The sequence below is a fragment of the Treponema primitia ZAS-1 genome, from assembly GCF_000297095.1.
Taxonomy (GTDB): domain Bacteria; phylum Spirochaetota; class Spirochaetia; order Treponematales; family Breznakiellaceae; genus Termitinema; species Termitinema primitia_A.
On the sequence record NZ_AEEA01000066.1, the window covers coordinates 1 to 55,698 of the forward strand.

The window sequence follows — 55,698 nt, forward strand, 5'->3', positions numbered from 1 at the left end:
CCAAAACTTACCAGTGATATTGATTGTGTAACGGTTTCAATCCACGCACCCGCGAAGGTGCGACAGCCGAAGCTATATCCGCAAGCTCCGCTATTTTTCGTTTCAATCCACGCACCCGCGAAGGTGCGACTTTGGGGTGTATCTACGCTCTGGATACCGCCCGGAGCGTTTCAATCCACGCACCCGCGAAGGTGCGACGCGTGTAGAGCAGGACTATGGCAAGGATATCCTTAAGTTTCAATCCACGCACCCGCGAAGGTGCGACTCACACTCTATTATATTCATATATTACAACAAGTTACAGCCCCTTATTCGCGAAACATCATATAAAAGGTGCATTAATAGTTGGTTTTCCCTTCCCTATTTTGTCAAATATCTATCCTGTAAGGAATTATAGTCACTGCGAACCTGCCAGACTATTCTGTGTCATGGGGGTTCGCAAAACAAAAGGCTGATCTGTAAGAAACTGCTAAAAAGGGATTTTAAACGACTAAAGGACCGTCTACGTCGTAGGAAGGTTTTGCGCCCACATGTTCTATCCGCCGTTTGTAATTGGCGCCAAGATAATAATACCGCAGACTGTCTATCTTGTCATCTATTATTTTCTCCAAAGTGTTCTTTAGATTGACCCATTGGGCCGGATCAACCACACATTCAAAGACCGAATATTGAACCCGCTGCCCGAAGTTTGTACAGGCTTTCGCCACTTTTCGCAAACGACCAGGGCCGCCCGGGCTGGTTACCATCACATCATAACTTACCAGTACCATCATTACTGTTACCTCCAGAAAAAAGGAGGGTATCCGTCAATATCCCCGCGAATATGATGGGCCATGAGGTTTGCCTGGATAAAAAAGAGCAGTCCAATAGGAACCGTTTCCTCAATATAAGGATGATACACCGTATCCTGTTTACGGCTTTGATATTCGGTAAGCACCGTTTTCCGGGTAGCGTCATCCATGGTTACCGCTCCATTGGCCGCTTTACTAAATCCCTTTTTGGTAATCTGTCGGCGGTTGATAAGAGAAAGTACCAGTCTGTCCGCAATCACCGGACGGAACTCCTCCATAATGTCCAGCGCTAATCCCGGCCTACCGGGCCTGTCCCGGTGAAGAAAACCAACGGCAGGATCAAGCCCAACTGTTTCCAGGGCAGAGCGGACATCGTGGGCCAGAAGGGTATACATAAACGAAAGCAACGCGTTTACCTCGTCCAACGGAGGCCGACGGTTCCGTTCGGTAAAAATAAAATCGTTTTTCTGTTCGATAATTAAATGATTAAGCACCTTAAAATATTCCGCCGCCGCCTGACCTTCAAAGCCCCGAATCTCATCGGAACTTTTCGCCCGGGGAATCCTATCAATAATGCGATCAATCGCTTCGGAAGCGGCCTTCAATGCCAGAGCATCAACCTTTGCTGCGTGATCCCGAATCGTCCGGTTCATCACAATACGGCAGTTTGCCAACTTGCCACTTATTACTTGGGAAGCGATCCGCCGGGTAGATTCATCATCATCGGCCATCCGGTACTGTCGGCGCCGCAAGAGAACATTCCCGCTTACCGGCCCCCGTACTGATGCTAAGAACCGTCCATGCTCACTTAAAAAAGAAACCGACACATCCCGTTCGGCACAGAATCCCAACAAAAAAGGGGAACACAGTACATTGCCAAAACAAACAATGCCCCCGATGGTATGAATCGGCAGCTGTAAGACACGCTGTTTTTCCCTCTCCACCACCACGGTTTCCCCTTCTTTTTGAAGGTAGGAACCCTGGGAGCTCACATAAAGGGTATTAAGAAGCTTCCTCATTTTCACCATCCCCGTTTTTCATCAACCTAAGCTGGGTTTGTATAAAACGATCCACCTTCTTGGAAGCAGTTCCGCTGGTTTTCGGCATACAAATATCAACGAGGGAACAGCGGTCACACTTCCTCATTTCATATTCTGCGGCCGGTGTCTTTCCTGCCTGCTGAATAGCTCTAATCCGTTCAGTCAGATTCTGCGTCTTTTCCCGAAGCTCTCCGCCAAGGATAACATCTACCCTGCGGTGCTCCTGCAGATAATAAAGCTGCCCGGATTCAATCGCAGTTTTAAACATCTCTTCCAGACATAAAGCCTGGGCGCAGAGCTGAATCCGGTCAACATCACTCTCCTTCTCCCTGCCCCGCTTGAATTCCACCGGCGATACCCGCTTTACCCCGCCGCCGTCGGTATACCAAAGCTCCACCAAATCGCATTTACCGATAAGCCCCTGCTCCAAGGACCGAACCGCCATCCCGTATTCCTGCCTGAACAAGCGCCGGGATTCATGATGTTCCGCATCCACCCGCTCATGCAGCACCTTCCCTTCGGCGGTAAACTGATTTTCTTCCCATATCTGCTCCAGATGGATCAACGCATACTGCCGCTCACAAAACAATACATGCTGCAAGGCGGAAATCGGAATCAGATTATCTTCGGAGTACACCGGACCTTACCTCTATTAATCAAGAGGGGGAAAGCCTTCCCCCCTGCGGCGCACACAGTTGCGCCGCACCCCCTTCGCCGGGGGCAAAGCCCCCGGACCCCCAGCGTTCTCGCCTATTAAAATTCAAACCGAAACAACGGTTTTAAATTTTTCCACTTCTTTTCCATCTAAATTTATTACATAATCAGAAAAATCTCTAATAGGTTTTTTTGAATCACTGTCAACATTCTTGTGGGCAACATTAACCCTATTGAATAAATCCTGTACAGGTTTATCACCCATTGGTGACGAATGTTCAAATATAATGAGTTTTTGAGCGCTCATAAGTCCCCTTGCCGCCGAGCGATCGTGTTCAAACATGTTTTGTAAGGATTCCCAAAATAAATTCAAGTCTTCTTCAGAGAAGCCTGTCTGGTTAGCTAGCGGAGCTGAAACAAAACCATAGGTACGATACAGCCCATAGGGGATAGTGAACTTCCGTCCCATGGTACGGTTATCCCCGTCTTGTTTTTCCGCTTCCTTTTCGGTTGTAACCGCCATACGGGTAATGCTATGTTCAGACGAAATCACGGGATCTATTGATCGGGCAAAGGTAAGCTGAATCGGCCCCCTGACTTGACCGCAATTAACCCCGGTTGACATAACTGCACCAAAGGTTCTGACATCATAAAAGTTCTGACACATCCACTGCCTGGCCTCGGCTGTCTTATCTCCTCCTTTCCGTTTTCCTTCATCACCGCCGCTTATATCAATACCCAGTGCCTTATACGCCCGTTCATGCTGGCTATTAAGTACTGCTTTTTCCTTTACATAAATTTCATAAGGGGGTTGTTCTCCCTTTACCAAACCGACATAGTTACGGACCTTGCGCTTTAAGCATACATCTGTCACAAGCCCATTCCCGGTTTCCGCGTCCACCCTGGGGAGGTTTCCGGCATCAGGATCTCCATTAGGGTTTCCGTCCTTAACGTCAAAAAGATAAATAAAGTCATAACGTCTTTTCAGTTCCATAACACACTCCTATGATATTAAAATACTATTCCTTTTTAGAGGTAAATAAATCTTGTCGTTGATGATAATAACCAATAGCGAATTTCCCTTGATCATGCAAATCCAGATGAGAAGAGAAGTCATTGAAATGACTCGTAATCTCAGTTATCATTCGTTCAAAATTTATTGCTCGGCCTTTATTTTCCAACTTTGCAATGTGATGGTTTTTAAGCCGCAGTAATGTTGGAAATACCGTTACCGGTGACCCGCAAGCAGCTCCGTAATATCGCTCGCGGATTGTTGCATTTAGTCCCGGATTTGCTTCTTCCTGAATTTTCTCAAGAACCGCAAACAATCGCCCAAAGTGGTAGCTATCTGATGATTCGTTAGTATCTAACGCCACTTGTATTACCTCCTTATTATAGTATCTATTAAGATATGCCTTAATCAGCGCCGCCCGTACAGGCTTAACTCGATTTTCCGTATCACTTCTGATGCGCCGTAATACCAGCTGTAACAATGTCGCAGGATAGGGCGTCCCATCCAGAATGGAACGCATTACATCGCCTTCAATATTAGGGGGGATATTATCACTCTTGTCTTGAATAGATGCATTCACTAAAAGCCGCCATAATGAGTAATACAATGGTTCGTTTTTAGGTTTAACGATTTCAAGGTCCTTAAAATATTGTCGAATATGGCCTGCAAATTCTCCAACCGTTCCCCGCCGCCAAAATCGAACGGAAATACGCGCCGCATTTGGAGAAAGGCCAAGAAGAAAAAAATTTGTACTATCAGGATCTTCGACATATCCATTTTTCGGGGAATCAAAAAGAGTTCTGATATGGTTGATACCTTCATCAGGATTATCCTTTGAAGGTTCCGCAAAAAAATAGGTGAAATCATTTTCAAATTGTGTTTTTTTAGCAGACCAAAATACCGTTGAGGTGTCTCCAATCTGCATACGCTGTTTTGAATCCCGGCTCAAAAGGCTATTAAGTGCGGTAGTATAGGCAAACATTGCGGATTCTCCGATTGGGGCATTCCAGCCCTGCTGTTTTCGTCTGCCATAGGAACAGAATGAATCCTGATTAAAAGAAACAATATTCGCCCCGGAAGACTGGGCGCCCCATACTCCCTTTATGGCAGTATGTAATACACTTATTTTATCCCTTTCTCCGCTAACTAGGCATAATCCATCATATTCTTTGGAACCAGCCTTTGCTACTAAAGCCGTTCTGATTCCTTCAGTTTCACAATAAAGCATCAGCTCATGATCAAAGCGGAAACTAATGTTGGGATTTGTCCGGTAAATATCATCCCATTGGAGAGTCTTTTCAAGAACCGATTGTTCTATACCGGACAGAAATGCAACAAGAGCTTTTTTTCTAGGAGTATCCGGTATTTCATTTTGAATACGGTCAATAAAAGCTTTTTTTTGTTCAATAAGGCGAGACAGCTTCCTTTTTTTATCAGCCTCTCCAAGCCCTTCAAGATCGGTAATACCGAATACATACCCTGCAGTATCCCAAAGAAGATTTGCCGCTACCCCTGAAGATCTCTTTACTCCCTGAGGAACAGAGAAATAACGACCTCGCCTTTTTGTTCCCTCACCTTCACGGGTATCTTCAATTTGTATTAGTGAACCATTCTCGTTTAGAACAACAACAAAAGGTATTTCTTTTAATTCCCAACCGTCAGGTGAAATGCCACTTTCAGAATCCGCCGCTTTTCTATCATAGTATCCTTTCAGGGCTTGTAATATCATGACCTGACCTCCAGTGTTCGCCGGTCGGTATTTACCGTATTATTTTCCAGGTACGCCCGAAAGAATTCGGGCTTTGGACAGGAGGGATCTTCATAATTCATATCATAAAGCATCCAACCCAGATCACTATCATCGTTGATCTTTTCTTTAATAGGATGAACACCTTCAACCAGAGTGAAATTACAGGCAAACTCACGGCATCCTAAATAAGGGCGGTGAAAACATTGTCCTTTTTTTGCCCGCCGTTCAAACATGGCGGCATATTTCGCCGGACTTTCATCGGAACGGGTATTATTGGTCTGTTCTTCACTATCAGCCCAAAACTCATCGTATTGGGAAAGGCGAGGTTTTCTTTTTTCAGGAGGGATAAATTCAAACCAACCGTAAATGCGGTATCGAACATCCCGGAGAAAAAGTCCTGCCCGTTGCTGCCGATGTTCTTCAACAAAAAAACCCGCTGAATCGCCGCTTTTCCCTTCCAACTGGGCTTGGGTCGGTTCCCCCATGATTTTTCCAACTTCATTACGGCGGATACTTATCCAGCGAATCGGATTTAATACTTCAATTTTGGTAATATGCCAGGAAATCGCGGGTTTCCACAAAATTGCGTCAAAAATCGCACGGGCAGCAGAAGGGGTCATCACATCATAACTCACCCGTTCAACCTTCATCTCCGGCCTTGCATAACAGGCATACTCTCCCCAAACTTCAAGGCACCAGTCTTGCATCATACCTCCTCTTCATTTGCCTTTACGCAATTAAATTATAAAATCTTCGGGATTATTCGGCATCTCATCAATAAGCAGCCCTATGGTAGGATCATATTCGATGGTGGTGGTTAAGGCGAAAACGCCGGGAACAATCTTTTCTAATGAACCCCTGCCTTGTAAAACGGTATACTGATAGTTATATACATTTACGGAATATCTTTGGAGTTTCCTTAATAAAATATTTTCAAAAGAACTGCCATTTTTTATATTTTTCAATAAGTCAATAAATTTTCCCCCTTCTCCATAAGGAACCAATACGGACATTTGATTTTTATCGTCAATAATTTTAAACTGTTCAGCAGCGCTTTTAAATTGAAACTCAAAGCGGGAGCTTACCAGGTATTTCATAATTCCCCTGGCATCCAAAGAATTACTTTTCCAAAAAAGCTCAGAAAAATAAGGGAGGAATACGCTCGGATCCAGGGGATTATTCAAGCCTTCTTTACACATCCGCTGTGCTGTTTCACTGGCTTTTCGGAGTGTTCCGGGGGGCGGCTTACGGGGTGCGTTAAAAACAACAACCTTGCCAAGTTCGTCCGCTGCATTAAGCTTTCCTTCCCGGTTGCACCTTCCCGCAGCCTGGGCGATAGAATCCAGCCCGGCCATAGCCCGGTATACTACGGGGAAATCTATATCGACCCCCGCTTCAACCAGCTGAGTACTGATAACCCGAATCGCTTTTCCAGCCGCCAATTTTTCCTTTATTTTTTTTATCACATCACTACGGTGCTGGGCGCACATGAGCGCTGAAAGGTGATAAGTCCCCTTAGGCATAAGTGCATGGAGTTCCCGGCAGCTCTTTCTATCTGACACAATACAGAGAACCTGTTTGTAGGCGCTTAGTTCCTCCGATAGTTCCTTCCATTCAGTGATTGTTGATTGATCCGGCGGCATTGTAACCTTGACCCGTTCTAACCGGCCAAATAAATCAGGGACATCGTGTATGATTTCCCGTATTGAATCTTTCGGCAATCCAGGAAATTGTAGGAACGCCTGCTGTTTCTCAAGGGCCGGCTTCGTGGCAGTACAGATAACAACACTTACCCGGTAGTGTTCAACTAAAAGCCGCAGTGTTTCCAGAATAGGCGCCAAAAAATCAGTGGGGATAAGCTGGGCTTCGTCAAGAACAATAACACTATTTGCGATATTATGTATTTTCCTACAACGTCCGGCTTTATTCGCAAAAAGCGATTCAAAAAATTGAACAGCCGTTGTGATGATTATAGGGGCATCCCAATTTTCAGATGCCAGCCGTCCGCGAATGGTAGAATCTTCCTCGGCAAGGCTCGAATGATGTTCAACCAGCTCATCATCCCCAAAAACCTCCCGGAACACATCGGCATTCTGCTCAATAATACTTGTATAGGGGATAACGTAAATAACACGATCCTTTTTATACTGTTCCGCATGTTTTAAAGCAAAGGCCATACTCGACAGGGTTTTCCCACCACCGGTCGGAACGGTTAACGAGAAAAATCCTGATTGCCAGACTGCTGCAGCCCGGCAATCCGATAAAACCCGCTGACGGGCTTCATATAACCTGAGGTTCCTTCCTAGGGATTTTGCTTTTCCCTCCATGTAGTTATTAAATCGTTGTTGTAATTCAGTAATGCTACGATAACCCTTTCGACTTGCACTTTTTTCGCTGTCCATATAATTTTCAGTATCCAGACGGTCAGCGTCAACGAGACAGGAGAAAAGCATACGTATCCATAGTGAAGCATCAAGTTCTTGTGGCTTGAACTTCCAGGGGCTTTTTTGAGGTTTTAGCGAAGAGAGGGGAAACTTAAATTCTTCCGCTATTTTATCGGTTTTAACCTGCTGTAAACGGTTTACTAACGCGCTTGGTGAACCAATATAATCTGCTAATCCTGCATGGTGTCCTGCAACGCAATAGGAAAGGATGCGGCCTGTCCCCCGGTCAAATGATTCTTCCACTAATTTTGCGCCAGCCCCTGAATGCTCAAGCCTTCCCGGGGATTCGGAAGAGGCTTCCTCATCGTATCCGCTTTTATTGCATATATACCGCTGCCATTCTACAGTTCCCTTTCCGGTATCGTGGCTCATACCCAGGACATAGGCCCACTCGGCGGAGTCAAAGGACTTTGCGAATTCTGCGGCTAATTCTGCAGTTCCCTGCAGATGCTCATTTAATGATTGGGGTTTTGCCCATTGTTCATTGAGTAATTTTCGTACATGTGCAATAAAGTCCATTTTTTGTACCGCCAATTACATTTTCATTACAAAATCTTCAGGTAAGGTATTTCTAATTGTCGGTTATCTTCAAAAGAAGATTTTTCTTCCCTAATGCGGATCTGACTATATACTTCTTTTTCTTCGTACCATTGTAAATTGATTAAATAGCCAAGATTGCCATCTCTTCCAATAATTGAGGTTTCACTCACTGTTTTTGGAAAAATTCTCGTACTTTTGATATAATTCATATTTCCTCCAGAAATTTTATATCCCAATATCATGAATAGAGTATAATACTATTTTAAAGTCCTGCCAATGGAAATTTTCAAAATACCTTACACCCTAATTCAATATCAGGTGTAACAAAATATCCCAAAACCATGTTTCAACCCACGCATTACCCAAAATGCGACACTACCGCTATTATACCCCAATTATCGTTCCGTTACGAGAGCCCCTAGAGCATTATTCCCCAAATGTTTTCGCAAATTGGGTAGTCTCCATTTCATCCCCGCTTTTTGTCACACTCCGCCAAAATGTCTAGATAGGGTTTAAGAATGCTTCCAGCCTGAATTTTTCCATTTTGGGACGGTTGCCCATGCAGAGAGCCTCTCGGTCGTTAATTTCGACCATCACATATTTTTCGATTTCATCTTTCCGGTTCCACCGGGCGGTGGAATAGGCAAGCCCTATGGCAAGCTGGCTGTTTTCCGTTTCTGAAGGAACATGACTGGAAAGTGGAGGGGAACATGATTATGGGCGTTATGCAATGGTACGATACGGATAACTGGTTTCTTGTTTCCATGCTCTTTGATGTGGTTTGCGATACATTTCAGTTTGCGTACAAAGGCAGGCTGTACCAAAAACAGATTACCAAGGCGGGAAAACACTATTTTGAAGGGCTTGTACGTTCATAACGTTCGGATCTTTTTGAACTTCCCGCTTGAATCGCGGTATTGAATATTTGCTGCTATTACTTTTTAAAAAATGTTTTTACAACTCTGATTATGGAAACACTTATACTGTTGACCATCCCCATACTATTTCCCCGGTATTGCGGGTTCCGATATATCGGAGTTTATCTTTTCTCGTACCAGTTCGCCAATGAGCTGTGATACCGTTTTATGAGTGGATGCTGCCTTTGTAATAAGATAATTTGCGGCCACTTCGTCAAGGGAACGCAACAATTCCCGCTGACGAGTCAGAGGACCGCCAACACCTATCCGTATCGGAGGGATCTTTTTTGTATATAGCTCATCAAGGGTATTCGCTTCTTCTTCGGTCATTATGGCTGCCATAGTATTCCCCTAAATATTTGCGATCTCCCGCAACTGCTTGCGGCATTTCATCGCATGAAAAACATAATACGAATTCTCCCCCAGTTTCATTGAAGAGGATTTCCAGCGGATTCCCGGACAAATCATAACCAATGAGCAGATACTTGTCCTCTTCGCCTTCGATCGGCTCTTCAAAAACAAAGGTTTTAAAGGCCCATCGAATATCAGCTTCCGTAACTTCATGCTTAAAGGCTGATTCATGGAACGAAATATCTAACTCCATGGGATAAATTATACCCTTTTAATAGTTAAAGTAAAGACGGAAATTTGATGTCTGCACCTCTGTGTTGCCTCGAACTAAGGTGCTTTTGCAAGTTTCTCGCCCTAAGGGCGGCGAAATTGCACTTTTTAGTGATTGTGATTTCAAAATTTGATATGTTTATTTATTCCAAATATTGCCTATATGGCCCTTGTCCCCGCTGTGTGCCAAGCCACCCTATTGCATAAATTTTCATCTTTATGTATAATTATGCATGATTGGAGCTCATGGAGGGTTTTGATGATCGAACTAAAGGGGGTCTGCAAATCCTTTGGGCATTTGAAGGTCCTGAAGGATATTTATCTGCATGTCCGGGCAGGGGAAAAGCTGGTGATCATCGGCCCCTCGGGATCCGGCAAGAGTACCCTTATCCGCTGTATCAATGCCCTGGAGGAGCCTGACGATGGGGAGGTTTTTCTCAATGGGGAACCCCTTTTGCGGACCACCCGTACCTATCTGGTGCGATCCTACTGCGCCATGGTGTTCCAGCAGTTCAACCTCTACCCCCACATGACTGCCCTGGAGAACATCACCCTGGCGCCCATCAAGCTGCAAAAGAAGGGCAAGGCCGAGGCGGAGGAAATCGCCTACCACTACCTGGATGTGGTGGGGCTCCGGGATAAGGCTGCAGCCTATCCTGCAACCCTGTCCGGGGGACAGCAGCAGCGTATCGCCATTGCCCGGGCCCTGGCGACTAAACAGAAGATACTCCTCTTTGATGAGCCCACCTCGGCGCTGGACCCGGAGATGGTTCAGGAGGTGCTGGACGTGATCATTCGCCTTTCCCGGGAGTCCATCACCATGGTGGTGGTGACCCACGAGATGGGCTTTGCCCGGCAGGTGGCGGACCGGATCATCTTTATGGACAACGGGGTCCTGGTTGAGGAAGGGAAGCCGGAGGAATTTTTTGAACATCCAAAAAATGAGCGCACCAGTGCGTTCTTAAGTAAAATTTTGCGTTAAGTAAGGAGGAAAAGAATGAAGTTTGCGAAAAAAATGGTGTGTGTGGCTTTGATTCTAGCGGCTGTGGCCGGTACGGTATTTGCCGGGGGAAAACAGGAAAGCGGCGGTTCCGGGGATGTGGACAAAATTAAGGGCCACGGGGTACTGCGGGTGGGGGTTAAATCGGATGTACCGGGATTTGGGCTCCAGAACCCGGCAACCGGGCTCTATGAGGGCTTGGAAATAGAACTTTCCAAACTCATCGCCCAGGAGATCTTTGGGGATTCCTCCAAGGTAGCTTTTACCCCGGTAACCGCCAAGACCCGGGGCCCCCTGCTGGATAACGGGGACATCGATCTGGTTATCGCCACCTTTACGGTTACTGAGGAACGGAAGCTGACCTACAACTTTTCTACCACCTACTACACCGATGCGGTGGGTATGCTGGTTAAGAAAGCTGCGGGGATCTCCGGCCTTAAGGACCTGGGGGGTAAGACCATCGGGGTTGCCCAGTCCGCTACCAGCCGGGTGGCGATTAAAGAAGCGGGGGACAAGATCGGGGTGAGTTTTGGCTTTTCGGAATTTGCCACCTATCCGGAGATCAAGGCGGCCCTGGATTCCGGCCGGGTTGATGTGTTCTCCGTGGATAAATCCATCCTGGCCGGTTACCTGGACAATGAAACAGTAATCCTGCCGGAAGCCTTTTCTCCCCAGGAGTACGGCATTGCCAGCAAAAAGTCAAATACCGAATTAGCCTCTTATATAGATGGTCTGATTTCAAAGTGGCTCAGTGACGGAACCATTGCCGGCCTGGTCAGCCAGTTTAATCTCTAGGAAACGTGAGCAGCGGACCGTTTGCCCTGTGGCGTTGGGGGCGTTTATTTAAGGATTTCCCGGGCTTTCTGGAGGGCTTTAGGATCACCCTGCTGGTGTCGATCCTGGCCCTGCTCTTAGCCCTGATCCTTGGAATCATCTTCGGCCTTTTTTCCACTTCCAACAAAAAAATACTGCGGGCTATTGCCAGGGTGTATGTGGAATTTTTCCAGAATACACCCCTGGTGGTCCAGGTGTTTTTTGTGTATAACGCCCTGCCCTATGTGGGGATCACCCTGGATGTGTTCTCCATAGGAATGCTCTGCGTGGGTATCTACCACGGGGCGTATGTGTCCGAAGTGGTCCGGGCGGGGATTAGCTCCATAGCGAGGGGGCAGATGGAGGCCGCTAAGTCCCAGGGCTTTTCCTATCTCCAGGCTATGCGCTGGATCATCCTCCCCCAGACCATCACCATCGTGCTGCCCCCTTTGGTAAACCAGGCGGTAAACCTCATCAAAAATACTTCGGTGATGGCCCTTGTCGCCGGGGGGGACCTGATGTACCGGGCTGATTCCTGGGCGTCTAACGGTACCCTGAGTTACGGCCCGGCCTATATCATTACCGGGGCCATGTACTTCATCCTTTGCTTCCCCCTGGTAAGCTGGGCACGCCGTCATGAGCTGCGAATCAAAAACCGGGACACCCAGACGGTCCGGCCGGCGGCCTTGTCGGCTAAGGGGGGCCAATGAACACCCAGGTTTTTGCGGATATTTTTACTCCCCCTAATGTCCGGTATATCCTGATCGGCCTGCGGACTACCCTGCTCATTTCCCTTGCCACCGTGGCGGCCAGCGTTGCCTTAGGCTCCGTGCTGGCCCTATGCAGAAATTACGGGCGCCGGTTTTTTGGCAGGATAGCTTCTATATATATAGAAGTGTTTCGCAGTACCCCTCTTTTATTGTGGATACTGATCTGTGTGTTTATGCTGCCCTTCGGCACCTACCTTATCCGGGGTGGTCTGGCCCTGACTCTCTACACTTCCTCGGTGATCGCAGAAATTGTGCGGGGCGGGCTTAATTCCATCGACAAAGGGCAGTTCGAGGCTGCCCGGTCCCAGGGGTTCAGTTTTCTGCAGGCCCTCAGGTACATCGTGCTGCCCCAATGCTTCATGCGCATAGTCCCCTCCCTGATGAGCCAGATCATCACCACTGTTAAGGATACTTCCTTTTTTGCCCAGTTCGCCATTGCGGAATTTTTCTTCAACAGCAAAAACCTCATGGGTATACTTTCCAAAAATACCGTGGTGAGCAGCGCCCATATTTTTGTACTCTACTGCTTTATCGCCTTGGTTTACTTTGTCATCAACTTTTCCCTTTCCTGTATTGTGCGGAAGCTTGCTAAAAATGAACAAGGGCTGTCCCTGCACCCGGAACAGTAGGCTTTTCTCTGAGCGAAGAAAAGCATAGGGGGAATCAGTCATCATCTGTGTTGAAATCATCGAGGGGAACACCCAGTACCGTACAGGCTTCTACCATTTCTTTATAAGAGAGGTAAAAACCGCTGTCCCATTCTTTATAATCAAACACATACCATTTATATTGGGGGAAAGCCGGAGCACGGAACGCCCTTCTTTACGACGCACTGCCAGCCCATCACATGGGCAAGCTCCAGAAAATCCGAATCCGCGATGGGTGTAATGGTTCCAACTTTTTGAACACTTGATAAAAGCATACCCCCACAGATGTTAAGATGTCACCATAAATATCTTAAAATTTATAAGTGTGAAGGCGTGAGCGCCCTTTGGCGCCTATAATAACAAAACCCATCCTTACGGATGGGCTTTTAACTGTTGCCGCCAAAGGGAATTGCCTTGACACAAGGATTTTCAGTCCTTTGCTCTACCAACTGAGCTACAGCGGCGGGATGAATATCTTTATACCCGGGGATAAAAAAAAAGTCAAGAGGATTTTACTAGGCGGTTTAAGGCTTTTTCTGCAAGCCGGGCCAGGAGAGTTGCGGCGCTGCTGAGGGGGGCCGGATTGGCGGTGAAACGGGGGTGGTGGATGCCCTCGGGGCTGCCCACACCGATGTTCCAGAAGACCCCCTTAATCCGCTGTTGGTAGAGGGCGAAATCCTCGCCCCCCATGCCCTGCCTTGAAGGGCCTACCGCAAGCCCCAGTTCCCGGGCGGTGTCCGCCACAAAGGCGGTCAGAGTGGGATCGTTATCCGTGGCGGGGGAACTCATGGCCCAGGTAAAATCAATGCGGGTATTGCTGGTCAGTTCAACCCCCTTCACAATTTCCCCAAGCCGTTCGGCAATGCTGGTGTATTTATCGGTTCCCAGGGAACGGATTGTCCCTTCAATCGACGCTTCCGGGGGGATCACGTTCCAGGTATTACCCCCCTCTACATGGGTTATGCTCAGCACCGAGGGGTCAAAGGGGTTAGCATTGCGGCTTACGATGGATTGGGCGGCAACAATGATCTGCCCCAGGGCTATGATGGGGTCCCGGGAAAGATGGGGGTAGCCCGCATGGCCGCCCACGCCCCGGATTTTCATGGTAAAGGCGCCCACCGCAGCATAAGTTGCACCGGGGCTGACGCCGATTTGCCTCAAGGGGAGGTCCGGGCTGACATGGAGACCGTAGATTTCCACTGCGTCCGCCAGAACGCCGGTGGCCAGAACTTTGGCGGCTCCCTTGGCGGTTTCCTCCGCAGGCTGAAAGATCAACTTCACCGTACCGGGGAGTTTTCCCTTTTCCGCGGAAAGCAGTGTTGCCGCACCCAGCATGGCGGTGGTGTGGAAATCGTGGCCGCAGGCGTGCATACGCCCGGAATATTCGGAAGCATAGGGGAGACTCGAATCTTCAGTGATGGGGAGGGCGTCAATATCGCAGCGCAGGGCAACCACGGGTTCTCCGCTCCCAATTTGGGCGACAAGGCCGGTTTCCAGCCCCGTGTCAAGAATTTCCACCCCCAGGCCGGTAAGAAACTCCCGGATACGGGCGGTGGTTTCAAATTCCGCAAACCCCAATTCGGGATGCCGGTGGAACCACTGGAAATGGGAGACCAGTTTTTCCTGCAGGGGTTCCCTATCCATTATGCACTCCCCCTTGAGGGGATATTGTTAAAACGCCCCCGGTCGTGCTTCTCGTTCCAGCCTGAAGTATCCGGCCCCAGGGCGAGAAGCTGGTAGGGGTTATGCCCATGGGAGCCCAGCTGGTACCCCCGCTTGATGGCGTCAAAATCCGTGGTATCCCCAAAGCCCGGGGTCTGAAAAAGGTCCTTGGCATAATTCCAGAGGTTCGGAAAATCAACGAGCCGGTTCCGGTTGCACCGGAATACCAAATTATAGGCCGTATCGAAACGGGCCAGGGTAACGTAGAGCCGTATATCAGAATCAGTAATACTGCTGCCAAAAAGATAACGGTTTTTCCCGAGCCGTTCCTCCAGGATGTCCAGGCGCTTAAAAAGGAGCTCGTAATTTTTTTCATATTCCCCTTGATTTTCGGCAAACCCCGCCTTGTAAACAGCGTTATTAACTTCATGGAAAATAATATCATTCAACCCATCAATATCAGTGCGCAAATCCGGGGGATAGAGATCCGGGGCGTCTTTTTTATGCAGGGGCGCCCAGGCAGTCTCCCAGTGGTTAGTCAGCTTGAAATAATCGTTGTTCACCACCTTGCCGGTGCTTATATCCACCACCGCGGGAACCGTTGCCCTGCCGGTATAAGCGGGATCGGCCTTTTCATAGGCCTCCGAAAGATACCGGATTTTCAACACCGGATCGACCCCGGCGGGATCGAGGGAAAATTCCCAGCCCCTATCGGTCCGCACCGGATTAGCCTTCCCAATGCTGATAGCCTCCGTCAGTCCCAGGAGATTGAGGACGATGATCTGCCGGTGAGCCCAGGGGCAGATCGCCGCCCAGAGCAGCCGATATCTCCCCGCCTCCACCGGAAGCTCCCCGGGACCGCTGCCAAAGGGCGTAGTAAATCGGTTAGCCTGGCGCACAAAGGCGCCCTCTGCGCTTATTTCATGAGCCGATTCTGAAGTTGCAACCATGATCGCCCCCTTGCAAATTACATATAATTCATATAATGTTAATAGGCGTTAATTTAACCCCTTTTAGACGCCATGTCAATGCGTATTGGAGAATTACATATCATGGGGAACCTCGAATTTAGATTAATGGAAAAAGAAGATTTCGGTGCAATAGTAACTCTCATGGCGGGAACTTTTTTTCATTCCGCCCTCTATACCTGGGCAGCCCCTGATGAGGAGGAACGGCGGCGGCTCCTCAATGCCATGTTCCATCACCGGGCACAAGGCTGGCTCGCATACCAGACCGAGCTTGTCTTAGAAGCGGGCGTCATCGTGGGCTCCGCCACTTGGATTCCCCCCAAGAACGGTGAGGAGGAGCCCGTCAAGAATACCGGTTCCATGGACGATGTTTTCAAGGGCCTTTCCCCGGGGGTGGCGGAACGGTGGATGGTATTCCAGGCCATCATCGAAGCCCAGGAAAAAAGTATTCCTCCCCTTGCTTGGGAACTGGCCCCCATAGCGATTGCCCCGGAAGCGCAGGGCAGAAAGATAGGATCCAAACTGATAGCAAAAAAGCTTGAAGAGATAGACCAGGCCGGTCTGCCCTGTTTCCTGGCAACCCAGGATCGGATAAACTTGGAAATCTACGGACGCTTCGGATTCAAAAAGACTGATGAAATTCCAATCGCCCCCGGCGGGCCTATCAGTTACGGTATGTTCCGTGCAGCCGGTGTGCCGGATTCGCTCTAGACTGTGTTAAAAAGGAGTTACCCATGTCAATCAGCATTGCCCAGGACGCCACGCAACTTATCGGAGGGACCCCGCTGGTTAAACTTAACCGCCTTGCCCCCAAGGATGGGGCGGATGTCTATGTCAAGCTTGAAAGTTTTAATATCGGGGGCAGCGTAAAAGACAGGATTGCCCTCAATATGATTAACGCCGCGGAGGCGGAAGGAAAAATTAAACCCGGAGATACCCTGATTGAAGTAACCAGCGGCAATACCGGGATAGGCCTGGCCCTGGTGGCGGCGGTCAAGGGCTACAAATTAATAATCGTCATGGGGGATAACGTTAGTGTGGAGCGGCGTCAGCTTGCCCAGGCCTACGGTGCGGAGGTGGTTATTGTCAGCGCCGTGGGGGGCATAAAAACATCCTTTGACAAGGCGGCGGAACTGATCGCCCAGCATGGCTACTTTGAGGTTAAGCAGTTTGAAAACCCCCACAATCCCGAAACCCATGAGCGCACCACGGGCCCGGAAATTGTCGAAGCCCTGGGCAAAGCGCCCGACGCCTTTGTCGCGGGCATCGGTACCGGGGGCACCATCACCGGCGTAGGGCGCTATCTCAAAAAGCTCCGGTCCGATGTGCGGATCGTTGCGGTGGAGCCCGACGCCTCGCCGGTGCTGAGCGGCGGCACGGGCGGTCCCCACGCTATCCAGGGGATCGGCGCGGGGATCATCCCCAAGGTTCTGGATACGGGGATCTACGATGAGATAATCCGCATCACCAACGATGAAGCCCGGGATACGGCCCGCGCCCTGGCGGCGAAGGAAGGGCTCCTGCTGGGTTATTCCGCCGCAGCCGCCATCCTCAGCGCGACCCGGGTTGCGGAACGTTTGGGAAAAGGCAAGTCCGTGGTTGTTATTGCCCCGGATACGGGGGAACGGTACCTATCCACACCCCTGTATAAATTCGAGTAACCCCATGGCATATAAAACGTGGTTTGCGGGCGAAACAAACAATGCAAGCGGCGCCTTTGTGCGGCAGGGGAATCATTTTACCGCCCCCTTCGGCGCCGGAGAGGGGGAACTCCCCATAGAAGCCGGACGATACCGGCTCATCTGGTCCGCGGCCTGCCCTTGGGCGACCCGGCAAATGATAGTCCGGAGCCTCCTGGGCTTGGAAAAGGTCCTGAGCGTGGGCCTGGTGGACCCCATACGGCCCGCCAAGGAGTACAGCGACTGGGCTTTCAGCCTGGACCCGGGAGCTGTGGACCCGGTTTTAAAGGTGAAATACCTCAGCGATCTCTACCTGGCCTCGGATCCCAATTACCAGGGCCGTTTTACGGTCCCCGCCATTGTGGACATCCCCTCCGGCACGGTGGTGAACAACGATTACTTTAACCTTAGCTATTACTGGGAAACGGTGTGGCAGGATTTCCATAAACCGGACGCCCCTGACCTTTTTCCGGAAAAGCTGCGGCAGGATATCCAGGAGCTCAACAGTATCATTTTTCACGATGTAAACAACGGGGTGTATAAAGCGGGGTTTGCCCGTGGTCAGGCAGCCTACGAAGCGGCATATCACCGGGTGTTTAAGCGCCTGGATTGGCTGGACGGGCGGCTCTCCACCCAGCGTTATCTTTTTGGGGATTCCATCACCGATTCGGACATCCGGCTCTGGGTAAGTTTGGCGCGGTTTGACGCAGCCTATTACAATGCCTTCCGGGTAAACCGAAACCGGCTGACCGATTTTCCCCACCTCTGGGCCTATGCCCGGGATCTCTACCAGATTCCGGCCTTTGGCGAAAATACTCACTTTGATCATATCAAAGCCCATTACCACGTATGCTGCGATCCGGGGAATGTCTTTGGCATTGTTCCCAAAGGCCCCGATGCGGCTGCCTGGAAAATCGCCCATGGGAGAGAAAAACTGGCTATACACCCGGCTTGAACAGATTTTCTTGTTGACAGGGCCTGGATAAGCGTATAATCTTTTATAACTTATTAACTCGATATGAGTAATAAAATATTCTTAAGGAGGAATATATGTTTTCATCATCAAAAAAAGGTCTATTTCGACAAAGGGCAGCTATTGTTGCCATCATGTTGTCTACCGCCATGGGACTATATGCGGGGGGCAGCAAAGAACCGGGCGCTTCCGGAAATTCGGAAACTAAAACGATAATCTACGCCGCCACTGCGGGTATGCCCAGGCCCTTTTCCTACGTGAATGCGGACAACAAACTGGAGGGGCATAATATAGAGCTTATCCAGGCAATTTTTGCCCGCCTCCCCCAGTATGAATTACGGTTTGAAGTTACCGATTTTCCGTCCATCTTTTCAGGGCTCGATTCGGACCGGTATCAGCTTGGGGTTAACAACTTCGGCATGAATAACGAGCGCAAGGAAAAATACATCTTCAGCGATCCGATTTTTAAGAACACCGACATCGTAGCCTTCTCGCCGACCGCTAAAATTCCGTCCGGTAAGATCGGATCCTTCCGCGAACTGGCGGGACTGACCACCATCAACGCCACGGGGAATAATGCTTCCACTATTTTACAGAACTACAACAACGCAAACGCCGATGCTCAGATAAAACTTAATTACACCGATGCGGATCTGGTTACCCAGGTGCAGGATGTGGAGAATGGAAAATACGATTTTATTCTGCTTGATAAACCCCTCTATGATGAATATGTCAAGGTATACGATCTTAAGCTGAAAGCCGTGGAGATTACCCCGGAATTGCTTGCCCAAATTACCAATTCTCCCTACACCTATTTTATCATCGCCAAGGGATATGAAAAACTTGCCGGTGAAATCAACACCGTTCTGCGGGAACTGGTAAAAGACGGTACATCAAAGGCGATTAACCTGAAATATTTCGGTTCCGATTACACACCGGACTGAGAAAGCCTGCGGACGGTTAAGTCCGTTGGGGATAAGGGGGAAAACAAATGGCTAAGTTATTCGATTTCCCATTGGTATTTACCCAGATTCCGCTCATTCTGGAAGCGCTGCCCATGACCCTGGCCCTCACCATCCTGGCGTTCATCGGCGGGCTCATGGTGGCGCTTCCTATTGCCATTGTAAAAATGAACAAGGTACCGGTGCTGCGCCAAATATGCGCAGTATTTGTGTCAATTACCCGGGGCACCCCGGTGCTTGTTCAATTGTATCTGATTTACTTTGGCATCCCCCTGATGTTTAAGTATATCAACTTTTATCACGGCACTAATTTTAATGTGCGGAATGTGCCTTCCATTGTGTTTGCCCTTATCGCCCTGGCGCTGAACGAAGCGGCGTACAATTCAGAAACAATCCGCGCCGCCCTGCAGTCGGTTGCCAAGGGGCAGATAGAAGCCGCCCACTCCCTGGGGATGACGGGGATACAAACCTTAAAGCGGGTCATTATTCCCCAGGCTTTTCTTATCGCCATGCCGCCCCTGGGCAATTCCCTTATCGGCTTGCTCAAGGGAACCTCCCTGGCCTTTGTCTGCTCCCTGGTGGAGATGACCGCCCGGGGTAAAATTCTGGCGGGGGTGAACTATCGGTATTTTGAAGCCTACTGTTCCCTGGCAATTATTTACTGGGTCCTTACCCTGGCTATAGAACAGGGGCTGCGTCATGCGGAAAAGAAACTCCGCATACCCGACACCGCCCCGCCCATAGTCATTGGAAAGGATCATATATGATTGAGATCCAAGGGCTTAGTAAACGGTTTAACGACAATATCGTGCTGGATGATCTGAATCTGCATATCGAAAAAAGCCAGGTGGTGGCGATTATCGGCCCATCGGGTACGGGAAAGTCTACCCTGCTGCGGTGCATGAACCTGTTGGAACAGCCGGAAAAGGGCAGTATCCGTATCGGGGATTTTTCCATGGACCTTACGGACAAAACAAGCCATAACCGGGTTGAACTCCGTAAGCGCACAGCGATGGTGTTTCAGCAGTTCAATCTCTTTCATCACAAAACGGCGCTGCAAAATGTTATGGAAGGGCTTATTACCGTAAAAAAGCTGAAGCACGCCGATGCGGAAGAACTGGCGCGGAAACATCTGGCGGACGTGGGCCTTTCCGACCGGCTGGGACACTATCCCCAGCACCTTTCCGGCGGGCAGCAGCAGCGGGTTGCCATTGCCCGGGCGCTTGCCATGAGTCCTGAGGTACTGCTCTTTGACGAGCCCACCTCAGCGCTGGACCCTGAACTGGTGGGGGAAGTGCTGGACACCATACGGGAGACAGCCCGCAGCGGGTACACCATGATGCTGGTTTCCCACGAAATGAATTTTGTACGGACCGTTGCGTCCCGGGTTATCTTTCTGGAAAACGGAAAAATTATCGAAGATGGAACTCCTGTGGATGTGTTCAACCGCCCGAAACATCCGCGTACAAAAGAATTTTTGGCAAAGATGAATCAACTTAACGGACCGGATTATATTATCTAACCTTTTTCATTCGGAAGGGAACACGATGAAACAATTAATTACCAACATACAGGTTTTTGACGGAACCCACGAGCCGCTCATTGAACATGCCTCCATTATTATTGACAATAACATTATTACTGAAATAACCCAGGAAAATGTTTCCCGGGATCAGTTTGACACGGTTACCGACGGCAGGCTTTCCACGGCGATTCCCGGTCTGACCGACTGCCACGTGCATTTTTCAATTTCCAAAGCCCCGGGACAGCTTGATGCCATGCGCATAGACGAAACCGCTATCCGGGCGGCAAAAAATGCGGAAGCAACCCTGTACCGGGGCTTTACCACCGTTCGGGACGCGGGGAGCCTGGTGTTCGGCCTGAAAAAAAGCATTGATGAGGGCTATGTAGACGGTCCGCGGATTTTCCCTTCCCATGGGATCATCTCCCAAACTTCGGGACACGGCGATTCCCGGGGAAGCCAGGCCCAGGGCAAAACCGTTTTTGGACACGATTCCCCAACCATGAAGACCGGCGCCTTTATCACCGCCGACGGGGTTCCGGAGGTGCTCCATGCGGTGCGGGAACAACTGTTTCTGGGCGCATCCCAGATAAAAATAATGGCCGGCGGAGGAATCGGCTCCCTCTACGATCCCCTGGAATCCCTGCAGTTTACCCCGGAAGAAATGCGCGCAGCGGTACAGGCAGCCGCTGATTTTGGCACCTATGTGTTTGCCCATTTATATACCCCCCAGCAGATGCAGCGTGCAGCGGAAGCGGGTGTGCAATGTTTTGAACACGGAACCCTGCTGGATAAAGAAACTGCCCAAATCATCAAGAATAAAAATATCTGGCTCTGTCCGCAGTTTGCCCTGTTCTTTGATAACTTTGTCTCCGATGTGGTTACCAGCCCAACCCAGGACCGGAAGCGCCTGTTGGTACAAAAGGCAGCCTACACCCAAGCGGAGATCATCAATGAATTTGATCTCCCCACCGTTTTCGGCACGGATCTTGCCATGACCAAAGAATGGTGCGACCGGTACCAGCCTGCGGAATTCCGTTCAAAAAAGAAGGTCCACGGCAGCTTTAAGGGCCTGCTCACCGCCACCGGAAATGTCCAAGAACTATTCAAACTGTGCGGCTACCGAAACCCCTATCCCGATGGAAAAATAGGAGTTCTGGAAGCAGGTTCCTTCGCAGATATACTGCTTATAAAAGGCAATCCCGCAGCGGACCTTGATCTCCTTTCGGACATCAACAATATAAAGATGATTATGAAGGATGGAAAAATCTACAAGAATACCCTATAAGCGGTTTCGTCTTGCCGGGACTTTTCCCGTTCCGCCCTGGCCAGCCAGGCGTATTATCTCGTTGCCGTCTCCATATGCCACTCCAGTATGCGATCCCCCCGGTAAATACTCCTTCTTGTATTATGTGACATCGGCGGGCGGGGGGAGGGGTACACCTGGCTTCATGTATGTGGAATTCCCTGCTGTAGTAGACCTGCGCAGCAGGGCTGCGGAAGCAGACTCTACACGCACATGAAGACGGGTGCACCCCTCCCCACGCCCGTCTTTGCCGACAACGTCTTTGCCGACAAAATACAAAACAGGGGCATTCACCGGTTAAATTTCCGTTCCGACATAGCCAGGGCCAGATCAACCTCGGCTATGGTTACCCCCAGGCGGGCAGCGATGGTTTCGGCGGAAAAGCCGTTCCGGGATAGCTCAAGGACCAGCTCTGTCAGGGGGGTCTTAGGTTTAACTTGGTTGGGTGATCGGATAAACCGTGGCCCGGCGGATTGCCCGGTTTCCGCTTCAGGAACCGCCGGATCAAGGGAGCCGCCGGATGAGTCGATGGCGGGATCGGCGGGCGCTACTTGCAACGAAGTTTCCCGCGCTACTTGCAACGAAGTTTCCCGCGCTACTTGCAACGAAGTTTCCCGCGCAGCTGCAGTCTCCTGCCCCGGAGTTTCAGACGTGGTGTCCGGCTCCGGAAGGATGACCTCCAGGGAGGACCTGAGTCCCCGGGCTCGGCCAAGGGCGGCGTAAGCCCCTTCGGTTTGGACGCCATTGGTACCGTTGGTATGGGCTCCCTCGGAAGGGCGGGGCGTGGGCGATTCGCCGGCCAGAGCGCTTAGGGCGCTTTCCTGGGTATTCCGCCGGTCCAGTTCACGGGCATAGACGGCGATACGGCGGTCCAGGGTGTCGATCAGGGCCTTGACGGATTTTGCCTTATCTTCCAGGAGGGTAAGGTTCTGATCTGTCTTCAGATCGATTCCGTCAATGAGCAGGTCTACCTCCTCCTTAAAATCTTTAAGAAGGCGCTCGGCGCCGGTGCGGCGGCGGAGGTATGCAAGAAAATATATAAACGAAAAACCGCAGATTATCAGGCTGGCGGCGGAAAAGATAAGGGACAGGGTCATTGGGCTACCCGCTTAAATCAATATTTTTTCCCAGGGCCGGGTCCCGAATAACCGAAGGATCATCCCCAGCCCGTGGGTCTGCAAACAACAGTTCCGTATCCCCGCCATCCTGCCCTTCCCCTTCGTCCCGGCGTTTCCGGGGGGAGCGGTCCTTGATCCGTTCCGGTCCCTGGCCGGCATCCTGGGATTCATTAACCGACTGGATCCGTTCATCGGTCCTGCGCTGAATCTGGGCGCCCTGAATTGACTGCTGAAGCTGGAGTCCCTGCTTTTGGTTCGCCTGCTCCTTGCCAACCTTGTCAACCTGGGTAAAGAGGGTCTGCAAATCAATCGGATTAATTGCCATCGAGACCCCGCATTCCATCCATGTCCGGTTCTTCGTACTTCGTTATTTTAACTAAACCATCTTCCAGGACAAAGGTCACCGCACGGTATTCGGTACGGACATCTTCCTTGGCATCCTTTATCATCACCCGAACCCCGGGATACACCTTGGCGGAAGCGGAAACCCGTCCCCGGGCCTGAAGGTTGTTTAATAAATCCTGGGCTGCTTCAATATCCTCGGTGTTTTTCTTTATATCCGTAATGGTTTCCACCCGTTTTTCATCCAGTTCCTGGAGATAGGCTTCTTTATCCTCCGGCAGGGACTTACGCTGTTGTTTAATATTGATCAGGGTCTGTATATTCAGCTTAATGTCCTCAAACTGTTTTTCCAGGGCCGCCTTTTTTTCCGCAAGCTGGGAAAGTAATTCCTTTGTTTTTGGATCCACCCCCACTTCGCAGATCGTTTCCGTACCCGCCGTGGGGCTGCCCAGCACCTTGGCGTTGATCTCCTCACCGGCCCGCAGCCGGCCCCCCACAATGGTGGCCCGCTTGCCCTGGCAGATGATCCGCTTACCGGCGTCCACCCGGGAATTGATAATACCATCGGAAGCTATTACCGAATCCCCCGCTTCGATCATCGTATTTTCAATAAACCGGGCCATCAGGGACTTCCCTGCCCGGATAATTTCCTTACCCCGTCCGGTAACACCCTGGTGGACAATGATATCACCCTCGGCGTCCAGATCCGCCTTTTCCACGGTACCGTTTACCTCGATATTACCCGCAGCCTTAACGGAAAAACCATCCACCACGTTACCGGTAATTATCACCGTACCAAGGAAGATGATGTTTCCGGTTTTAAGGTCCACATCGCCGTCAACGGTGTATACGGGCTCCACATTGATCTTTCCGTTGACCTCCACCACCTGGCCGTTCATATCGGCGATGATGGTAACCTTGTCATCTCCCACATGGACGTTCTTTCCCAGGGGCAGGACCATGTCCTTACCGTCCCTGGCCGGCAGGGGATTCCCCGTAACGGTCCTGCCGGGGGTTCCCTGTTCCGGGGGTATCTTCTTTGCCAGGGGTTGGGCCTCCACCACGTTCTGGATGATCTTAAGGTCCTTAAAATCGACCTTTCCGTTAGCACCTTCCCTAATATGCACCTTAGACTGGTTCGTTTCGAAGTTGTACTGTAAATAAGCATCCCGTCCGTTAGTCGGGGAGAGTCCTTCGGCGATCACCACCTTCTCTTTATAAACGGGCTTGTCCGCAAAATCCCGCAGATAGTCCGGATCAATTCCGAAATAAACCTTGTTGTTCTTCAAAAAAGTCTGATAGGTTTCCATAGAAACATCGCAGCCCCCGGGCCCCGGGGGCGTTACATAGAGCAGGGCCTTCATATCCTGCTCCACAATCTCCACGGTCATGGTAGCGTCGTTGGAGGGCTTATGCTCAAAGTCCCCAACCCGGACATATTCATCACTGGGGTTTTTTAAGACCTCGTTTATCACCGTTTGGTCAAAATCCTTTATACCCCGCTCACCCAGGGCAACCCTCGCCTGGGCAGGGGTAGCTTTCTTTCCGCGGCCTACGGGAGAAGAAACCTTGATATACACTCCGTCATGGCGCAGCTGGACAAAGACATAGCCGTTTTTATCCTCAATCACGGGGGCAGTAAAGTCAAAACCGCTGTCAAAGGAATCTTCCTCGGAAGATTCCTCCTCCCGGGCATAATGCCGGTAGGCCTTAATCTTCCAGTCCTTTTTCCCGGCGCCCATAATGCCCGTGGAACCCCGTTCACTTATTTCGTATTCAATCCGTCTGATAGGGAGGTTGAGCAGGGTAGCCGCCTGGGCTACCGCTTCTTCCAGGGTGGGTCCCTGGGCTTCAATGACGCTGATACCTCTGTCCTGATCCAGCTGTTCCTTCATAATATGCTGCAGCTGGACAAAATCAACCATTAATATGCTCCATTACACAATCGCACAATACCTGGTATCAGACGATACCCGGTATCTCAGACGATACCCGGTATCTCAGACGATACCTTTGCGGATATTCGTCAGTTTTGCCCTGAGGCGCAGGATTGCCTTGGTATGCAGCTGGGATACCCGCGATTCGGTTACTTCCAAAACCTGGCCGATCTCTTTTAGGGTCAGATCCTCGTAATAGTAGAGGACCAATATCTTCTTTTCCTTATCCGGTAGTTCCTCAATGGCCTCCACAATTACCCGGCGTATCTCATCTTTTTCCACAATAACATCCGGGTTGAGGCTTGAGGGAGATTCGATGCTGTCCCCAATGGAAACCTTGTCATTTTCATCGCCGGAGAACCACACATCGTTCAGGGAAAGCATGGTGGTACCGGAAATTTTCATCATGGTTTTAATGAATTCATTTTCGTCCAGACCCATGGAATTGGCTATTTCCTGGTCCGTGGCGGTTCTTCCCAGTTGGGCTTCCAGGGAACCGATGGCTTCCTCTACTTCCCGGGTTTTCTGGCGAACAGACCGGGGAACCCAGTCTATTGAACGGAGCTCATCAAATATGGCGCCCCGGATGCGGGTTACCGCATAGGTCTTAAACTTTACATTTTTTTCAGGATCAAATTTGTCGATAGCATCCAGAAGGCCGAAGACACCGAACCCTACGAGATCATCAAATTCAACATTATGGGGCATACCGACAGCAACTTTACCGGCAACATACTTTACCAGCGGGGCGTATTGCTTAATGAACATTTCGCGGATCTTCGGATCCCTCTTTTGGCGGTATTCCAGCCAAAACGCCTCTTCCGCCTTTTCTTCCAAGGCATAATCGGTAGGATTATTCCCAAGAACCTTCCCCATGGCTTATCCCTTATCTTCCCGTTTTAAAATTGTCTGGATGGCGGAAGCCATCTCATGAACATTAAAATCATCACTAAGCCCCGCCTTTTCCGCAGAGGTCTTGCCCGAACTGTCGAAAAGCCCTCCACCGGAAGAGGCCGCTCCACCGGAAGAGCCGGATTCCCCGCTCCCGCCGCCGGCCGAACCGGAAACGAACGCCCCGGACATAGAATCAAGATCCGGCAATACATCCACCGAATCAAGCTCCTCAGCGGTGAAATCCAAACCCGTAGGCAAGGCCGGCTGTAAAGGGCCCGGAGCTCCTTCCAAGCTCCCCTCCCCAGTATATCCATCTTCGCTATTCTGGTCCAGGGTGTTTCCCGATAAAGAATCTTTATTTTCATCCGAATCGCCGGGATTTTCCAATATTTCGCCCATTCCGTCCCCGAATCCCCCTGCTTCCAGGGAGATATCCGAGTTCTGATCCCCATCATCCCCGATAGAAATATCCACCTGTGAGCCAAGGCCGCCTTCCTCCCCGGGATTATCCAAGAGTTCCGGCAGGTACATGGTTATCGCCCCATAGCCTGCGGACGCCAGGGCAAAAAAGATTGCGGCAAAAACAAAGGCCCGGACCAAAAGCAAGGGAAAACCAGCCCCAGTGATAATACCGAGCAGAAAGGAGAGGATAAAACCGATACCGGCGGCTATACCGCTTACCTTCGGATTAAACATCCAGGATTCGCCCCCCTATTCCCGATCAAAGAACCGTTTCATCATCGTAGAAAAACCGGCGCTTTCTTTAATATCACTCTTCTCCATGCGCCCCACGATATGCTGGATACAAATGGAAGCCCTGCTCCTGGGCTCGGTCACCATAAAGGGCCTTTGCCGCAGTACCGCATGGGATACCGCAATATCGTCGTAGATAAAGCCCAGGTAATCCACCTTGAGGTTGAGGAACTGCCCGGCGATATTGGTCATCCGGTCCGCCACCTTCTTCGCCTCCGCCACGGAATGAACCCGGTTTACCACCAGTTTAAGCCCCATGTTGAGACTGTCAATCTCTGTGGCGATGATCTTGATAATACCGTAGGCGTCGGTAATAGCCGTAGGCTCCGGGGTGGTGATGATCACCGCGTCATCCGCAGCGGCGATGAAGTCTAACACATTGCTGGAAACACCGGCGGCGGTATCAATGATGATGATGTCCGCACTGGACAGGGTGTCCAGTTCATCGATAAAATTCATCCGCTCATCCTCGGTGAGGTTGGCGATCTTGGAAAAGCCCGAAGCGCCGGCAACGATGGAAATGCCGTACTCGGTTTCTACCATAATTTCCTTCATGGTTTTCTGCTTGCGGATCACATGGTAGAGGTTCCATTTGGGGATCATGTTGAGCATCACGTTTACGTTGGCCAGCCCCAGGTCGGCGTCCATGACAACCACCTTTTTCCCCAGCCGGGCATAGGCCAGGGCCATATTTACCGAAACATTGGTCTTCCCCACCCCGCCTTTGCCGCTGGTAATGGTGATAACCCGGGCGCGTTTCCGCTCCTTTGAGTCCTGGGAACCCTGTTCTCCGGACCCCTTCTTTTGCCGCATTATTTCCCGCAATTTTTCAGCCTGATCTTCCATTACTTTTCTCCGGAGGGGGGAAATTTCTGTTCGATTTTATCCCGGTCGATCCGGAACCCCTCAAGGTTGATTAAAAACCGGACCACACTGGCCCGATGTATATGCTTGTCGACCGGCTGGCCATCGGTGATATAGGCCGCCTCTTTCCCGTCCGCAAACAGGGCGCTGATCACATTCCCCACACGGACGGTTTCATCCAGCTTGGTGATCACCACCGATTGGTAGTTGAATGGGGCAAATTGCCGGAGTATCTCCCGGATATCGCTGTACTTGGTGCTGGCAGCCATGGCCAGGTGTACCTCCGCGGCGGGTCCGCAGACCTCCAGGAACTGCTTCATCTCCGCGAGTTTTACCGCATCCCGGGGGCTCTTGCCGATGGTATCAACCAGTATCAGGTCGGCGTCATCCTGGTAGAAGGCGATGGTCTTCCGGAGTTCATCGTTGGTATTCACGTAGGATACGGGGATCTCCATGATCTGTCCGTACTTTTCAAGCTGCTCCTTGGCGGCGATACGGTATCCGTCGATGGTGATCATCACCACCCGGAGGGGCGCCCGTCCCCAGCCGTCCACCCCATAGGCGGCGGCCAGTTTGGCGATGGTGGTGGTCTTTCCAACCCCGGTGGGGCCCACCAGTACCAGTATCCGGGGTCCCCGGCGCGGGAGTGAGGGCCGGTCGTTGGAACTATCGGTATGTATCCTGACGGTTTCCCCTATCCATTCAACTACCCTGTCCTGGACTGCGTCATAGTCTTCCAGCGCATCCAGGGAAAATTCCTTCCGCACCCGGTCCAACATGGTCTTGGTATAGGCGGGGGAAAAATCGTTCTGGTAGAAAACTTCCTCCAAGCGGTCCAGGGTGGGATGCTCCTCCTGGGGTCCTCTCAGGGTGTGGACATTGGCGTCGATCTTTTCCGTAAGGGTCTTAACCTCGTTGAGCAGTTTCTGCAGGGTAGGATCGGACGGTTTCGCAGAAGCCGCCGCAGTGGCGAGCAGTTTTTTCTTCTCTTCCTCAAAATCCAGGGGTTGATTGGGTAAACCAACCTGGCTAGTCTGGCTAGGCAGATTTTGTTGAACCGCCATTTGAGAAGACTGCCGAACTGAGTTTACGCCGTAAGCGCCGGCGGCATAGCGGAGATCCGAGGAAATATAGCCCGTAACTTCCACTCCGTCCCGGGCAAAGAGGCCGCCAAAAATTCCCCCTATCCGGATAGTCCGGTAGTTCATCACCTTGGCCCTTTCCCCGTATTTCAAACGTACCTTTTGCAAACAGTCAGCGTAGGTTGAGCCCTGTTCTATAAATTGTTCCACAGACACTTATGCTTTCCTCCTTAAACCTTCACCTTTTCTTCACTTTCCACGCTGATTTCTCCAACCGCTTCCACGGTAACATCGGCCACCACCTCGGGTACCGAAAGTACCACCAGATCCGGCAGCTCCCGTTCTGTGGAGGACTTAACCAGATACCGGGCCGCCTCAGAACAGAGGATAATGGGGTACCAGCCCTGGTCCTGTACCGCAGCCACCGACCGGGAAAGGGCCTTTATCCAGCTAATCCTGGTGGAGGGGTCCATGGCGGACATGATACCCGAGGCGGTTTCCACGGAACTATCCAGGATCTTCTGCTCCAGGCTCTGGCTTATGGTAAGCACCCGAAGCACCCGGTCATCGGTGGCGTACTGCAAACATATCTGCCGGCTTAGGGCCTGCCGGGCCTTTTCGTTGAGGAACTGCATATTTTTGGCTGCCTTGGCCGCCTGGCCGTAATCCGCCAGGGCCTCCAGAATGGCCACCATATTGCGGATGGAAACCTGTTCCCGGAGCAATGCCTGCAGTACCTTCTGAATTTCCCCAAGGCTGAGTACCTTCTGGGTCTCTTCCACCACCGCGGGGTAGTCTTTCTTAAGGGTGTCCAGAATCTCCTGGGTATCCTGACGGCCCAGGATCTCCGCGGCATGGCGCTTGATGATGTCCGTTAAATGGGTGGCGATAATCGAGGGAGGATCCACCACGGTATAACCCGCCCGTTCCGCCTCATCCCGTTTATCCTCGTTTACCCAGAGGGCCGGAAGACCGAAGGTGGGGTCCCGGGTTTTTTCACCGGGCAGCTCGTCCTTCACCCCCCCGGGATTGATGCAGAGGTAGTACCCCATGCGTATCTTGCCCCGGCCCACGTCCACACCCTGGATCTTAAAACAGTACTCCGAAGGTTCCAGCCGTATATTGTCGATGATCCGTATCCGGGGAATAACCAGCCCCAGGTCCAGCCCGGATTCCCGGCGGATCCGGTGGACCCGTTCCAGGAGCTCCGCCCCCTTCTCCCGGTCTACCAGGGGAATGAGTCCGTAGCCAAGTTCCAGGGACAGGGGGTCCAGGGGCACTATGGGGGACATATCTTCGGTCTCAGGCTTGGACTTCTTGGCCTCCGCGGTTTTTGCCGCCGCAGTATCCCGCTTAGTCTTCCGTCGGCCCAGGCGTACCGCTAATACCACCAGGAGGGCGGCCATGGGAATGAGCACGTACCAGGGGAAGCCCGGCAGCAGGGCAAAACCCCCAAGGACGCCTGCGCCTATCCAGTAGATCCGGGCGTCCCGGGAGAACTGTTCCGAAACATCCTCCCCAAAGGTGCCGTTGGAAACCGACCGGGTAACAATGATACCCGTGGCGGTGGAAATGAGCAGGGCGGGAAACTGGGATAACAGACCATCCCCGATGGAGAAGGCGATATAGGTGCTGATGGCCACGCTAATGGGTTCGCCGTGGATCAGGGCGCCGATGACGATGCCCCCAATGACATTCACCACCGTGATGAGTATGCCCACCTTAACGTTTCCGGAGATAAACTTACTGGAACCGTCCATGGCGCCGTAGAAGTCAACCTCCCGCTGGAGATCGTTCTTCCGGGCTATGGCCTCTTCCTCGGTGATAGCCTGGGAGTTGTACTCCGCTTCAATAGCCATCTGTTTCCCCGGCAGAGCGTCCAGGGCAAACCGGGCGGCCACTTCCGCGATACGGGTGGCGCCCTTGGTGATAACCACCGCCTGCACCGCGATGATGATAATAAAGATAACAAAGCCTACCACCAGACCTTCGGTACCGCCGGAGCCAACCACGAAGGACGAGAAGGCCCGGACCATGCGGCCGTTGAAAGCGGTACCCTGGGTCAGGATGAGCCGGGTGGAGGAGACGTTCAAAGCCAGGCTGAACACGGTTGACACCAACAGTATCGTTGGGAAGATGCTGAAGTCCGTGGCCTTCCGGGTATAGAGGACGATAAGGAGGATCAGCAGGGCCAGAACCAGGTTCATGGCCATCAGGGCGTCCAGAAGTATCGTGGGCAGGGGGATGATCAGCATCATTACCACCGCCACAACCGCCACCGCCATGACGAGTTCCGTGCTGTTCCCAAAAAAGGTTTTCCGCGCCGCGCCGCTTTGGTCAGACATTAAAATCTACTCCTTATGCCCCAAGGCCGGCGTTTCTGCGCCGGTCTTCGTTCAGCCGGTACACGTGGGCTAATACATCCGCCACGGCCCGGTAATAGGTTTCCGGTATGATTTCCCCCACCTCGGCCTCCGCGTAGAGCGCCCGGGCCAGGGGTTTGTTTTCCACCACCGGTACATCGTTGTCCTCAGCTATGCGGCGGATCCGCAGGGCCAGTTCGTCCTCCCCCTTGGCGCTCACCATGGGGCCGTCCATTCCCGGCTTATACTCCAGGGCCACCGCAAAGTGGGTCGGGTTGGCGATAACCACATCCGCCTGGGGAACCGTAATGGCAATATTCCGGTTCATCAGTTCACGCATTCTTTGCCGCAGCCGGGACTTGATCATCGGGTCCCCTTCGTACATCTTCCGTTCTTCCTTCACTTCCTGCTTGGACATCTTCAGGGATTCCCGGTACTGCCAGCGCTGGAAGAGCATATCCGGTATGGAAAGGAGGAGCAGCAGTAACGCTGAAATGATAAGCATCCTGATGGCCAGGGACGACACGGTGGTCACCCCTAACCAGAGCCTGGCGGTTTGGAGGTTCGCCAGTTGTTTGATCTCCGAACGGATCAGAAAAAAGGCCACCGCGCCGATGATAGCCATCTTAACGATGGACTTGGCGATATTAAAAAGCCCCTCCATAGAGAAGAGGGTCTTCTGAAAGTAACGGCCCAGCCGGGGCACTACCTTGGAAAAGTCCGGGGTCAGGGGCTTGGTGGTAAAGAGAAAACCGGTCTGCACCACATTGGAAAAAATCGCCGCCCCCATGGCCACCAACACAATGGGCAGGGCCAGCCGGGTCAGGTAGTTAAAAAAGGCTACCGCCACCACCCGGTCCTTTATGGGGTCCAGTTCGGAGGCCCGGAGAAAGTAAAAACGCAGCATTTCTACGCAGGTCCTGAGCATGGAGGGGGCCAGGAAAAAAATAGTAAGCGCCGGCAGGAGCAGGCCCAGTGCGCCGACAAGCTCCTGGCTCTTGGCGACCCGCCCCTCCTCCCGGGCTTTCTGTATCTTATATTCGGTGGGTTCCTCGGTACGCCCCTCATCCTCTGCGGCAAACCACTGTAAGTCGATGACCAGTAGATCCTCCGGTCGATTGAGGGCTGCTTCCAATGCATCGTCAAAGTGCTTTCTCATAGGCCCCCTCCAAGCGGTTCGCCGAGCTGGGTCCCAATCCGTATGTAGAGGGACTCGATGTTTTGGAAACCCATGTCCACTACCCGGGCAAAGGCTTCGGTCATGAAGGGCATGGTGGCCATGATAAGTACGAAGGCCACGGTGATTGATATGGGGAAACCTTCGGTAAGGATATTGATCTGCGGGGCCGCTTTGGAGATAAGCCCCGTGGACAGTGAGGTAAGGAAGAGGGTCCCCAGTATGGGCATACTGATCACAATGGCGTCCATAAACACCTTGGTAAGCCCGGTCAGGAGGGTTTCTACCACCGCTTCACGGCCCATAACCAGAGAATAGGCGCTGATCGACTGGATGGAACGCCAAAACCCGCCCAGGAACAGTTCGGAAAAGCCGCCTATGGAAAGAAATACCAGCATGGCCACCAGGTTCAGGTACTGGCCCATCAGGGGGTTTTCAATCTGCGATAGGGGGTCGAAGGTTTCAGAGGCGCCGAACCCCATCTGGAGGGAAAAGAACTGGCCCGCCGTGGAGAAGGCGGAGAAGATCAGGGTAAGGTAGAACCCGATGATGATCCCCACGATGGCCTCCCCAATAAGGAGAAACACAAAGTACAGACCGAAGGGCGCAAGATTCCAGCCCGCGGCAAGGGCGGTGGGAAAGGCGGTAAAGGCGGCAAATCCCGCCAGGGCGATCTTGGCAATCTGGGGTATGCCGTCCGAAGACAGCAGCGGTGCAGTTTCGATCATCGCCAGAGCCCGGACGGCAATCAGGAGAAACGCCGGCGCGCCGGCTAAAATTTCGTTAAGGAACTGCGCCTCAATCACCAATCAACCCCTTGTCTAAACATGTATGCGCATCAGCGCGCCATAGCAGGAATCATCCTGAATAACTGCACCGTGTAATCCCCCAGGGAAGTAAACATCCAGCCCCCCAAAAGGCCCAGCACCAGGAGTATGGTCAACACCTTTGGTACAAAGGTCAGGGTCTGCTCCTGGATAGAGGTGGTAGCCTGCAGTATCGCTACTATCAGGCCCACGATAAGGGCGGAGAACAAAAGCGGCGCCGCCAAAAGCAGGGTCTCAAATATACCCCCCCGCAGAAGGGCCGTAATATCACCTATGCTCATATATCAGCCCCCTATCCGAAGGAACGGACTATCTGGTCCGTCAAAAGCCCCCAGCCGTCCACCAGAATAAAGAGGATCAGCTTAAAGGGCATGGAAATCATTACCGGGGGCAGCATGATCATACCCATGGACATGAGCGCGCTGGCCACCACCATATCGATCACGATAAATGGAATAAACAACAATATGCCTATCTTAAAGGCTACGGTTAATTCATTGAGAATGAATGCGGGAATCAACACATAGGTGGGGACATCTGCCAGGGTATTCGGGCGGTCCAGCCCCCGCATGGCCATAAAGAGCCGGATATTGCCGGGGTTGCCCTGCATCTGGCGGTACATGAAGATACGCAGCGGAGCCTCGGCGCCCCGGTACGCTTCCTGCACCGAGATGTTTCCCTGCTGGAGGGGCTGAAAACTATTCTGATAGATCTCGTCAAAGGTGGGCCACATGATAAATGCGGTGAGGAAAAGGGAAATTCCCAGGATCACCTGGTTTGGGGGTACCTGCTGCAGGGAAAGGGCCCGTTTAATAAAGTCCAGGACTATGGATATCCGCAGAAAACTCGTGGTAAGTATGATGATACTCGGCGCCAGTGAGAGGGCGGTGAGCAGCAACAGAAGCTGGAGGGAAAAGGCTACTTCCTGCCCCGATTCGGGGTTCCGTATAGTAAGATCGATAAAGGGAATCACCGGGTCTGCGGGCGCCGCGGGAATAGCCATGGTTCCCGGTGTGGAAAGGTCCGGAAAGGGAAAGGGCGTGGTCTGGGCCGCTGCCGGGAGGGGCGCAAAAACAGCCAGCAGGAACAGGGTTCCCGCAAAAACAGTCAGGCGGCTCATAGGTCCTTCAACCTTTCCCGCCGTTTACGCAGGTCGTCCGCACTGAACCGTGTATTCGTGGCAGCGCCCCCCCCCAGACGGCGCAGGAGCGCCGAAAAGTTCAGGAACTTCGGGCCGCCGTCATTTCCCTTACGGGAATCGTCCAGAAGCATGGCGTCCACCATCTCCTGATCCGTTATTTCAGAGATAAGGGATACGCCGCTGTCTCCGGCGCCCACCAGCCAAGCCTTATTCCCCACGGAAACCACCGCCACCGAACTACCCGCCCCCATGGGGGCCCTGGCTAATACCTTGAGATAGGGGTTTTTCTGCTCCGGTGAACGGGAGAGGCGCTTGAAAAAGAATACCAAACCATAAATAGCCGCCGCAGCCAGGGCGAGAACCAGGACCATGCGGAGAACAACAAAAACAGTAGGGGTTCCCGGAGCGGGGAGCGCTTCTCCCGGGGGCGCGTCCCCCAAAATAATCAGGCTTTCTGCGCTGGGCGCATCGGAAAGCGGCGCTGCTTCAACAGCCAGGACAGAAGACTCCCCTATGGTGTCCGGCGTTTGAGCGGAGACTTTGTTGAGATTAAAAGTAAAGAGGCCGATGCTTATAAAAAGCACGGCTATTGACACCGGATTAAATCGATACAGTTTTTCCCCTCCCAAGTAGAAACTGATCCTTAATAACTATTTTAACTTATATTAGTAGTATTGCGCTACCCCTATTTAACTTAATTCGGTCATTCTTTCCATGGGAGAGACGATTTCTGTGACACGGACACCGAAATTCTCGTCAATAACCACCACTTCACCCTTTGCAATAAGCTTATGATTCACCAGAATGTCCACCGGCTCACCGGCAAGCTTGTCCAACTCGATGATAGTACCCTCGCCCATGCCCAAAATTTCCTTGATCAGCTTCTTGGTACGGCCCAATTCTACGGTCATCTCCATGAATACATCCATGATAAGACCGATATTGCCCGCTTCCTGAGCAGTAGGCTGGGGCATCAGATTGGGAAACTGTACAGACTGAACGTTAGAGGGTGACCCCATAATACCTCCCATCATACCACCTCCTCCCATCATACCGCCCATAGGAGCCGCCTGCGCCGGTTTGGGCGCCGCCGGAGTGGGGCCGGCGTTCAGGGCCTTGGTAATATCCGCCGCCACCTGCGGGCCGTAGACTTCCCAAATCCGGTGGGCCTTTCCGTCCCCCAGATCGAGCTGGTAATCCGCAACCTGGAAATCTCCTGCGGGGAGCGCCGCGGTAGCCTTTGGAACATTGGCTGCCTCGGGGGCAACATTGGCGATAGATTTATTGCCGGTCTTTCCGGTCAGGGTGGTGATCTGGGTACCCACAATGGTACCCACCATTTCCCCAATCACCGACATGGCCATCTCGTCCAACTCGATGTTCTCTTCCTTGTTCATCAGGGCGGCAATAGCCTTGGCCGTATCCTCGGGAAAGAGGAACATATGTTCACCGGGAAACCCGGAACTGAAATCCGCTTTAACCACCGTAACCATATCCGGGAGCTTTTCTATCAAGGCGTCCCGGTCGGAGCCGCTCAGCTCAGGCCCCTTCAAGCTGACCGTTGCGCCGGTCATGGTGGAAAGATTGGAGGACTGTGCGTCCACAGTACCGGAGAGGTAACCCTGCAGGGCCTTGGACTCGGCGGCGCTATTTCCATTACCACCGCCATTACCGCCCCCACTGAGACTCGAAGAATCCACTCCGTTTAACAGTGCATCTATTTCCGCCTGCGAAAGAGCGCTATCGCTCATACTATTCCCCCCCCTTCTTACGGATCATAACTCCACCACATCAAGCTGTTTAAACACAATATTTTTTGCCTTTGAGGAATTCAGGACCCGGGTATTTAATGCCTCGATGATCTCCTGCTTCAGCCTGGCTTCGTTTTCGGTTGCCAGATCCCGGGCATACTTGGAACTAAAAAAATTCCGCACAAAATCCTGGAGCTCGTAGAGCCGAGTGGTTAGTTCGGTGGCAGCATTCTTATCGTTCATATCATAACCGATGGCCAAATCAACCACCACCGAATGTGAAGTAGGATCCTTGGTTCTGCACCGCACCGTGCCTATGGAATTGAAATAGAGATACTCCGGCCGTTTCCCGATATAGGGGGAAGAGGAATCCGCCACAACGGTCTGGGATGGCCCGCCCTTATTCATAAAATTAAAGGTGATCACCGTTACGGTGATAATAAAAATCAGGGCGCCCAAACCTATGGCTACAAATTTGAGCAAATTCGGCAGTAAAGCGCCTAAGCCGCCTGCTTTTTTAGAACCGCCGCCGCCTGAGTCTTGAGCTTCGCCCCCCTCGTCCAATATATCGTCGCCATCAGCCATGACCTAACCCTCCGACTCTCTATTTATAGTATACAAAAATACCATTTAATGCAAACCCTTTCCTTACAAAAGGCCTGGCCATTCTACAAATGGCCGTCATCCAGGATGATAACATCCACCCGGCGGTTATATGCCCTGCCTTCTGCGGTATCATCCGAGGCTACCGGGGCCGTGGCGGCAAATCCAGCCACTTGAAAACGCCGTTCCTCTACTCCAATATCGGTAAGATAGTGAAGAACACTGATAGACCGGGCGGTAGAAAGTTCCCAATTCGAGTCCCAAGGACCTTCGGGATCCACCGGAGTATCATCGGTATGGCCTTCGATGCGGAATTTTCGCCCCCTTACCTCATCCGAGACCAGGAGGGTTCCTAAACGCAGCAGAATATCCCGGGTCTGTTCCACATTGATCCGTGCGCTGGCGGGGTTAAAAAAGGCGTCCGAAGCCAGACTTATAACGAGACCCCGCTCGTCATGGGTAACCTTGACTTTGTTGGATTTAACTTCCGGGTTAAAAAGGCTTATGGCTTTTTTTAAGGCCGTGCCCAGGGACTCGCCCTTTTCCATGGCCGGCAGGGCGGCGATGGTATTTCCCAGATCCGCGCTTTTACCGGCCCCCAGGGTATTTCCCCCGGAATTGGCCCCGATACCCTGGTTGTTGAATGCGGAAATCAGGGCTTCCACGGTGGTTGGGGTTACATCATCGGGGTTGAAAAGGGCGACAAAGAAACAGAGCATCAGGGTAACCATGTCTGAATAGGTTACAATCCACTCACCGCCCGCACCGCCCGCCTCGGGCTTTTTCTTTTTCGCCACGTTATACTTCCTTAATCTTTGAGCACTTCCGCTTCTACTGCTTTGCGATCCAGGGGATTCAAATAGGTCAGGAGCTTCATCCCCAATATACGGGGGTTATCGCCTGCCTGGATGGAGAGGACTCCCTCGATGGCCATTTCCTTAACCTTGGATTCCGTGGCGTCCATGATCTGTAATTTGCCCGACCAGGGAATCATCAGAAGGTTAGCAACCATGGAACCGTACAGGGTGGTGATAAGCGCAACGGCCATGTTCGGTCCCAGGGAGGATTTATCTTCCAGGTTCTTCAACATACCGATAAGCCCGATAACCGTGCCCAACATACCAAGTCCGGGGGCCAGGGTACCCCACATATTGACAACCTTGATTTTTGAAACGTGCCGTTCCTGCATCTGGCCCAGCTCTGTTTCCATAAGGTTCCGCACAATCTCTGCGTCGGTGCCGTCCACCACGAGCCGCAGCCCCTTCTTGATAAATTCATCGTCCAGATCGTCCAGCATTTCTTCCAGCGCCAGGAGTCCTTCCCGCCGGGCCTTTTCTGACATATTCATCAATTGCTGGATAAGCGCTTTTTCGTTAAAGTTAGTGGCCTTAAAGGTCAAGCCGATAGTATTGAAGATACCAACCGTGTCGGCAATACTGCTGAATGTGAAGAGGCCGAAGTAGGAACCCAGCACGACGATCAGGATTGAGGGGAGATCCCAGAAGGTCATTACGGATGTACCTCCGGAGATGATCCCCAGCAAAACCATGCCAAAACAACCGGCAACACCAATTAAGGTTGATATATTCATACCGCTTTTCCTCTACTCCTCATTCTTAAAACCGCCGATTCTCCGGCGATACTCCACGATCCGGTCGATAACTTCGGTCACCGTTTCTTTCACCACAATAATTTTACCGGACAGCATCTGGAAGGTGGTATCCGGCCGAACTTCGAGGGACTCAATTTGATGCGGATTTAAATAGTATTCCATTCCGTTCAGCCGGGTTACCTTAATCACTTAGTTTACCTTTTGAGAGTCAAAATTTCCTGCAGGAGCTGGTCCGCAGTCTGGATGGTCCGGGAGTTAGCCTGGAACCCGCGCTGGGTAACGATCATATCCACGAACTGTTCTGAAAGATCCACGTTGGACATTTCCAGGGTACCGGCAATGATCTTGCCCTTCCCCGCTATACCCGAGGGGCCTATATTGGCGTAACCCGAGTTGTTGCTCACCAGGAAGACATTGTCCCCGCCCTTTTCCAGACCGCCCTGGTTAGCAAAGCTGGCTATGGCCACCTGCCCCAGGGTGCGGTTCGTCCCGTTGGAATACACCCCGGTGATAGTCCCGCTCTGGTCGATCTTAAAGTTTTCCAGGTAGCCCATGGTATAACCGTCCTGAATGATAGCCTTGGTAGAACTGGACTCCGCATACTGGGTGATGCTGTTTACCAGTCCCCCCACGGTGCCCAGGTTCAGGGCAAATTCCTGACGGATCATTCCGCCGTCAAGTTCCGGAGCCGCGCTCTGCACATCGAAGGCCACATTCATCACCACCGGGCCCTCACCGTTGGTCACGGCGCCGTTGATGTCCTCAAGACCCTGGAGTGTACCGTTGTTGTTGAAGATTACCGTAAAGGTGTTTGTCGCCGCCGGGACTTGTCCCACCATACCTACTTCAGTATTGGTTGGCTGGGCACTTTCCGGATCCACCGTTACCGTAGCGGTCCAGCGGTTGTTGAGGTTCGCCAGGGGTTCACCTTCTGCGTTGAAGCCCCAGTTACGCAGGAATTCTACCCGGAGTATGTGTTCCAGGCCAAAGGAATCGTAGATTTTCATTTCCGTACCCCAGGTACCGTGGGCAATTTCCGCCGGGGTAGGATCGTTGGGAACGATGGGGGTCCGCTTGTCTAAGTTACAGGCAAAGTCGACCGCCGTAGTGGCGCGGGCAGCATCTTTGCTCCCCACGGGGATAACGAGGTTCTCGGTGTCCCGGGAAACATCCAGTACCTGCTCACCCCCAATGGTCCGGGCCTGCCAGCCCTGAACCCGCATACCGTTGGCGGGGTTTACCAGCAAACCCTCCTGGTCTAAGCCGAAAGCGCCCGCCCGGGTGTAGAAGGATTTTTCGCCCTGCTTAAGGACGAAGAAGCCCGTACCCTGGATCGCCAAATCGGTACCCACACCGGTGGTCTGGAGGGAGCCTTGCGTATGGATGGTGTCGATGGAGGCCACCGACATCCCGAGACCAACTTCCTTGGGGTTCACACCGCCGAGGTCTTCCGTGGGTTTTGCTGCCCCCTGAAGCTGCTGGTATATCATATCCTGAAAATTAACTCTGTTCCGTTTGAATCCGGTGGTGTTGACGTTGGCAATGTTATTACCTACCACGTCCATCCTGGTCTGGTGATTCTGTAATCCCGACACACCGGAAAATAATGATCGCATCATAGTAGTTTACTCCTATTCCTCAAATACTCTGGTAACCTGATCCCACTGATAGTAGGCGCCGTTTACCAATACCTCGGGTACGGCTCCCCGGGCAACTGCCCGTACCGTTCCCTGGACAACCCGGTCTCCCTCGACAATTTCCACCGAACGCCCCAGGGCGGAGGTGGCTTCACCGCCGGTAAGAAGATTCGCCAGCCGGGAAAAATCGCTGGCCATGCCGGTCATCTGTTCCAGGGTAGAGAACTGGGCCATCTGCCCGATGAATTCCTTGTCCTCCATAGGGGCGGTAGGGTCCTGATGGCTCAACTGGGTGATGAGTATTTTTAAAAAATCATCCTTACCCAGGCTCTGGTTGGGCATCCTGCCCTTCTGTATCGATTTGTTGAAGGTGTCCACTTCCATGCTAAGGACTGCCTTTTCCTGAGAGCTAAGAACCGCTTCAAGCGCTGCCATTTTTTCTATCTCCTAAATACTACGTGTTTTAACACTGCGTGTTTTAACACTGCGTGTTTTACACGACTACACCAACACATTGACCCGGGACATGCCCGGGCTTTCAAAGCCATTGAATCCGGCCTCCATGCTAAGGGGGTCCATGGTTTCCGCCATGGCGTCATAACTGGACGAAACAACATGGGAAGAGAAAAACGGGGTTGCCGCCTCTCTGTTCCACTGCCCCTGGCCGCTATTTTGGCCGCCGTCTCCCGCAAGGGCCATATCAAGACTGGCCCCGTCAAAGCCGGAATCCCGGAAAGCCTGCTCCAGGGAGTGGATTTCCTTCTCAAACGCCCGGAGGGCCTCATTGCTTTCAACAATGATATGCCCTGTGATCTTGTTTTCGGCCATTTCAAGGCGTATCTTTACCATTCCCAGAGACTCGGGTTTGAGGGAAAGTTTAATGGTCCCTCCCCGCCGTCCTTGACCATGATGGACGCCTGCCGGACTATATCACCGTTAAGGTTCTGGTGGAGTTCCCTGGCAAGAATATCTTCGAAGGCCCGTCCCGGGCTTTTCTCCTGGCCCAGTTCCATGTACTCCCGGCTTCTGCCGTTGTTTTTGAGCTCCACCGCGATATCAACAACCCGTTCCGCTCCGGCATTTGCCCCGGACTTTATTTCCTGTCCGGGGTTAAGGACGGCGCCGTTTCCCTCGGTCCTGAGATCCTGGACCTCCAGGGTAATCCGTTCCCGGTTTTTTTTGCTGTTCTTGGTTTCCGCTGCCGTGGCGGAGCCCTTTTCTTTTTTCTCAACCCCGCCGGGATTGCGTCCCTTCCCCTGGGCTAGCTGCGAAAGCTCGGCGTTAACCGCAGTTTCCGCCCCATTTTCAGGAAGTTCCCGGGCAATATTCCGAAGATCCTTCAGATCCTGGAACCGGTCATTCGCCCCGCTAAACTCAAGAATGTTGTGCTGATCCGCCAAATCCGCCCCTTCTCCGGGGTGTATTCCCGTAAGGGACTGATCGTTTAATAAGCCCTGGCTTAGTGCTATCGCCGCCGGGAGGGAATCGTTGTCACCCTCCCCTTCGCCGCTTTCCTTGGCCAGTTTAGTTTTTTTAGCCGCCGCCTCTTTGAGCAGTTCCGCCGGAGAAAGGGCATCACCCTCCCCCTGCATAGCAAATAAAAGACGCCGGTCCCTGTTTTGGATTTTTTCATTACCAGCGGAAAGGACGTTTTTATCTTCAGCGGACAATTTCGCGTTTTTCCCGGCGGCATCCTTGGCCGCCTTGGCGATTTTTTCCGTTGAGACAAGTCCTTCCGTCTCAATTTTGCCGGCTTCTTCGCCGCCGGCTTTGGTTTTCCGTGTAAGTCCCGCAAGCAGTTTGGCAAATACACCCAGGGCGCCTTTTTTTGCCCCCTTGGAGTGCTTAACCTCTCCGGAATTCAGACTTTCTACGGATTGTGATTGGGGGGATACTGCTGCCAACACCGCCCGACCTCCTGTAGTTTTCACACCAAGGTGTGATTACTCCGGAAGCCGGTCTGTCTAGTCTCTGAGGGAGGGTCTCCCCGCCATCTTACGCTGCAGCTCCGCCGCCCGTTCGGGGGGCATGAGTGACAGCCAGTAGGATACGATGGAAGCGCTTCCTTCAGCCTGGGCAATCTCTTCGGTCTTCCGGAGTACGTCGATGGCATCCTGATCGTTCATGTTGGTTATTATGCCCACCGCTCGCTCCGGAGGCATACCATTCAAATAACGCGCATTCTGCTCAACGTTCCTGGATCTAATGTCGGCGTCTTCCACCATGGCATTGAAGGAATTCTCCCGTTCATCCAAAGCTTTTTGCCGTTCCTCCAGGTCCTGGGCCATCTGCTCTATTTGATCCTGCCGGGAAACCAGTTCCTGTTCCTTCTGTTCCATCTCCATATTACGGAGTTCCAGGGCCTCCAGCCGTATGGCCAGCCGTTCCGCGTCCAGGGAAAGGAACTCATCCTCCCCGGTTTCCGCCTGAGAGCGGGGCTGCAGGCCGATAAGGCGATACACCGGGGCCAAAACCGCCTTGGCGTCGATAACATTGAGGTAATCAAACCATACCAGACCGCCGCCGGCTAAAATGGCGATGAGCAGCAATAAAAGAAAAACCCTGCCTAAAACTCTCCCCATTCCGGCCTCACTCCTTTATACAGTATACCCGTATTATAATAATCCTTTCAACACTTTTCGCCGGAGGCTTCGCTGGAAGTTCCGGGATTACATGGACTTTTTTCACTATTATCCTTATACTTCCTATCGGTAATTCAAAGAAAGGAGAGCAGTATGAAAGTATTATTTATCGGCGGGACCGGGACCATCAGTACGGCCATTTCCCGGCAGCTTCTGGAACAGGGCCATGAACTGTATCTGCTTAATCGGGGAACCCGCAACGATGTGTTCTCCAAGGCGGTGAAGGAGATACGCGGGGATATCAACAACGAGGCGGATATCGTCGGAAAAATTAAGGACCACCAATTTGACGTGGTGGCGGATTTTATCGCCTTTACCGCCGCCCATGCGGAGCGGGATTACCGGCTCTTTAAGGGCAAAACCAAGCAATACCTGTGTTTCAGCTCCGCATCGGCCTACCAGAAGCCCCTGCAAAACTACCTAATCAACGAGAGTACCCCACTGGCAAATCCCTACTGGCAGTATTCCCGGGATAAAATCGCCCTTGAAGATTTTCTCATCAAAAAAAACCGGGAAGAGGGCTACCCCATCACGATAGTTCGTCCCAGCCATACCTACGATGAACGGAGCATACCCCTGGGGGTCCACGGCAAAAACGGAAGCTGGCAGGTAGCAAAGCGTATCCTGGACGGGAAGCCGGTAATTATCCACGGCGACGGGACGAGCCTCTGGACCATGACCCACAATAGCGACTTCGCCCGGGGCTTTATCGGCCTCATGGGCAACGCCCACGCCATTGGGGAGGCCGTTGGGATTACCTCCGACGAAACAGTAACCTGGAACCAGGTATACGCCGCCATCGCCGCCGCCTTGGATCGGCCTCTCAAGGCAGTCCACGTGTCCAGCGAATTCCTCGCCGCGGTGAGCGATTATGACCTTACCGGAGGGCTCATCGGTGATAAGGCAAACTCCGTGGTCTTCGACAATACCAAACTTAAACGGCTGGTTCCCGGCTTTACCGCCACAGTCCGCTTTGATCAGGGTATTCGGAAGACCATCGAAAATGTGCTGGCCCATAAGGAATTGCAGATAGAGGACCCGGAATTCGATGCGTGGTGCGATAGGGTTATTGCGGCCCTGGAAAAAGCAACAGCGGAAGTACGGGGATAGTACTGCTAATTATTGTTTTGCCCTCCACGCGTCAAGGGCATTCTGGGCCGTAAAGCTTACATCCCCGGGGTTTTTGGTCCCCATGGCTATTTCCTGCAATCCATCGTTGATGGAGCTGTACACCGCTTCCGGAAAAACCCGGTCGATCACCGCAGTACCTGTTTTATACTCCCGGGCGAACTTAGCCACCTCTTTCTGTAGAGGTTCCAGGTCCAGGGCGCTTTCGTCGATATCAATCCGGCTCGGTATGCCTATTTCCCCCGTGCTCAGAAGCCGGGTCTGTGTTTCCCTGCCGGAAAGCCACTGTATAAGGCGCCAAGCAGCCCGTTCCTCCGGGGATTTATTGCGTATATTCGCGCTGATACCCCAACCTGCCCCGGGTATCACGGAGCTGGAATCGTTAAACCTAACCCCGCTAATCTCCGGGAACAGGGTAACCAGAATATCCTCCTGCCGCTCAAGGGGGATAAAAGCCCGGGCGCGCCAATCGCCATCGATAAGGTAGGCGGCTTTGTTTTCGGCAAACTGGGTAACAACATCCCCGTAATCAATGAGCAGGGTAGTTCTGGCTATAACCTTATCAGTATAGAGGGATTGGATAAATTCAAGGGCCGCCGTAAAGTCGCTGTCGGTAAATTTCGCCTTGCCGGAAAGTATCGCCTGTTCCCAAGCTTCACCGCAGAAACGCCCGGCAATGAGGGAGAACAGGCATTCCTGCATTACCCAGCCGTCCTGGTTGCCCAGGATGATGGTTTCATAGCCCTTTGACCTAAGTATGGGAACCTGGGCTTTGAGCTCATCATAGGTCTTCGCCGCCGTAAGCCCCGCATCGGCAAGTACCGTGGTATTCACATAGAAGGCATGGGTGGAAGTAAGAGACCTGGGCAATATACCCAAGTATCCTGCGGCCTGGGCGCCCCCGTCCAGAGCTGCGGGGGAAAAGACCGTCCCGAGCTTATCCCTGGCCGCCAATGGCGAAAGATCCTTCAGAATTTTCCCGGTATGGAGAGACGCAGACCGCCCCGAAGGCCAGGCAAAGATAATGTCCGGAAACTGCCGCTCCTCAATACAGGCTGCTATTCTATCGTGGTAGGATTCGCCATACAGATCCTCCCGGACTATGGTAATATGGGGATTCGCCTCCTCAAAGGCATCCCAAACCCGGGCCGCTTCTTCGGCGCTGCCGGGCAGGGTCGTATCAAAATAGTTTAGTACCCGGAGCGTTGCCGGGTCATTTCTGTCTGCATCATCCTTGGCACATCCGGAAAACACCAAGGTCATCACAAAAATTAGCCCCACAAAATAGTACATTTTTACCATAATTTTCATTATTGTCCCTATTTACCCTGCTGTCAATTCAAGGCTTGACAATAAAACGGGGAATTCGGTAGTATATCTTCGTTACCCTAGTTCCTGCGGCCATGGTGGAACTGGTAGACACGCCAGCTTGAGGTGCTGGTGCCGAGAGGTATGGAAGTTCGAGTCTTCTTGGCCGCAGAAAATTGCCCCGCCTAATGGCGGGGTTTTTATTTACCCTGTTCCAATTTACAAAAAAAGGGAAAAAGGGCAGCAAGGATAATTAACCCAATCGCGTTGACACAACAGGGATAGACCCGTAGAATCATCCCATGGAAAAACAAAAAAAGGATTGGGAACAGTTTTTTGAGGATGGACAGGGTTTTCACCGGACCGTACGGGGCGGCCTAAAGCGGCAAAACATCTTTACCCCCGAGCTGATTCAGAATATTGCCGCCATGGGCATTGAAAAATATTTTATGGCCATATTTACCCACCGCGGGATCCTGCCGCAGAATCACACCATGTCAGATTTTGTGGGGGAGTCGAAGCTTTTCATGACCCTCCCCGAGGATTTGGAAAAGTCCCTTCTCTACTTCGATTCTCTTCAGTCCATCTGCTCCATATTCGATTTTACTATAATAAAACCAAAACCGGAGGATGTGCCCCTTTTCGTAGATGCCATAGACCGGGTAGCCCGGCTGGCGGAACAGGAAATTGCACTGCCCGCAACGACGTTCCACACCCAGGAACCTACGGTACAAAATGCCGGAACGCTCCACTGATATTCGCCCCCGGCGGATCACTATCCTCGATACTACCCTGCGGGATGGAGATCAGGCGGCGGGTTTTGCTTTTTCGCCTGACCAAAAGCTGGAACTAGCCCGATCCCTGGCGGAAGCCGGGGTTGATATCATCGAAACCGGGTTCCCCCTTTCCAACCGCAGTGATTTTAATGTGTGCCGCCAAGCCGCGGAGGAATTTCCGGGCCGTACCGCGGTGATGTGTCGAAGCCGGCCCGAAGATATTCGGGAGTCCGCAAAAGTTTTTGCAGGGGGCATCCCCGGTCTCCTCCATCTGTCCCTTCCGGTGAGCCGAATCCACATACACGCAAAGCTTGGAAAAACCGAAGCCGGTATAATCACCATGGTCCGGGAAGCGGTGTCCTACGCCAAAGGATTTGTGCCCCGGGTGGAGCTTGGCGCCGAAGACGCAAGCCGGGCGGATAAGGACTTTCTGCAGGAATACTGCGAGGCCGCCCTGGATGCCGGAGCGGAGATTATCAATATTGCCGATACCCTAGGCCGGTTTGCCCCCGGCGAAATCCGGGACCTGATAAGCTTTCTCTTCAGGAGAATACCCCGGCTAAACAGCAGCAATAGTATCCTCAGTGTCCACTGCCACAACGATCTTGGCCTTGCCTGCGCAAATACCCTGGCGGCGATTGAAGCCGGCTGCGGCCAAGCGGAGGTATCAGTACTGGGCCTTGGGGAACGGGCGGGAAACGCCGCCCTGGAAGAGTTGGCCGCCAACCTGGACGCCAGGCCGGATCTGTACCATGCCGTCACAGGGATACTGCCGGAAAAGCTCGGCCCGCTGATACGGCTTAGCGCGGAAGCTGCAAAGACAGGTCTTTCCCCCATGAAGCCCCTCAGCGGCTGGAATACCAGGGCCCATGGTTCGGGCATACACCAGCAGGGCCTTTTGAAGAACGCAGAAACCTACTCCATACCGGAAATGGAACGCTGGAACACCATACCCGAACGTATAGTCCTCTCCCGTCATTCAGGCCAGGCCGGTGCAGCCCTCTTCGCACGCCGTTACTGCGGCCTGGAACTGGACGACGCCGCACTATCCCGGATCTGCGCCCACCTTAAGGGCGAAGCCGAACCGCCCGGCGAAACATTCAGCGCTACCCTGGGGATTACCGAGTTTTTATGCCTACTCTCGGATATGAAACTGCTGCCGAAAAACATGCCCCGGCCTTGGATATGCCGCTCTTTTTCTGAAACCTTTACCAAGGATGACTCAAAACATAACGTCATAATCAAAGCCGCTGTTGTGCCATACGGTATCGGGAAACCGGTCCGGAAACTTGCCGGCGAAGGATACGGTGGAGCAATAGCGGTACTGAAAGCGGTAAACAAGATAAAAGCAGTATCACTACGCCTTTCCCGGTTTGAAATAAACGGATACGGTAACCAGCTGCGCCTTTATGCGGAGATTACCGTGTCTGACGACACCGGAAAAGAAATCCCCTACGCCATAGAACGAACCGGTCTCACCGCAGGGTTGCCGCTTTTTCAATGCTGCATGGACGCCGTTAACGCATTTATCGTGTCAAGGAGCCGGGATCAGGCAATCACATGATCCGCAGAAGGGGTCCCGCTTTTGATGGAATCAATCACTGCGTCAATGGCCTCCTCGCTGTCGATGTGACCGAACCACCAGTTCTCTGGATAGACCACCAGGGCCGGCCCCCGATCACAGACCTTGAGACAGCCGGTACTGGATACGCTGACATCCGCCATTCCCCGGTCCGCCAATTCTTCTTCCAGGTACTGCATTAGCTGCATGGAACCGCCCTTGTTACAAACCCCTTGGGGGGTTCCATTGGCCCTGAAAGACCCGCATACAAAAACATGATGCTTAGGTTTCGTCATTTTTTTCACACTCCTCTTTAGTTTTTCTAACGCCGCGACTCGCTAGACTCCGCAGCCCTGGTCTGCTCCACTACGCTCCGCAGCCCTGGCCTTTACCGCCGCAGGAAACTCCCGCGCCGCATTGCCCTGGGCTTACGGTAAATATTTTAGGAATACTCCTACCTTCCAGCAGGGGCTGCGCAATATCGGTGATAAGCCCTTCGCCTGAGATAATGGCAAGTCCTCTCTTTTCCAGTATCCGCATGGGTTTCTCTCCGCAATCGCTTATCAGTATTGCTACGCAGTCATCCAGACTAGCCGCCAACGCTTCCCAGCGTTTGTCCCCGCCGCCCGGGGCCGGAGTAGGCCGCTGACCCTTTAAGACCAGTTTGCCATCCTCCAGGGCGAAGATAAAAAGATGGGTTGCCTCCCCCAGATGACGGTTTACAAAAAGCCCCTCCATGGAGCCCACCGCCACATACGGCCGTTCCGCCGTGGGACGCACCCTCTTTGCTTCATCCAACAGTTTTTCTATTTCCTTTGAATTACCATCTCCCAGGAAACCCGCTGCATCAGCGCGGCAGCGGGCGCAATGGGACATCTGTTTAAGATGTTTTCCCGCCTCAAGCCGAATTGCGGCCATGGATTCCGCAGTTGGAACGGGTAGATTTTCGAAGGGCGTTTCCTCCACATGCATCATGGGGATACAGTTCTGCACATCCGCCCCCAGATCGGCGGTATAAGCTGCGACAGCCGCGATATGTTCATCGTTAATGCCGGGAATGACCACGGTGTTGATCTTTACCACAATGCCAAGGGATTTGAGAATCTTGATAGCTTCGGTCTGCCGCTGGAGCAGCAGGTCCGAAGCGGTAATGCCCCGGTAGACATGGGGACCGTAGCGGACCCAAGGGTAAATCTTGGCGCCTATGGCGGGATCAACGGCGTTTACCGTGATGGTCACATGGGAAATATTGAGACGCGCCAGGCGATCCGCATAATCCGGCAGACCCAGGCCGTTAGTAGCCAGGCAAAGTATCTTTTCCGGATAGTTTTTCTGCACCAACTCCATGGCAGCCAAAGTTTCCTCCGGGTTTGCAAAGGGATCCCCTGGACCGGCTATGCCGATGACAGAAATGTTATCAGTTATTTTTAATACCGACCTGAGATAATCCAAGGCCTGGAATGGCGAAAGTATGGCGCTGGTTACACCGGGCCGGCTTTCGTTGACGCAGCTATATTTGCGGTTACAAAAATTACACTGGATATTGCATTTTGCCGCCACCGGCAGGTGAATACGCCCGGTACTGTGCCGTGCTTCGCTGTTAAAACAGGGATGTTTTGTATAGTCAATCGTTTCCATATGTCCCGCAATCATAGGTAGGTGTACCCCTTGTCAAATTGATCCTGCTTAGCTTCCATGAGGGCGTTGCAAATAAGATCAAAAAGGTTCAATGTTCCCCGATACCCCAGATGGAGAATACGCTGTCCGCCTATCCGGTCATGGATGGGAAAACCGCAGCGTACCAGTGGTATCTTCAGTTCCCGGGAAAGGTAGAGACCCTTACTGTGGCCTAAAATAAAATCAGGCGCCAGGGTTCGGGCGCGATCCAGGATAGTAACAAAGTCCGCGTCGTCCAGTATTTCAGTTTCCCGGCGCGTGTTCCGGAGCGACCCCCGGACACGTTCCTTGAAGCCCTGACTTGCGGCGCCTGTGGCGGCAATTACCGGGATCACCCCGATTTCATCCAGGAAGGACGCCAGGGCAACCACAAAATCTTCCTCGCCGTAGATCACCGCCCGCTTTCCGTTTACGTATTTGTGTCCGTCTATATACGTATCAATAAGCCGGGCCCGTTGTTTGGTCCAGATCTCCGGAATAGGTTTACCGCTTATTTCAGAAAGGGCATTGAAAAAAACATCACTATTCTCAATGCCGATGGGAAGATCCCGTCTGAACAGGGGAACCGCATGGGTATCCGCCAGCCACTTCCCCGCATCGGTCTTTCCCGGCGGCATACCGAGGTACACCGTTCCTGCGGCCTCCCCCATTAAGGCGATATCCTCAATTTTTGTGCCCCCCAGAGGAAGCTTCTGGTACGTTTCCCAGGTTCCGCCGTCAAGACTTTCGGAATAGTCCGGTAACAGCGTGTAGGGTACGTTAAAGGATTGCAGGATACTGTGCAGTTCCCGTAGATCCCCGGTGGATACAAAACCTGATACGAGGTTAATACGATCCGTCTTCCGCTTCTCTTCAACAGCTAAGGTGCTCACCGCCGCATGGATCGCTTCATGGAAGCCGTCCATATGGGTACCCTTATAACTTGGGGTAGAAGCATAGAACAGAACCGGGTTAATGCCCTTCGTATCCCTGGCGCCTTTTTCCCGGGATGCCAGATACTGCCTTAGGTACATGGGTACGTCCTCGCCTATGGTTTCGGCGAGACAGGTGGAGGTGATGCCTATGGCGCTGGGCTTATAGGAGCGGCTTACGTTATCCAGAGCGGTAAAAAGGTTCTCCCTGCCGCCAAAAATCGCCGTGGACTCCACAAAATTTGACGAGGCGATATCGATGGGTTCCCGAAAGTGACTTATCCCATACCGGCGTATATAGGTGGAGCAGCCCTGGGATCCGTGGATCAGGGGGATGCAGCCTTCAATACCCCGCAGTACCAGACATGCCCCCAGGGGCGAGCAGAGTTTACAGGCATTTCGGGTGGATGTGTAGTTTTCTTCTTTCATAACCTGGGTCATACCAAGCGCTCCTTAGCAACCCGGGCAGTTTCCGCAGCTTTTATACGCGCCGGGGAATACTTCCACACCGGGCTCGTCACCGAGGTATGGACCTCCCGGGCAAAATTAAGCATCCCATCGTAGCCCGCCAGCGCTTCCTTACGCTCGTGGTTGTGGTCGCAGAAACCAATTCCCATCTTGTAGGCTATGGGCCGTTCCTTAACGCCGCCTATCAATAAATCTGCGCCCTTTTCTAAAATAAACCCCGATAGTTCCAGCGGATTAGTATCATCTAAAATGATGGTCCCCTCGTTGGTAATTTCCTTGAGGTAGTCGTAGTCTTCGGGCGAACCGGTTTGGGAGCCCACAACCACGGTTTCCATACCCAGATGACGCAGGGCCTTAACCATGGAGAAGGCCTTGAAGGAACCTCCCACATAGACCCCGGCTTTTTTTCCTTCCAGATCTTTCCGGTATTCCGTAAGCTTAGGTAATAATTTATTTACTTCGGATTTTACCAGCTCCCGGGTGTTATCCAGTATTTTGTCGTCCTTAAAAAATTCCGCCACATCGTAGAGAGCCTTGCTCATATCCTCTATTCCAAAATAGGAAACCCGGATATAGGGGATGCCGTACTTTTCCTCCATCATTTTCGCCAGATAGGTCATGGAGCCGGAACACTGTACCACATTGAGCTTAGCCCTGTGCGCCCTGCCTATCTCCGCTACCCTTCCGTCCCCGGTGATACAGGAGGCAACATTCACCCCCATGCGTTTGTAGTAATCTTTTATGATCCAGGTTTCCCCGGCTAAATTAAATTCACCAAGAATATTAATACTAAATTTCGGTACCGGTGTGATGTCATCCTTCCCGGTCAGTTTGAACACCGCTTCGCAGGCCGCCTTGTAACCATCCTTCTTCGTACCCTTAAAGCCTTCGGAATGGACCGGGATAACCGGTATGCCAACCTCTTTTTCTACCTTTGCACATACCGCCTCCACATCATCCCCGATAAGGCCGATGATGCAGGTGCAGTAAACAAAGGCTGCGTTAGGTTTATAGGCCCCAATCAACTCCTTCAAAGCGGCGTACAGTTTTTTTTCCCCCCCGTAGATAACATCATTTTCCCGGAGGTCCGTAGAGAAACTAAGGCGGTGTAATTCCGGGCCGCTGGATAGTGAGCCCCGTAATTCCCAGGTATAGGCTGCGCACCCTATGGGCCCGTGGATAAGATGTACCGCATCGGCAATGGGATACAATACCACCCGGGATCCGCAGAACACACAAGCCCGCTGGCTCACGGACCCCGCAGTACTGGGTTTTTCACATTCGATGGTAAAGACATCCTTACCCTTTTCGAGAACCTGCTGTTTCCGTGCCGCCAATATTTCTACCATACACTCCTCACATTACCAGTTCAAACTTTTCTTCCGGCGCGTCCCGGTCCTGACGTTCCATAAGGATATCAAGAACCTTGATTAGCAGATTAAGTCCCCCGCGATAGCCCGTGATAGGTACGTAGGAATGGCCGATACGGTCATAGATGGGGAACGCTGTCCGGATCAGCGGGATGTCCATGTCCCGGGAGATATATTTGCAGTAGGTATTTCCAAAGAGCAGGTCCGGCCTGTCGTTTTGCAGGAGCTGGTGGAGATAAAAGAGATCCGCCTGGGCGCCGGACTTAACTATTGTGCCTTCGCCGGTCAATTCCTTCATACGCCGGTCCCACTTGGCCCCCGCGGGGGTACCGGTAACAACGTGAAGGATACGCATCCCCGCATCCTTACAAAACTGAACCAGGCCGTAGAGGGTATCCGGATCGCCCATGAGGGAAACCTTTTTTCCATATACGTACTGGGCTTTGTCGCAAAGCACATCCACCAGCTGACCCCGTTCAGTATTAATGCTTTCCGGAACCGTAACCCCCGCAGTCTTCCGCAGGGTATCCACAAAAGCGTCGGTGGCGGTGATCCCAATGGGCAGGTCGAGGATATCGGTCTTGACTTTACACTTGGTGTCCAGGAGCTGGGCCGCCTGGAAAGTACCCACGCGGCCCAGGGCAATGGCGCTCCGGGAATCACCGGAGGCCCGGATCAGTTCCTTGGGGGTACCGCCCTTGGGATACATGTGAAACTTGCCGTCCATGGGGGCGTTAACCACACCGCTGGTATCAGGGTACATGATGTACTGAACACCCATCTCCGCAGCAATATGTTTAATCTCGCTCATATCACTGGGTTCGATAAACGAGGGCAGAAGGGTAACGTAATTATTCTTTGCGCCGGTCTTTTCTGCAAAGTTTTGTACCATAGCGGTAAGCATATTTGCATAACCGGTAACATGGGAACCCTTAAAGCTCGGGGTACTGGCAAACATCACCGTCTTTCCCGGGGGTATCTTGTTGTCCACAATCGCCCGGTTAATGATCTGCTTGAGATCGTCCCCGATAACTTCGGAAAGACAGGTAGTGTTTACCGCAATGATATCCGGATCGTAGAGGGTAAAGATATTGTTGATCGACTCCAGCATATTGGACTGGCCGCCGAATACCGACGCCCCCTCGGTAAAGGATGAGGTACTGCCCATGATAGGTTCCGCATAGTGCCGGGTCAGGGCGCTACGGTGATAGGCGCAGCATCCCTGCGATCCGTGGCTGTGCGGCAGGCAGCGGTGAATACCCAGGGCAGCGTACATGGCCCCCACGGGCTGGCAGGTTTTTGCCGGATTAATAGTCAGGGCGCTCCGCTCAACAATTTCCTTTGGCGTATGTCTTAAAAGCATGGTTTCTCCTTCCTTTTCCTAACTATTGAAGCCGTAGGTGGCGGAAAGCTCGGGATCCGTATCCCAGGGGGCTTTCGTAAATTTAAAGGCATTACAGTTGAGCAGCCGATCAATCTCTCGGTAGAAATTCACCGCTCCCTTGTAACCCGCGAAGGGACCCATATAGTCGTAGCTGTGGAGCTGCTTCATGGGGATACCCCGTTTCTGCACCACATACTTTTCCTTCACACCGGCGCAAACCAGATCCGGATGGAACCGATCCAGCAGTTCTTCTAATTCGTAGTGATTACAGTCGTCAATAATCAAGGTTTCTCCGGGCATCTCGCTCATCATGCCGTGATAGTCCGCAAACTCAAAACCATCCTTTTCCCGCTTTGCCCGCTCCTCTGCGCTGATCCGCGGCTTGTACCGTTTTGGATCCGCTTCAATGGTAAGCTCCTCAATGTTTCGGGAATCGGCGTCAATTACAATGGAGCCAAGAACCTTCCTGCCTTCGTAGTCATCCCTATGGGCAAATTCGTAACCCGCAGAAAGAATATTAAGACCGATCTCCCCAAGCAGTTCCTGGTAGTGGTGCGCCCGGGAACCGCCGACATACAACACTGCGGTTTTCCCCTCACAGCGGGACTTTACATCAAGCCGGACTTTTTCCACCTCCGCCATTTCCCGCTCTATCACCGCCTCGGTTTTCTTGATAAGCTCATCGTCCTGATAGAACTGGGCGATCTTCCGCAGGGATTTTGACGTGGCCTCGGCGCCCACAAAGTTCACCTTGAACCATGGGATGCCGTATTTCTTGTCCATCATTTCCGCCAGGTAGTTAATAGACCGGTGACACATAACCACGTTGAGGTCCACATTCTGGGCGGAAGAAAATTCCTCGTAGGTAGAGTTCCCCGAAAAGGTGGAATGGAGGGTTAGACCGCAGTCCGCCACAATCCGCTCTATCTCAAAGGCATCCCCGCCGATATTGTATTCACCGAGGATGTTGAGTTTAAATTTCCCCGGCTTAGTAAAGGTGTCATTTATACCGACCACATCGGTAAAAACCTTATTGTTCGCCACATGGTGGCCCGCGGACTGGCTGACCCCTTTATAGCCTTCGCAGGAAAACCCGAATATGTTGATGTCCGGATACTTTTCTTCCATGGCCCGGGCTACGGCGTGAACATCGTCACCGATAAGCCCCACCGGGCAGGTAGCAAATATACCGATAGCCTTGGGGTGGAATATCGCCACCGCTTCGTCAATTGCGGCGCGCAATTTTTTTTCGCCCCCAAAGATGATCTCGTCTTCCTGCAGATCCGTGGACATGGCATAGGTTATGTAGTTTTCATCCTGATCCGTAACGGGCTTCGTTTGGTTCCGCCGGGTAAGCCAGCTGTAGAACCCACACCCTATGGGGCCGTGGGTTATCTGCAAAATATCCCTGGTTGGACCTAAAACAACGCCCTTACATCCTGCATACGCGCAGCCCCGCATGGTGATAATACCCGGAATAGTCCGGGAGTTCGCCAGAATCTCCGGCACGTCCTCTTTGTTTTCTACTTTATTTATTATAATCTGCTTTGAGCGCTTTTTAGCAACCTTGGACGAATATTTTTCGAGAACCTCGGTCTTGAACTCTTCCGCCGTGGGCGTTTCATGTACTACTGGCATATAAAAATTCTCCTTAAGAGTATGATGAAACATTTACACCGTAAATGTTTCACTGATCCAGAATCTCATCTCCGGATTCTCCGGTACGTACCCGGTGAGCATTGGTCACGGGCATGACAAATATTTTACCGTCTCCGCTCTTACCGGTCTTATTAACCGAGATGATGGTTTCCACCACGGTCTTAACCAGTTTGTTGGGTACAATAATATTGATCATCCGCTTTGGGACCAGACGGCCCGCACTGCCCAGTTCATCCATCATTTCCTCGTAGCGTTTTTCCGCGCCGTTAAGGATGGGAATTTCCACCAGCCCTTTTCCCCGGCCAAGACATTCCTTGGCGTACATGGAGGTAATCCCCGCATCCGTCAGGGCGCGCTTGGTCCGGTTCATCATATTGATCCGGACTATGGCCATTACTTCCTTCATGGGGTTTCCTCCACCGCCGGGCCTGCGGGAGCTTTATCGTCCGCCGCCTCCTTGAGACCGGAGCTGACCGTATAGACTTCCTCCACCGGGGATACAAAGATCTTCCCGTCCCCGAAGGATCCCTTACCGGTCCGGGCCACATCCATGATTTTCTTAATCACAAATTCCTTATCGCTGTCCTTTATCACCATGAGTAACAACTCTTTCGGTATCTCGTCGTAGGTGACGTCCCCAAT

At 52.1% G+C, this 55,698-nt stretch carries 60 protein-coding genes and 2 tRNA genes (1 of these 62 only partly in view); 16 read left to right on the plus strand and 46 right to left on the minus strand.

Annotated elements, in window-relative coordinates:
* Positions 1–482: 482 nt before the first annotated feature.
* From cas2 to TPRIMZ1_RS0112205, 8 genes are all read right to left on the minus strand, one after another.
* On the minus strand, positions 483–773 hold the full coding sequence (gene cas2 / locus TPRIMZ1_RS0112170; RefSeq protein WP_010259982.1) for a CRISPR-associated endonuclease Cas2: 291 nt from the start codon (positions 771–773) through the stop codon (positions 483–485).
* Between the two features lie 5 nt (positions 774–778).
* A complete protein-coding gene (gene cas1c / locus TPRIMZ1_RS0112175; RefSeq protein ID WP_010259985.1) occupies positions 779–1,810 on the minus strand; it encodes a type I-C CRISPR-associated endonuclease Cas1c in 1,032 nt (343 codons plus the stop codon).
* A complete protein-coding gene (gene cas4 / locus TPRIMZ1_RS0112180) occupies positions 1,794–2,468 on the minus strand; it encodes a CRISPR-associated protein Cas4 (protein WP_010259988.1) in 675 nt (224 codons plus the stop codon). Before cas4 ends, cas1c begins: the two co-directional genes overlap by 17 nt.
* A 123-nt stretch (positions 2,469–2,591) precedes the next feature.
* Positions 2,592–3,479, minus strand: a complete 888-nt coding sequence (gene cas7c / locus TPRIMZ1_RS0112185; protein ID WP_010259990.1) for a type I-C CRISPR-associated protein Cas7/Csd2 — start codon at positions 3,477–3,479, stop codon at positions 2,592–2,594.
* A 25-nt stretch (positions 3,480–3,504) separates the two neighbouring features.
* Complete coding sequence (gene cas8c, locus TPRIMZ1_RS0112190; protein WP_010259993.1) at positions 3,505–5,226, minus strand: type I-C CRISPR-associated protein Cas8c/Csd1; 1,722 nt, start codon at positions 5,224–5,226, stop codon at positions 3,505–3,507.
* Complete coding sequence (cas5c, locus tag TPRIMZ1_RS0112195) at positions 5,223–5,957, minus strand: type I-C CRISPR-associated protein Cas5c (RefSeq protein ID WP_010259997.1); 735 nt, start codon at positions 5,955–5,957, stop codon at positions 5,223–5,225. Before cas5c ends, cas8c begins: the two co-directional genes overlap by 4 nt.
* A gap of 27 nt (positions 5,958–5,984) precedes the next feature.
* On the minus strand, positions 5,985–8,210 hold the full coding sequence (locus TPRIMZ1_RS0112200; protein WP_010260000.1) for a CRISPR-associated helicase/endonuclease Cas3: 2,226 nt from the start codon (positions 8,208–8,210) through the stop codon (positions 5,985–5,987).
* A gap of 26 nt (positions 8,211–8,236) precedes the next feature.
* The gene (locus tag TPRIMZ1_RS0112205) at positions 8,237–8,440 is read right to left on the minus strand and encodes a hypothetical protein (protein ID WP_010260003.1); all 204 of its coding nucleotides are present in this window, start codon (positions 8,438–8,440) and stop codon (positions 8,237–8,239) included.
* A gap of 501 nt (positions 8,441–8,941) precedes the next feature.
* Here TPRIMZ1_RS0112205 and TPRIMZ1_RS20525 point away from each other — a divergent pair.
* Entirely contained in the window at positions 8,942–9,109 is a 168-nt protein-coding gene (locus tag TPRIMZ1_RS20525; RefSeq protein WP_010260006.1) for a hypothetical protein, read from the plus strand.
* 123 nt (positions 9,110–9,232) lie between these two features.
* On the opposite strand, the gene TPRIMZ1_RS0112215 is transcribed toward TPRIMZ1_RS20525, so the two are convergent.
* Complete coding sequence (locus TPRIMZ1_RS0112215) at positions 9,233–9,490, minus strand: hypothetical protein (protein ID WP_100217082.1); 258 nt, start codon at positions 9,488–9,490, stop codon at positions 9,233–9,235.
* Positions 9,450–9,752: a hypothetical protein gene (locus tag TPRIMZ1_RS18950; protein ID WP_010260012.1), complete on the minus strand. Its 303-nt coding sequence runs from the start codon at positions 9,750–9,752 to the stop codon at positions 9,450–9,452. Before TPRIMZ1_RS18950 ends, TPRIMZ1_RS0112215 begins: the two co-directional genes overlap by 41 nt.
* A 276-nt stretch (positions 9,753–10,028) precedes the next feature.
* On the opposite strand from TPRIMZ1_RS18950, the gene TPRIMZ1_RS0112225 reads away from it, so the two are divergent.
* The 4 genes from TPRIMZ1_RS0112225 to TPRIMZ1_RS0112240 are packed head-to-tail and all read left to right on the plus strand — an operon-like array spanning position 10,029 to position 12,981.
* Positions 10,029–10,751 carry an amino acid ABC transporter ATP-binding protein gene (locus tag TPRIMZ1_RS0112225; protein ID WP_010260015.1) on the plus strand — a complete coding sequence of 241 codons (723 nt, stop codon included), beginning with the start codon at positions 10,029–10,031 and terminating at the stop codon, positions 10,749–10,751.
* A 15-nt stretch (positions 10,752–10,766) separates the two neighbouring features.
* The gene (locus TPRIMZ1_RS0112230; RefSeq protein WP_010260019.1) at positions 10,767–11,564 is read left to right on the plus strand and encodes a transporter substrate-binding domain-containing protein; all 798 of its coding nucleotides are present in this window, start codon (positions 10,767–10,769) and stop codon (positions 11,562–11,564) included.
* 5 nt (positions 11,565–11,569) lie between these two features.
* On the plus strand, positions 11,570–12,292 hold the full coding sequence (locus TPRIMZ1_RS0112235; RefSeq protein ID WP_010260022.1) for an amino acid ABC transporter permease: 723 nt from the start codon (positions 11,570–11,572) through the stop codon (positions 12,290–12,292).
* Positions 12,289–12,981: an amino acid ABC transporter permease gene (locus TPRIMZ1_RS0112240; protein ID WP_010260025.1), complete on the plus strand. Its 693-nt coding sequence runs from the start codon at positions 12,289–12,291 to the stop codon at positions 12,979–12,981. The genes TPRIMZ1_RS0112235 and TPRIMZ1_RS0112240 overlap by 4 nt, the downstream gene beginning before the upstream one ends.
* 155 nt (positions 12,982–13,136) lie before the next feature.
* Here TPRIMZ1_RS0112240 and TPRIMZ1_RS20530 read toward each other — a convergent pair whose 3' ends face one another.
* The 4 genes from TPRIMZ1_RS20530 to TPRIMZ1_RS0112255 form a co-directional block, all read right to left on the minus strand.
* The gene (locus TPRIMZ1_RS20530) at positions 13,137–13,274 is read right to left on the minus strand and encodes a hypothetical protein (RefSeq protein ID WP_157784229.1); all 138 of its coding nucleotides are present in this window, start codon (positions 13,272–13,274) and stop codon (positions 13,137–13,139) included.
* Between the two features lie 119 nt (positions 13,275–13,393).
* A tRNA-Phe gene (locus tag TPRIMZ1_RS0112245) sits at positions 13,394–13,463 on the minus strand.
* Positions 13,464–13,500: 37 nt separating this feature from the next.
* On the minus strand, positions 13,501–14,643 hold the full coding sequence (locus tag TPRIMZ1_RS0112250) for an amidohydrolase (RefSeq protein ID WP_010260028.1): 1,143 nt from the start codon (positions 14,641–14,643) through the stop codon (positions 13,501–13,503).
* The gene (locus TPRIMZ1_RS0112255) at positions 14,643–15,611 is read right to left on the minus strand and encodes a glutathione S-transferase family protein (protein WP_010260031.1); all 969 of its coding nucleotides are present in this window, start codon (positions 15,609–15,611) and stop codon (positions 14,643–14,645) included. Before TPRIMZ1_RS0112255 ends, TPRIMZ1_RS0112250 begins: the two co-directional genes overlap by 1 nt.
* A gap of 102 nt (positions 15,612–15,713) precedes the next feature.
* Between TPRIMZ1_RS0112255 and TPRIMZ1_RS0112260 the strand changes: the two genes are divergently transcribed.
* The 7 genes from TPRIMZ1_RS0112260 to TPRIMZ1_RS0112290 all read left to right on the plus strand — a co-directional run bounded on the left by TPRIMZ1_RS0112260 (position 15,714) and on the right by TPRIMZ1_RS0112290 (position 22,053).
* Entirely contained in the window at positions 15,714–16,340 is a 627-nt protein-coding gene (locus TPRIMZ1_RS0112260) for a GNAT family N-acetyltransferase (RefSeq protein ID WP_010260034.1), read from the plus strand.
* A gap of 23 nt (positions 16,341–16,363) precedes the next feature.
* Positions 16,364–17,290: a cysteine synthase A gene (gene cysK, locus TPRIMZ1_RS0112265; protein ID WP_010260037.1), complete on the plus strand. Its 927-nt coding sequence runs from the start codon at positions 16,364–16,366 to the stop codon at positions 17,288–17,290.
* A 4-nt stretch (positions 17,291–17,294) separates the two neighbouring features.
* A complete protein-coding gene (locus TPRIMZ1_RS0112270) occupies positions 17,295–18,263 on the plus strand; it encodes a glutathione S-transferase family protein (protein WP_010260040.1) in 969 nt (322 codons plus the stop codon).
* A gap of 95 nt (positions 18,264–18,358) precedes the next feature.
* Entirely contained in the window at positions 18,359–19,225 is an 867-nt protein-coding gene (locus tag TPRIMZ1_RS0112275) for a transporter substrate-binding domain-containing protein (protein WP_010260043.1), read from the plus strand.
* A gap of 47 nt (positions 19,226–19,272) precedes the next feature.
* Positions 19,273–20,010, plus strand: a complete 738-nt coding sequence (locus TPRIMZ1_RS0112280) for an amino acid ABC transporter permease (protein ID WP_010260046.1) — start codon at positions 19,273–19,275, stop codon at positions 20,008–20,010.
* Positions 20,007–20,765, plus strand: a complete 759-nt coding sequence (locus TPRIMZ1_RS0112285; RefSeq protein WP_010260048.1) for an amino acid ABC transporter ATP-binding protein — start codon at positions 20,007–20,009, stop codon at positions 20,763–20,765. Before TPRIMZ1_RS0112280 ends, TPRIMZ1_RS0112285 begins: the two co-directional genes overlap by 4 nt.
* Before the next feature lie 25 nt (positions 20,766–20,790).
* Complete coding sequence (locus TPRIMZ1_RS0112290) at positions 20,791–22,053, plus strand: metal-dependent hydrolase family protein (protein WP_010260052.1); 1,263 nt, start codon at positions 20,791–20,793, stop codon at positions 22,051–22,053.
* A gap of 308 nt (positions 22,054–22,361) precedes the next feature.
* Here the strand turns inward: TPRIMZ1_RS0112290 and TPRIMZ1_RS0112295 are convergent, their stop codons facing one another.
* From TPRIMZ1_RS0112295 to TPRIMZ1_RS0112405, 23 genes are all read right to left on the minus strand, one after another.
* Positions 22,362–23,168, minus strand: a complete 807-nt coding sequence (locus tag TPRIMZ1_RS0112295) for a hypothetical protein (RefSeq protein ID WP_010260055.1) — start codon at positions 23,166–23,168, stop codon at positions 22,362–22,364.
* 4 nt (positions 23,169–23,172) lie between these two features.
* Positions 23,173–23,514 (minus strand): hypothetical protein, encoded by a 342-nt coding sequence (locus tag TPRIMZ1_RS0112300; protein ID WP_010260057.1) that lies wholly within the window; start codon positions 23,512–23,514, stop codon positions 23,173–23,175.
* A complete protein-coding gene (locus TPRIMZ1_RS0112305) occupies positions 23,504–25,456 on the minus strand; it encodes a FapA family protein (protein WP_010260060.1) in 1,953 nt (650 codons plus the stop codon). The genes TPRIMZ1_RS0112300 and TPRIMZ1_RS0112305 overlap by 11 nt, the downstream gene beginning before the upstream one ends.
* A gap of 75 nt (positions 25,457–25,531) precedes the next feature.
* Positions 25,532–26,344 carry an RNA polymerase sigma factor WhiG gene (gene whiG / locus TPRIMZ1_RS0112310; RefSeq protein WP_010260062.1) on the minus strand — a complete coding sequence of 271 codons (813 nt, stop codon included), beginning with the start codon at positions 26,342–26,344 and terminating at the stop codon, positions 25,532–25,534.
* Positions 26,345–26,347: 3 nt separating this feature from the next.
* Positions 26,348–27,058 carry a hypothetical protein gene (locus TPRIMZ1_RS0112315; RefSeq protein ID WP_010260063.1) on the minus strand — a complete coding sequence of 237 codons (711 nt, stop codon included), beginning with the start codon at positions 27,056–27,058 and terminating at the stop codon, positions 26,348–26,350.
* Positions 27,059–27,073: 15 nt separating this feature from the next.
* Complete coding sequence (locus TPRIMZ1_RS0112320; protein WP_010260065.1) at positions 27,074–27,961, minus strand: MinD/ParA family protein; 888 nt, start codon at positions 27,959–27,961, stop codon at positions 27,074–27,076.
* A complete protein-coding gene (gene flhF, locus TPRIMZ1_RS0112325) occupies positions 27,961–29,277 on the minus strand; it encodes a flagellar biosynthesis protein FlhF (RefSeq protein ID WP_010260067.1) in 1,317 nt (438 codons plus the stop codon). The genes TPRIMZ1_RS0112320 and flhF overlap by 1 nt, the downstream gene beginning before the upstream one ends.
* Before the next feature lie 14 nt (positions 29,278–29,291).
* Positions 29,292–31,406, minus strand: a complete 2,115-nt coding sequence (gene flhA / locus TPRIMZ1_RS0112330; RefSeq protein ID WP_010260069.1) for a flagellar biosynthesis protein FlhA — start codon at positions 31,404–31,406, stop codon at positions 29,292–29,294.
* Positions 31,407–31,419: 13 nt separating this feature from the next.
* The gene (flhB, locus tag TPRIMZ1_RS0112335) at positions 31,420–32,583 is read right to left on the minus strand and encodes a flagellar biosynthesis protein FlhB (RefSeq protein ID WP_010260071.1); all 1,164 of its coding nucleotides are present in this window, start codon (positions 32,581–32,583) and stop codon (positions 31,420–31,422) included.
* A complete protein-coding gene (fliR, locus tag TPRIMZ1_RS0112340; protein ID WP_010260073.1) occupies positions 32,580–33,407 on the minus strand; it encodes a flagellar biosynthetic protein FliR in 828 nt (275 codons plus the stop codon). The genes flhB and fliR overlap by 4 nt, the downstream gene beginning before the upstream one ends.
* 32 nt (positions 33,408–33,439) lie before the next feature.
* The gene (gene fliQ, locus TPRIMZ1_RS0112345) at positions 33,440–33,709 is read right to left on the minus strand and encodes a flagellar biosynthesis protein FliQ (protein ID WP_010260077.1); all 270 of its coding nucleotides are present in this window, start codon (positions 33,707–33,709) and stop codon (positions 33,440–33,442) included.
* A gap of 11 nt (positions 33,710–33,720) precedes the next feature.
* Positions 33,721–34,548 (minus strand): flagellar type III secretion system pore protein FliP, encoded by an 828-nt coding sequence (gene fliP / locus TPRIMZ1_RS0112350; protein ID WP_010260079.1) that lies wholly within the window; start codon positions 34,546–34,548, stop codon positions 33,721–33,723.
* Positions 34,545–35,153, minus strand: coding sequence for a flagellar biosynthetic protein FliO (locus TPRIMZ1_RS0112355; RefSeq protein ID WP_232616825.1), 609 nt, complete (start codon positions 35,151–35,153; stop codon positions 34,545–34,547). Before TPRIMZ1_RS0112355 ends, fliP begins: the two co-directional genes overlap by 4 nt.
* A 105-nt stretch (positions 35,154–35,258) precedes the next feature.
* Positions 35,259–36,320 (minus strand): flagellar motor switch protein FliN, encoded by a 1,062-nt coding sequence (fliN, locus tag TPRIMZ1_RS0112360; RefSeq protein WP_010260085.1) that lies wholly within the window; start codon positions 36,318–36,320, stop codon positions 35,259–35,261.
* Positions 36,321–36,344: 24 nt separating this feature from the next.
* Positions 36,345–36,905: a flagellar basal body-associated FliL family protein gene (locus TPRIMZ1_RS0112365; protein WP_010260089.1), complete on the minus strand. Its 561-nt coding sequence runs from the start codon at positions 36,903–36,905 to the stop codon at positions 36,345–36,347.
* A gap of 83 nt (positions 36,906–36,988) precedes the next feature.
* On the minus strand, positions 36,989–37,720 hold the full coding sequence (gene motB, locus TPRIMZ1_RS0112370) for a flagellar motor protein MotB (RefSeq protein ID WP_010260093.1): 732 nt from the start codon (positions 37,718–37,720) through the stop codon (positions 36,989–36,991).
* An 11-nt stretch (positions 37,721–37,731) separates the two neighbouring features.
* Positions 37,732–38,514, minus strand: coding sequence for a motility protein A (locus tag TPRIMZ1_RS0112375; RefSeq protein ID WP_010260096.1), 783 nt, complete (start codon positions 38,512–38,514; stop codon positions 37,732–37,734).
* Between the two features lie 12 nt (positions 38,515–38,526).
* Positions 38,527–38,724 carry a flagellar FlbD family protein gene (locus TPRIMZ1_RS0112380; protein ID WP_010260099.1) on the minus strand — a complete coding sequence of 66 codons (198 nt, stop codon included), beginning with the start codon at positions 38,722–38,724 and terminating at the stop codon, positions 38,527–38,529.
* A 5-nt stretch (positions 38,725–38,729) separates the two neighbouring features.
* Positions 38,730–40,154 (minus strand): flagellar hook protein FlgE, encoded by a 1,425-nt coding sequence (flgE, locus tag TPRIMZ1_RS0112385; protein ID WP_010260102.1) that lies wholly within the window; start codon positions 40,152–40,154, stop codon positions 38,730–38,732.
* 12 nt (positions 40,155–40,166) lie between these two features.
* Positions 40,167–40,607: a flagellar hook assembly protein FlgD gene (flgD, locus tag TPRIMZ1_RS0112390; protein WP_010260105.1), complete on the minus strand. Its 441-nt coding sequence runs from the start codon at positions 40,605–40,607 to the stop codon at positions 40,167–40,169.
* 66 nt (positions 40,608–40,673) lie between these two features.
* A complete protein-coding gene (locus TPRIMZ1_RS0112395; RefSeq protein ID WP_026043699.1) occupies positions 40,674–41,021 on the minus strand; it encodes a flagellar hook-length control protein FliK in 348 nt (115 codons plus the stop codon).
* On the minus strand, positions 41,015–42,103 hold the full coding sequence (locus TPRIMZ1_RS0112400; protein ID WP_157784230.1) for a hypothetical protein: 1,089 nt from the start codon (positions 42,101–42,103) through the stop codon (positions 41,015–41,017). The genes TPRIMZ1_RS0112395 and TPRIMZ1_RS0112400 overlap by 7 nt, the downstream gene beginning before the upstream one ends.
* A 33-nt stretch (positions 42,104–42,136) precedes the next feature.
* Positions 42,137–42,754, minus strand: coding sequence for a periplasmic-type flagellar collar protein FlbB (locus TPRIMZ1_RS0112405; protein ID WP_010260108.1), 618 nt, complete (start codon positions 42,752–42,754; stop codon positions 42,137–42,139).
* A gap of 153 nt (positions 42,755–42,907) precedes the next feature.
* Between TPRIMZ1_RS0112405 and TPRIMZ1_RS0112410 the strand changes: the two genes are divergently transcribed.
* On the plus strand, positions 42,908–43,924 hold the full coding sequence (locus tag TPRIMZ1_RS0112410) for an SDR family oxidoreductase (RefSeq protein ID WP_010260111.1): 1,017 nt from the start codon (positions 42,908–42,910) through the stop codon (positions 43,922–43,924).
* A 9-nt stretch (positions 43,925–43,933) separates the two neighbouring features.
* Here the strand turns inward: TPRIMZ1_RS0112410 and TPRIMZ1_RS0112415 are convergent, their stop codons facing one another.
* Positions 43,934–45,253: an extracellular solute-binding protein gene (locus tag TPRIMZ1_RS0112415; RefSeq protein ID WP_010260114.1), complete on the minus strand. Its 1,320-nt coding sequence runs from the start codon at positions 45,251–45,253 to the stop codon at positions 43,934–43,936.
* Between the two features lie 86 nt (positions 45,254–45,339).
* Here TPRIMZ1_RS0112415 and TPRIMZ1_RS0112420 point away from each other — a divergent pair.
* The 3 genes from TPRIMZ1_RS0112420 to TPRIMZ1_RS0112435 all read left to right on the plus strand — a co-directional run bounded on the left by TPRIMZ1_RS0112420 (position 45,340) and on the right by TPRIMZ1_RS0112435 (position 47,590).
* Positions 45,340–45,421, plus strand: a tRNA-Leu gene (locus TPRIMZ1_RS0112420).
* Between the two features lie 131 nt (positions 45,422–45,552).
* A complete protein-coding gene (locus TPRIMZ1_RS0112430) occupies positions 45,553–46,005 on the plus strand; it encodes a hypothetical protein (protein ID WP_010260117.1) in 453 nt (150 codons plus the stop codon).
* The gene (locus TPRIMZ1_RS0112435; protein WP_010260121.1) at positions 45,986–47,590 is read left to right on the plus strand and encodes a LeuA family protein; all 1,605 of its coding nucleotides are present in this window, start codon (positions 45,986–45,988) and stop codon (positions 47,588–47,590) included. Before TPRIMZ1_RS0112430 ends, TPRIMZ1_RS0112435 begins: the two co-directional genes overlap by 20 nt.
* Here TPRIMZ1_RS0112435 and TPRIMZ1_RS0112440 read toward each other — a convergent pair.
* From TPRIMZ1_RS0112440 to TPRIMZ1_RS0112475, 8 genes are all read right to left on the minus strand, one after another.
* Positions 47,575–47,883, minus strand: coding sequence for a (2Fe-2S) ferredoxin domain-containing protein (locus TPRIMZ1_RS0112440; RefSeq protein WP_010260123.1), 309 nt, complete (start codon positions 47,881–47,883; stop codon positions 47,575–47,577). The two genes, TPRIMZ1_RS0112435 and TPRIMZ1_RS0112440, sit on opposite strands and share 16 nt — an antisense overlap.
* 70 nt (positions 47,884–47,953) lie before the next feature.
* Positions 47,954–49,240, minus strand: coding sequence for a radical SAM protein (locus TPRIMZ1_RS0112445; protein ID WP_010260125.1), 1,287 nt, complete (start codon positions 49,238–49,240; stop codon positions 47,954–47,956).
* On the minus strand, positions 49,237–50,616 hold the full coding sequence (locus tag TPRIMZ1_RS0112450; RefSeq protein ID WP_010260127.1) for a nitrogenase component 1: 1,380 nt from the start codon (positions 50,614–50,616) through the stop codon (positions 49,237–49,239). The genes TPRIMZ1_RS0112445 and TPRIMZ1_RS0112450 overlap by 4 nt, the downstream gene beginning before the upstream one ends.
* Positions 50,613–51,992: a nitrogenase iron-molybdenum cofactor biosynthesis protein NifE gene (nifE, locus tag TPRIMZ1_RS0112455; protein ID WP_010260129.1), complete on the minus strand. Its 1,380-nt coding sequence runs from the start codon at positions 51,990–51,992 to the stop codon at positions 50,613–50,615. Before nifE ends, TPRIMZ1_RS0112450 begins: the two co-directional genes overlap by 4 nt.
* Positions 51,993–51,999: 7 nt before the next feature.
* Positions 52,000–53,376: a nitrogenase component 1 gene (locus TPRIMZ1_RS0112460; protein ID WP_010260131.1), complete on the minus strand. Its 1,377-nt coding sequence runs from the start codon at positions 53,374–53,376 to the stop codon at positions 52,000–52,002.
* Positions 53,377–53,394: 18 nt separating this feature from the next.
* Positions 53,395–55,035, minus strand: a complete 1,641-nt coding sequence (locus TPRIMZ1_RS0112465) for a nitrogenase component I subunit alpha (protein WP_010260134.1) — start codon at positions 55,033–55,035, stop codon at positions 53,395–53,397.
* Positions 55,036–55,084: 49 nt separating this feature from the next.
* Complete coding sequence (locus TPRIMZ1_RS0112470) at positions 55,085–55,462, minus strand: P-II family nitrogen regulator (RefSeq protein ID WP_010260137.1); 378 nt, start codon at positions 55,460–55,462, stop codon at positions 55,085–55,087.
* A protein-coding gene (locus TPRIMZ1_RS0112475; protein WP_010260140.1) for a P-II family nitrogen regulator crosses the window boundary here: on the minus strand, positions 55,459–55,698 show its 3' portion. The gene runs 129 nt beyond the window's last position; 240 of the gene's 369 nt are visible here — the last part of the coding sequence; the start codon falls outside the window, past its right edge; the stop codon is at positions 55,459–55,461. The genes TPRIMZ1_RS0112470 and TPRIMZ1_RS0112475 overlap by 4 nt, the downstream gene beginning before the upstream one ends.

Coding starts and splice junctions, on each gene's coding strand:
- cas2 (WP_010259982.1), bottom strand. CDS start 773: ATGATGGTACTGGTAAGTTATGATGTGATGGTAACCAGCCCGGGCGGC.
- cas1c (WP_010259985.1), bottom strand. CDS start 1,810: ATGAGGAAGCTTCTTAATACCCTTTATGTGAGCTCCCAGGGTTCCTAC.
- cas7c (WP_010259990.1), bottom strand. CDS start 3,479: ATGGAACTGAAAAGACGTTATGACTTTATTTATCTTTTTGACGTTAAG.
- cas8c (WP_010259993.1), bottom strand. CDS start 5,226: ATGATATTACAAGCCCTGAAAGGATACTATGATAGAAAAGCGGCGGAT.
- cas5c (WP_010259997.1), bottom strand. CDS start 5,957: ATGATGCAAGACTGGTGCCTTGAAGTTTGGGGAGAGTATGCCTGTTAT.
- TPRIMZ1_RS0112200 (WP_010260000.1), bottom strand. CDS start 8,210: ATGGACTTTATTGCACATGTACGAAAATTACTCAATGAACAATGGGCA.
- TPRIMZ1_RS0112205 (WP_010260003.1), bottom strand. CDS start 8,440: ATGAATTATATCAAAAGTACGAGAATTTTTCCAAAAACAGTGAGTGAA.
- TPRIMZ1_RS20525 (WP_010260006.1), top strand. CDS start 8,942: ATGATTATGGGCGTTATGCAATGGTACGATACGGATAACTGGTTTCTT.
- TPRIMZ1_RS0112215 (WP_100217082.1), bottom strand. CDS start 9,490: ATGGCAGCCATAATGACCGAAGAAGAAGCGAATACCCTTGATGAGCTA.
- TPRIMZ1_RS18950 (WP_010260012.1), bottom strand. CDS start 9,752: ATGGAGTTAGATATTTCGTTCCATGAATCAGCCTTTAAGCATGAAGTT.
- TPRIMZ1_RS0112225 (WP_010260015.1), top strand. CDS start 10,029: ATGATCGAACTAAAGGGGGTCTGCAAATCCTTTGGGCATTTGAAGGTC.
- TPRIMZ1_RS0112230 (WP_010260019.1), top strand. CDS start 10,767: ATGAAGTTTGCGAAAAAAATGGTGTGTGTGGCTTTGATTCTAGCGGCT.
- TPRIMZ1_RS0112240 (WP_010260025.1), top strand. CDS start 12,289: ATGAACACCCAGGTTTTTGCGGATATTTTTACTCCCCCTAATGTCCGG.
- TPRIMZ1_RS20530 (WP_157784229.1), bottom strand. CDS start 13,274: ATGCTTTTATCAAGTGTTCAAAAAGTTGGAACCATTACACCCATCGCG.
- TPRIMZ1_RS0112250 (WP_010260028.1), bottom strand. CDS start 14,643: ATGGATAGGGAACCCCTGCAGGAAAAACTGGTCTCCCATTTCCAGTGG.
- TPRIMZ1_RS0112255 (WP_010260031.1), bottom strand. CDS start 15,611: ATGGTTGCAACTTCAGAATCGGCTCATGAAATAAGCGCAGAGGGCGCC.
- TPRIMZ1_RS0112260 (WP_010260034.1), top strand. CDS start 15,714: ATGGGGAACCTCGAATTTAGATTAATGGAAAAAGAAGATTTCGGTGCA.
- cysK (WP_010260037.1), top strand. CDS start 16,364: ATGTCAATCAGCATTGCCCAGGACGCCACGCAACTTATCGGAGGGACC.
- TPRIMZ1_RS0112270 (WP_010260040.1), top strand. CDS start 17,295: ATGGCATATAAAACGTGGTTTGCGGGCGAAACAAACAATGCAAGCGGC.
- TPRIMZ1_RS0112275 (WP_010260043.1), top strand. CDS start 18,359: ATGTTTTCATCATCAAAAAAAGGTCTATTTCGACAAAGGGCAGCTATT.
- TPRIMZ1_RS0112280 (WP_010260046.1), top strand. CDS start 19,273: ATGGCTAAGTTATTCGATTTCCCATTGGTATTTACCCAGATTCCGCTC.
- TPRIMZ1_RS0112285 (WP_010260048.1), top strand. CDS start 20,007: ATGATTGAGATCCAAGGGCTTAGTAAACGGTTTAACGACAATATCGTG.
- TPRIMZ1_RS0112290 (WP_010260052.1), top strand. CDS start 20,791: ATGAAACAATTAATTACCAACATACAGGTTTTTGACGGAACCCACGAG.
- TPRIMZ1_RS0112295 (WP_010260055.1), bottom strand. CDS start 23,168: ATGACCCTGTCCCTTATCTTTTCCGCCGCCAGCCTGATAATCTGCGGT.
- TPRIMZ1_RS0112300 (WP_010260057.1), bottom strand. CDS start 23,514: ATGGCAATTAATCCGATTGATTTGCAGACCCTCTTTACCCAGGTTGAC.
- TPRIMZ1_RS0112305 (WP_010260060.1), bottom strand. CDS start 25,456: ATGGTTGATTTTGTCCAGCTGCAGCATATTATGAAGGAACAGCTGGAT.
- whiG (WP_010260062.1), bottom strand. CDS start 26,344: ATGGGGAAGGTTCTTGGGAATAATCCTACCGATTATGCCTTGGAAGAA.
- TPRIMZ1_RS0112315 (WP_010260063.1), bottom strand. CDS start 27,058: ATGTTTAATCCGAAGGTAAGCGGTATAGCCGCCGGTATCGGTTTTATC.
- TPRIMZ1_RS0112320 (WP_010260065.1), bottom strand. CDS start 27,961: ATGGAAGATCAGGCTGAAAAATTGCGGGAAATAATGCGGCAAAAGAAG.
- flhA (WP_010260069.1), bottom strand. CDS start 31,406: ATGTCTGACCAAAGCGGCGCGGCGCGGAAAACCTTTTTTGGGAACAGC.
- flhB (WP_010260071.1), bottom strand. CDS start 32,583: ATGAGAAAGCACTTTGACGATGCATTGGAAGCAGCCCTCAATCGACCG.
- fliQ (WP_010260077.1), bottom strand. CDS start 33,709: ATGAGCATAGGTGATATTACGGCCCTTCTGCGGGGGGGTATATTTGAG.
- fliP (WP_010260079.1), bottom strand. CDS start 34,548: ATGAGCCGCCTGACTGTTTTTGCGGGAACCCTGTTCCTGCTGGCTGTT.
- fliN (WP_010260085.1), bottom strand. CDS start 36,320: ATGAGCGATAGCGCTCTTTCGCAGGCGGAAATAGATGCACTGTTAAAC.
- TPRIMZ1_RS0112365 (WP_010260089.1), bottom strand. CDS start 36,905: ATGGCTGATGGCGACGATATATTGGACGAGGGGGGCGAAGCTCAAGAC.
- TPRIMZ1_RS0112375 (WP_010260096.1), bottom strand. CDS start 38,514: ATGAATATATCAACCTTAATTGGTGTTGCCGGTTGTTTTGGCATGGTT.
- flgE (WP_010260102.1), bottom strand. CDS start 40,154: ATGATGCGATCATTATTTTCCGGTGTGTCGGGATTACAGAATCACCAG.
- flgD (WP_010260105.1), bottom strand. CDS start 40,607: ATGGCAGCGCTTGAAGCGGTTCTTAGCTCTCAGGAAAAGGCAGTCCTT.
- TPRIMZ1_RS0112395 (WP_026043699.1), bottom strand. CDS start 41,021: ATGGTAAAGATACGCCTTGAAATGGCCGAAAACAAGATCACAGGGCAT.
- TPRIMZ1_RS0112405 (WP_010260108.1), bottom strand. CDS start 42,754: ATGGGGAGAGTTTTAGGCAGGGTTTTTCTTTTATTGCTGCTCATCGCC.
- TPRIMZ1_RS0112410 (WP_010260111.1), top strand. CDS start 42,908: ATGAAAGTATTATTTATCGGCGGGACCGGGACCATCAGTACGGCCATT.
- TPRIMZ1_RS0112415 (WP_010260114.1), bottom strand. CDS start 45,253: ATGAAAATTATGGTAAAAATGTACTATTTTGTGGGGCTAATTTTTGTG.
- TPRIMZ1_RS0112430 (WP_010260117.1), top strand. CDS start 45,553: ATGGAAAAACAAAAAAAGGATTGGGAACAGTTTTTTGAGGATGGACAG.
- TPRIMZ1_RS0112435 (WP_010260121.1), top strand. CDS start 45,986: ATGCCGGAACGCTCCACTGATATTCGCCCCCGGCGGATCACTATCCTC.
- TPRIMZ1_RS0112440 (WP_010260123.1), bottom strand. CDS start 47,883: ATGACGAAACCTAAGCATCATGTTTTTGTATGCGGGTCTTTCAGGGCC.
- TPRIMZ1_RS0112445 (WP_010260125.1), bottom strand. CDS start 49,240: ATGATTGCGGGACATATGGAAACGATTGACTATACAAAACATCCCTGT.
- TPRIMZ1_RS0112450 (WP_010260127.1), bottom strand. CDS start 50,616: ATGACCCAGGTTATGAAAGAAGAAAACTACACATCCACCCGAAATGCC.
- nifE (WP_010260129.1), bottom strand. CDS start 51,992: ATGGTAGAAATATTGGCGGCACGGAAACAGCAGGTTCTCGAAAAGGGT.
- TPRIMZ1_RS0112460 (WP_010260131.1), bottom strand. CDS start 53,376: ATGCTTTTAAGACATACGCCAAAGGAAATTGTTGAGCGGAGCGCCCTG.
- TPRIMZ1_RS0112465 (WP_010260134.1), bottom strand. CDS start 55,035: ATGCCAGTAGTACATGAAACGCCCACGGCGGAAGAGTTCAAGACCGAG.
- TPRIMZ1_RS0112470 (WP_010260137.1), bottom strand. CDS start 55,462: ATGAAGGAAGTAATGGCCATAGTCCGGATCAATATGATGAACCGGACC.